The 56,124-nt window shown below is 67.8% G+C and carries 52 protein-coding genes and 1 tRNA gene (1 of these 53 only partly in view); 31 read left to right on the top strand and 22 right to left on the bottom strand.

Annotated elements, in window-relative coordinates; translation table 11 throughout:
• Positions 1-154 precede the first annotated feature (154 nt).
• Entirely contained in the window at positions 155-466 is a 312-nt protein-coding gene (locus ACFQ4E_RS12690; RefSeq protein ID WP_386804107.1) for an ETC complex I subunit, read from the top strand.
• Between the two features lie 44 nt (positions 467-510).
• Positions 511-587 (top strand) — tRNA-Arg (locus ACFQ4E_RS12695).
• A gap of 28 nt (positions 588-615) precedes the next feature.
• Here the strand turns inward: ACFQ4E_RS12695 and ACFQ4E_RS12700 are convergent.
• A complete protein-coding gene (locus ACFQ4E_RS12700) occupies positions 616-1,425 on the bottom strand; it encodes an IclR family transcriptional regulator (protein WP_386804109.1) in 810 nt (269 codons plus the stop codon).
• Positions 1,426-1,561: 136 nt separating this feature from the next.
• Here ACFQ4E_RS12700 and ACFQ4E_RS12705 point away from each other — a divergent pair, with 136 nt between their 5' ends.
• The 14 genes from ACFQ4E_RS12705 to ACFQ4E_RS12770 all read left to right on the top strand — a co-directional run bounded on the left by ACFQ4E_RS12705 (position 1,562) and on the right by ACFQ4E_RS12770 (position 20,287).
• On the top strand, positions 1,562-3,112 hold the full coding sequence (locus tag ACFQ4E_RS12705) for a M81 family metallopeptidase (protein WP_386804111.1): 1,551 nt from the start codon (positions 1,562-1,564) through the stop codon (positions 3,110-3,112).
• A 28-nt stretch (positions 3,113-3,140) separates the two neighbouring features.
• Positions 3,141-4,733, top strand: a complete 1,593-nt coding sequence (locus tag ACFQ4E_RS12710) for an ABC transporter substrate-binding protein (RefSeq protein WP_386804113.1) — start codon at positions 3,141-3,143, stop codon at positions 4,731-4,733.
• Positions 4,734-4,818: 85 nt separating this feature from the next.
• A complete protein-coding gene (locus tag ACFQ4E_RS12715) occupies positions 4,819-5,760 on the top strand; it encodes an ABC transporter permease (protein ID WP_386804115.1) in 942 nt (313 codons plus the stop codon).
• A gap of 1 nt (position 5,761) precedes the next feature.
• A complete protein-coding gene (locus ACFQ4E_RS12720) occupies positions 5,762-6,649 on the top strand; it encodes an ABC transporter permease (protein WP_386804117.1) in 888 nt (295 codons plus the stop codon).
• 1 nt (position 6,650) lies between these two features.
• Positions 6,651-8,333, top strand: coding sequence for an ABC transporter ATP-binding protein (locus ACFQ4E_RS12725; protein ID WP_386804119.1), 1,683 nt, complete (start codon positions 6,651-6,653; stop codon positions 8,331-8,333).
• Positions 8,330-9,505: a M20 aminoacylase family protein gene (locus ACFQ4E_RS12730; protein ID WP_386804121.1), complete on the top strand. Its 1,176-nt coding sequence runs from the start codon at positions 8,330-8,332 to the stop codon at positions 9,503-9,505. The genes ACFQ4E_RS12725 and ACFQ4E_RS12730 overlap by 4 nt, the downstream gene beginning before the upstream one ends.
• A 77-nt stretch (positions 9,506-9,582) precedes the next feature.
• Positions 9,583-10,725 carry a M20/M25/M40 family metallo-hydrolase gene (locus tag ACFQ4E_RS12735; protein ID WP_386804123.1) on the top strand — a complete coding sequence of 381 codons (1,143 nt, stop codon included), beginning with the start codon at positions 9,583-9,585 and terminating at the stop codon, positions 10,723-10,725.
• 268 nt (positions 10,726-10,993) lie between these two features.
• A complete protein-coding gene (locus ACFQ4E_RS12740) occupies positions 10,994-11,446 on the top strand; it encodes a (2Fe-2S)-binding protein (protein ID WP_386804124.1) in 453 nt (150 codons plus the stop codon).
• 3 nt (positions 11,447-11,449) lie between these two features.
• The gene (locus ACFQ4E_RS12745) at positions 11,450-13,750 is read left to right on the top strand and encodes a xanthine dehydrogenase family protein molybdopterin-binding subunit (protein ID WP_386804126.1); all 2,301 of its coding nucleotides are present in this window, start codon (positions 11,450-11,452) and stop codon (positions 13,748-13,750) included.
• Between the two features lie 185 nt (positions 13,751-13,935).
• Positions 13,936-14,394, top strand: a complete 459-nt coding sequence (locus tag ACFQ4E_RS12750; RefSeq protein ID WP_386804128.1) for an RrF2 family transcriptional regulator — start codon at positions 13,936-13,938, stop codon at positions 14,392-14,394.
• 434 nt (positions 14,395-14,828) lie between these two features.
• On the top strand, positions 14,829-17,282 hold the full coding sequence (nirB, locus tag ACFQ4E_RS12755; RefSeq protein ID WP_386804130.1) for a nitrite reductase large subunit NirB: 2,454 nt from the start codon (positions 14,829-14,831) through the stop codon (positions 17,280-17,282).
• Positions 17,279-17,623, top strand: coding sequence for a nitrite reductase small subunit NirD (gene nirD, locus ACFQ4E_RS12760; protein WP_386804132.1), 345 nt, complete (start codon positions 17,279-17,281; stop codon positions 17,621-17,623). The genes nirB and nirD overlap by 4 nt, the downstream gene beginning before the upstream one ends.
• A gap of 35 nt (positions 17,624-17,658) precedes the next feature.
• Positions 17,659-18,510, top strand: coding sequence for a formate/nitrite transporter family protein (locus tag ACFQ4E_RS12765; protein WP_386804134.1), 852 nt, complete (start codon positions 17,659-17,661; stop codon positions 18,508-18,510).
• A 55-nt stretch (positions 18,511-18,565) separates the two neighbouring features.
• The gene (locus tag ACFQ4E_RS12770; RefSeq protein WP_386804136.1) at positions 18,566-20,287 is read left to right on the top strand and encodes a protein kinase domain-containing protein; all 1,722 of its coding nucleotides are present in this window, start codon (positions 18,566-18,568) and stop codon (positions 20,285-20,287) included.
• A 42-nt stretch (positions 20,288-20,329) separates the two neighbouring features.
• On the opposite strand, the gene ACFQ4E_RS12775 is transcribed toward ACFQ4E_RS12770, so the two are convergent.
• The gene (locus ACFQ4E_RS12775) at positions 20,330-21,646 is read right to left on the bottom strand and encodes an MFS transporter (RefSeq protein WP_386804138.1); all 1,317 of its coding nucleotides are present in this window, start codon (positions 21,644-21,646) and stop codon (positions 20,330-20,332) included.
• Between the two features lie 138 nt (positions 21,647-21,784).
• Complete coding sequence (locus ACFQ4E_RS12780) at positions 21,785-22,462, bottom strand: GntR family transcriptional regulator (protein ID WP_386804219.1); 678 nt, start codon at positions 22,460-22,462, stop codon at positions 21,785-21,787.
• 79 nt (positions 22,463-22,541) lie between these two features.
• Here ACFQ4E_RS12780 and ACFQ4E_RS12785 point away from each other — a divergent pair, with 79 nt between their 5' ends.
• The 6 genes from ACFQ4E_RS12785 (at position 22,542) to ACFQ4E_RS12810 (ending at position 30,975) form a co-directional block, all read left to right on the top strand.
• Complete coding sequence (locus ACFQ4E_RS12785) at positions 22,542-23,336, top strand: citryl-CoA lyase (RefSeq protein WP_386804140.1); 795 nt, start codon at positions 22,542-22,544, stop codon at positions 23,334-23,336.
• Positions 23,336-24,649 carry a phenylacetate--CoA ligase family protein gene (locus ACFQ4E_RS12790; RefSeq protein ID WP_386804142.1) on the top strand — a complete coding sequence of 438 codons (1,314 nt, stop codon included), beginning with the start codon at positions 23,336-23,338 and terminating at the stop codon, positions 24,647-24,649. The genes ACFQ4E_RS12785 and ACFQ4E_RS12790 overlap by 1 nt, the downstream gene beginning before the upstream one ends.
• 35 nt (positions 24,650-24,684) lie before the next feature.
• Positions 24,685-25,680, top strand: coding sequence for a TRAP transporter substrate-binding protein (locus ACFQ4E_RS12795; protein ID WP_386804144.1), 996 nt, complete (start codon positions 24,685-24,687; stop codon positions 25,678-25,680).
• 71 nt (positions 25,681-25,751) lie between these two features.
• On the top strand, positions 25,752-26,216 hold the full coding sequence (locus ACFQ4E_RS12800) for a TRAP transporter small permease (RefSeq protein ID WP_386804146.1): 465 nt from the start codon (positions 25,752-25,754) through the stop codon (positions 26,214-26,216).
• 3 nt (positions 26,217-26,219) lie between these two features.
• A complete protein-coding gene (locus ACFQ4E_RS12805; RefSeq protein ID WP_386804148.1) occupies positions 26,220-27,521 on the top strand; it encodes a TRAP transporter large permease in 1,302 nt (433 codons plus the stop codon).
• A gap of 265 nt (positions 27,522-27,786) precedes the next feature.
• Positions 27,787-30,975 carry a S8 family serine peptidase gene (locus ACFQ4E_RS12810; RefSeq protein WP_386804150.1) on the top strand — a complete coding sequence of 1,063 codons (3,189 nt, stop codon included), beginning with the start codon at positions 27,787-27,789 and terminating at the stop codon, positions 30,973-30,975.
• 60 nt (positions 30,976-31,035) lie between these two features.
• Here the strand turns inward: ACFQ4E_RS12810 and ACFQ4E_RS12815 are convergent, their stop codons facing one another.
• Positions 31,036-33,408 (bottom strand): YbcC family protein, encoded by a 2,373-nt coding sequence (locus tag ACFQ4E_RS12815; protein WP_386804152.1) that lies wholly within the window; start codon positions 33,406-33,408, stop codon positions 31,036-31,038.
• Positions 33,409-33,423: 15 nt separating this feature from the next.
• Positions 33,424-34,986 carry a proton-conducting transporter transmembrane domain-containing protein gene (locus ACFQ4E_RS12820; protein WP_386804154.1) on the bottom strand — a complete coding sequence of 521 codons (1,563 nt, stop codon included), beginning with the start codon at positions 34,984-34,986 and terminating at the stop codon, positions 33,424-33,426.
• A gap of 104 nt (positions 34,987-35,090) precedes the next feature.
• On the opposite strand from ACFQ4E_RS12820, the gene ACFQ4E_RS12825 reads away from it, so the two are divergent.
• A complete protein-coding gene (locus ACFQ4E_RS12825) occupies positions 35,091-35,972 on the top strand; it encodes a LysR family transcriptional regulator (RefSeq protein WP_386804156.1) in 882 nt (293 codons plus the stop codon).
• Between the two features lie 14 nt (positions 35,973-35,986).
• Here ACFQ4E_RS12825 and ACFQ4E_RS12830 read toward each other — a convergent pair whose 3' ends face one another.
• The 9 genes from ACFQ4E_RS12830 to ACFQ4E_RS12870 form a co-directional block, all read right to left on the bottom strand.
• Positions 35,987-36,163 carry a hypothetical protein gene (locus ACFQ4E_RS12830; protein WP_386804158.1) on the bottom strand — a complete coding sequence of 59 codons (177 nt, stop codon included), beginning with the start codon at positions 36,161-36,163 and terminating at the stop codon, positions 35,987-35,989.
• Positions 36,160-37,446 (bottom strand): c-type cytochrome, encoded by a 1,287-nt coding sequence (locus ACFQ4E_RS12835; protein ID WP_386804160.1) that lies wholly within the window; start codon positions 37,444-37,446, stop codon positions 36,160-36,162. The genes ACFQ4E_RS12830 and ACFQ4E_RS12835 overlap by 4 nt, the downstream gene beginning before the upstream one ends.
• A 5-nt stretch (positions 37,447-37,451) precedes the next feature.
• Complete coding sequence (locus ACFQ4E_RS12840; RefSeq protein WP_386804162.1) at positions 37,452-38,678, bottom strand: formate dehydrogenase subunit gamma; 1,227 nt, start codon at positions 38,676-38,678, stop codon at positions 37,452-37,454.
• Positions 38,679-38,888: 210 nt separating this feature from the next.
• Complete coding sequence (gene fdh3B, locus ACFQ4E_RS12845; RefSeq protein ID WP_386804164.1) at positions 38,889-39,482, bottom strand: formate dehydrogenase FDH3 subunit beta; 594 nt, start codon at positions 39,480-39,482, stop codon at positions 38,889-38,891.
• A gap of 14 nt (positions 39,483-39,496) precedes the next feature.
• Complete coding sequence (locus ACFQ4E_RS12850) at positions 39,497-42,490, bottom strand: formate dehydrogenase subunit alpha (RefSeq protein WP_386804166.1); 2,994 nt, start codon at positions 42,488-42,490, stop codon at positions 39,497-39,499.
• A 122-nt stretch (positions 42,491-42,612) separates the two neighbouring features.
• On the bottom strand, positions 42,613-42,801 hold the full coding sequence (locus ACFQ4E_RS12855) for a twin-arginine translocation signal domain-containing protein (RefSeq protein WP_386804168.1): 189 nt from the start codon (positions 42,799-42,801) through the stop codon (positions 42,613-42,615).
• 129 nt (positions 42,802-42,930) lie between these two features.
• On the bottom strand, positions 42,931-43,545 hold the full coding sequence (locus ACFQ4E_RS12860) for a TorD/DmsD family molecular chaperone (RefSeq protein WP_386804170.1): 615 nt from the start codon (positions 43,543-43,545) through the stop codon (positions 42,931-42,933).
• The gene (locus ACFQ4E_RS12865; protein WP_386804172.1) at positions 43,542-44,213 is read right to left on the bottom strand and encodes a DUF3306 domain-containing protein; all 672 of its coding nucleotides are present in this window, start codon (positions 44,211-44,213) and stop codon (positions 43,542-43,544) included. The genes ACFQ4E_RS12860 and ACFQ4E_RS12865 overlap by 4 nt, the downstream gene beginning before the upstream one ends.
• Positions 44,210-44,806 carry a DUF3305 domain-containing protein gene (locus tag ACFQ4E_RS12870; protein ID WP_386804173.1) on the bottom strand — a complete coding sequence of 199 codons (597 nt, stop codon included), beginning with the start codon at positions 44,804-44,806 and terminating at the stop codon, positions 44,210-44,212. Before ACFQ4E_RS12870 ends, ACFQ4E_RS12865 begins: the two co-directional genes overlap by 4 nt.
• Positions 44,807-44,971: 165 nt before the next feature.
• Here ACFQ4E_RS12870 and ACFQ4E_RS12875 point away from each other — a divergent pair, with 165 nt between their 5' ends.
• Complete coding sequence (locus ACFQ4E_RS12875; protein WP_386804175.1) at positions 44,972-46,933, top strand: 4Fe-4S binding protein; 1,962 nt, start codon at positions 44,972-44,974, stop codon at positions 46,931-46,933.
• Between the two features lie 19 nt (positions 46,934-46,952).
• Here ACFQ4E_RS12875 and ACFQ4E_RS12880 read toward each other — a convergent pair whose 3' ends face one another.
• Positions 46,953-47,690 carry a c-type cytochrome gene (locus ACFQ4E_RS12880; RefSeq protein WP_386804177.1) on the bottom strand — a complete coding sequence of 246 codons (738 nt, stop codon included), beginning with the start codon at positions 47,688-47,690 and terminating at the stop codon, positions 46,953-46,955.
• Between the two features lie 112 nt (positions 47,691-47,802).
• On the opposite strand from ACFQ4E_RS12880, the gene ACFQ4E_RS12885 reads away from it, so the two are divergent.
• From ACFQ4E_RS12885 to ACFQ4E_RS12910, 6 genes are all read left to right on the top strand, one after another.
• Complete coding sequence (locus tag ACFQ4E_RS12885; RefSeq protein ID WP_386804179.1) at positions 47,803-47,991, top strand: DUF6494 family protein; 189 nt, start codon at positions 47,803-47,805, stop codon at positions 47,989-47,991.
• A gap of 4 nt (positions 47,992-47,995) precedes the next feature.
• A complete protein-coding gene (locus ACFQ4E_RS12890; protein WP_386804181.1) occupies positions 47,996-49,060 on the top strand; it encodes an Mrp/NBP35 family ATP-binding protein in 1,065 nt (354 codons plus the stop codon).
• Positions 49,057-49,761 carry a biotin/lipoate--protein ligase family protein gene (locus ACFQ4E_RS12895; protein ID WP_386804183.1) on the top strand — a complete coding sequence of 235 codons (705 nt, stop codon included), beginning with the start codon at positions 49,057-49,059 and terminating at the stop codon, positions 49,759-49,761. Before ACFQ4E_RS12890 ends, ACFQ4E_RS12895 begins: the two co-directional genes overlap by 4 nt.
• Positions 49,758-50,240, top strand: coding sequence for a DUF6505 family protein (locus ACFQ4E_RS12900; protein WP_386804185.1), 483 nt, complete (start codon positions 49,758-49,760; stop codon positions 50,238-50,240). The genes ACFQ4E_RS12895 and ACFQ4E_RS12900 overlap by 4 nt, the downstream gene beginning before the upstream one ends.
• A gap of 249 nt (positions 50,241-50,489) precedes the next feature.
• On the top strand, positions 50,490-51,671 hold the full coding sequence (locus tag ACFQ4E_RS12905) for a hypothetical protein (protein ID WP_386804187.1): 1,182 nt from the start codon (positions 50,490-50,492) through the stop codon (positions 51,669-51,671).
• A gap of 138 nt (positions 51,672-51,809) precedes the next feature.
• Positions 51,810-52,025 (top strand): CsbD family protein, encoded by a 216-nt coding sequence (locus ACFQ4E_RS12910; RefSeq protein ID WP_386804189.1) that lies wholly within the window; start codon positions 51,810-51,812, stop codon positions 52,023-52,025.
• A gap of 21 nt (positions 52,026-52,046) precedes the next feature.
• On the opposite strand, the gene ACFQ4E_RS12915 is transcribed toward ACFQ4E_RS12910, so the two are convergent.
• Both ACFQ4E_RS12915 and ACFQ4E_RS12920 read right to left on the bottom strand, forming a co-directional pair.
• Positions 52,047-52,754: a DUF1194 domain-containing protein gene (locus tag ACFQ4E_RS12915; RefSeq protein WP_386804191.1), complete on the bottom strand. Its 708-nt coding sequence runs from the start codon at positions 52,752-52,754 to the stop codon at positions 52,047-52,049.
• A 46-nt stretch (positions 52,755-52,800) separates the two neighbouring features.
• On the bottom strand, positions 52,801-53,418 hold the full coding sequence (locus ACFQ4E_RS12920; RefSeq protein WP_386804193.1) for a 2OG-Fe(II) oxygenase family protein: 618 nt from the start codon (positions 53,416-53,418) through the stop codon (positions 52,801-52,803).
• Positions 53,419-53,579: 161 nt separating this feature from the next.
• Between ACFQ4E_RS12920 and ACFQ4E_RS12925 the strand changes: the two genes are divergently transcribed.
• The gene (locus ACFQ4E_RS12925) at positions 53,580-54,143 is read left to right on the top strand and encodes a hypothetical protein (RefSeq protein WP_386804194.1); all 564 of its coding nucleotides are present in this window, start codon (positions 53,580-53,582) and stop codon (positions 54,141-54,143) included.
• 69 nt (positions 54,144-54,212) lie between these two features.
• Here the strand turns inward: ACFQ4E_RS12925 and rplP are convergent, their stop codons facing one another.
• The 5 genes in view from rplP to rplB are tightly spaced (at most 13 nt apart) and all read right to left on the bottom strand, a layout consistent with a single transcriptional unit that may run on beyond the window.
• Positions 54,213-54,626 carry a 50S ribosomal protein L16 gene (gene rplP, locus ACFQ4E_RS12930; RefSeq protein WP_386804195.1) on the bottom strand — a complete coding sequence of 138 codons (414 nt, stop codon included), beginning with the start codon at positions 54,624-54,626 and terminating at the stop codon, positions 54,213-54,215.
• Positions 54,627-54,639: 13 nt separating this feature from the next.
• Positions 54,640-55,347: a 30S ribosomal protein S3 gene (gene rpsC, locus ACFQ4E_RS12935; protein WP_386804197.1), complete on the bottom strand. Its 708-nt coding sequence runs from the start codon at positions 55,345-55,347 to the stop codon at positions 54,640-54,642.
• Complete coding sequence (gene rplV / locus ACFQ4E_RS12940; RefSeq protein ID WP_386804199.1) at positions 55,347-55,727, bottom strand: 50S ribosomal protein L22; 381 nt, start codon at positions 55,725-55,727, stop codon at positions 55,347-55,349. Before rplV ends, rpsC begins: the two co-directional genes overlap by 1 nt.
• A 3-nt stretch (positions 55,728-55,730) precedes the next feature.
• On the bottom strand, positions 55,731-56,009 hold the full coding sequence (rpsS, locus tag ACFQ4E_RS12945; RefSeq protein ID WP_090029582.1) for a 30S ribosomal protein S19: 279 nt from the start codon (positions 56,007-56,009) through the stop codon (positions 55,731-55,733).
• A gap of 3 nt (positions 56,010-56,012) precedes the next feature.
• Positions 56,013-56,124 carry the 3' end of a 50S ribosomal protein L2 gene (rplB, locus tag ACFQ4E_RS12950; protein ID WP_386804201.1) on the bottom strand. 731 nt of this gene lie beyond the right edge of the window, so the window shows 112 of its 843 coding nt (coding positions 732-843); its start codon lies off the right edge, out of view; it ends in the stop codon at positions 56,013-56,015.

Genomic DNA, 56,124 nt, shown 5'->3' on the forward strand with positions numbered 1-56,124 from the left:
AATGCTGTCGCCCCTCGAGTTCGAGCGGCAGCAGAAACTGAGGCACGAGGGCGTCTAAGAGACGCGGGGCTATTCAGAGTGTAAAAGCCGCGGCGGCTTGTCTCCCGCCGCGCTTTGGCCGATAAGGGCAGCGACCGCTGTCAAGGAGGTGTCCATGCGCGCTCGGATCTATCGTCCTGCAAAGACCGCCATGTCGTCCGGCAAGGCCAAGACGAAGCATTGGGTCCTGGAATACGTGCAGGACAGCGCGCGCGAGATCGATCCGCTGATGGGCTGGACCTCGTCCTCGGACACCCAGAGCCAGGTCAAGCTGCGCTTCGAGACCAAGGAAGCGGCGCTCGAATATGCCCGCGACCACGGCATCGACGCGCAGGTCTTCGAGCCGAAGGAGCGCAAGTTCAACGTGCGCCCGCGCGGCTATGCCGAGAACTTCGCCGTGGACCGTCGGGGCGCCTGGACGCACTGACACTCTGGCGCGGCCCGGCGGGCTGCGCTATTGCGGCTCGCAGCGGTCCCTTAGCTCAACTGGATAGAGCAGCTGACTTCTAATCAGCAGGTTGAGGGTTCGAGTCCTTCAGGGATCGCCATTGCCCCAACCAGCTGAGGCCGGACTTTTCAGAACCCGGCGGTGATCGCCCGCGAGGCCTCCATCGCGAAGGGGGCCAGCTGGTGGACGAAGCCCTCGGGCTCCCATTCGGACAATGAGCCCGCGACATGGATCGCGCCCATCGGCTTGCCGTTGATGACCAGAGGCAGGCCGAGCGCGATCTCGCCCAGCACGTATTCCTCCCGGACCACCGCGTAGCCGTCGCGGCGGGCGTCGTCGATGGCGGCGAGGATGGCTTCGGGATCGGTGAGGGTCGCCTTGGTGCGCGCGTCCAGATCCGACGCCTGGACGATCTCCGCGGCTTCGTCGCGGGGCAGGGCGGAGAGCGCGGCGCGGCCTCCGGCGGTGCAGTAGCTCGGCACGGAATGTCCTACGAGGGTCGCATAGAAGGTCTCGCGCTTGCTCTGCATGCGCAGGGCGTAGACCATGCGGGTCCGGTCGAAGAGGCTGAGGTCGATCCGTTCCTTGATCGTCTTGCGAAGTTCCAGGAGGACCGGCGTGGCGCGCTGCACGAGCGGGTCGAGGCGCAGCATGTCGAGCGTGTGATCGAGCACGGGAAGGCCGGGCAGGTAGCCGCGGTCGCCCTCGCTGCGGCGCAGGTAGCCGAGCTTGCGCAAAGTGTGGACCAGCCGTTGCGCCGCCGATCGGTCGAGCTGCGCGGCTTGCGCGATCTCCGAGAGACTCATCGGACCGCGCGCCTCGTTGAAGGCCGACAGCACCTGAAACGCGCGTGCGGCAGAGCGGACGAAGAGGCGATCCTCGTCGTTTGCCGAAAAATCGGTCGTTTCCGGGGTCTTCGACCGAGCGCTGTGATTCATTCGTGTACCCCCGATTGACAGGTGCCGGAACGCGCCCCTACCATCGATAAGTGATATCAAGGTATCGCAATGCGATACTATACGGGTGCCTCGCGTTTTGCCAAGAGCTCGGATGACGCTCCGGTCAGGGAGAGACATGAAAGTCGCTATCGCTGGATTTCTTCACGAAACCAACACCTTCGCGCCGGTGCGTGCGGATGTGGAGGCGTTTCGGACCGGCGGTGGCTACATCCCGATGGTGGAGGGCGCGGATATTCTCGAGGCCGCGCAGGGCGTCAATCTCGGCATCAGCGGCGCGCTCGAGATCGCCCAGGAATGTGGCTGGCAGGTTCAGCCGATTCTCTGGGCCGGAGCGATCCCGTCGGCCCATGTGACCTGCGCCGCCTATGAGCGGATCGCGGGCCGGATCGTCGATGGCATCGCCGCCCTGGGAGAGATCGACGGAGTTTTCCTCGATCTGCATGGCGCGATGGTGGCCGAGCATCTCGACGATGGCGAGGCCGAGCTCGCCGGCCGCGTGCGCGAGCTAGTCGGCCCGGATGTGCCGGTCGTCGCGGCGCTCGATCTGCACGGCAATATCGGCGCGGCGATGGTCGCGGCGCTCGACGCCTATGTCGGCTTCCGGACCTATCCGCATATCGACATGGCCGAGACCGGGCGCCGCGCCGCGCGCCTTCTCGACAGGATGATGGCGACCGGTACGCGGCCCGCCAAGGCGTTCCGGCGGATGTCCTACCTGGTTCCGATCCCGTTTCAATGCACCGATCTCGATCCGGCCCGCGAACTCTACACGCAGACGGCCGAGCTGGAGGCGGGCGATGTCTGGTCGACCTCGCTCTTCATGGGGTTTCCCGCCGCCGATATTCCCGATTGCGGTCCGACCGCGGTGGCCTTTGCCGAGACCCAAGCCGAGGCCGATGCCGCGGCCGACCGGATCGCGTCGCTTTACGAGGCCGCGGAGGATCGCTTCGCCGGGCAGACCTTTTCGCCCCAGGAGGCGATTGCCGAGGCGCTCCGTCTCAAGCGCGCCGGGACCTCGGGGCCGGTGATCCTCGCTGATACCCAGGACAATCCCGGCGCGGGGGGCATCTCAGCCACGACCGGCATCCTGCGCGCCATGGTCGAGGCGGGCGTCGAGAATGCCGCGCTCGGCGTGATCGTCGATCCGGAGACGGCCAGGCTGGCCCACGAAGCCGGGCAGGGCGCACTTATCACCTGCCGCCTCGGCGGCCATCGCGATCTGCCCGATGCGCCGCCGTTCAAGACCGACGCGGCGGTCGAGGCGCTCTCGGACGGGCGCCTGACGGCCTCGGGGCCTTATTACGGCGGCACCAAGCTCGATCTCGGGCCGTCCGCCTGTCTCAGGATCGGTGGTGTGCGCGTCGCGGTGACAAGCCGGATCGCGCAGACCGCGGACCGCGAGATGTTCCGGTTCCTCGGCATCGCGCCCGAGGAGATGAGCCTCGTATCGGTAAAGAGTTCCACCCATTTCCGCGCGGATTTCGCCCCGATCGCGGGCGCGATCCTGGTGACCCTGTCACCCGGTCCGATGCCGTTCGACCCGGCGGACCTTCCCTTTACCCGGCTGAGACCGGGACTGCGCCTGTCGCCCGGAGGCCCGGCCTTCGTCGCGCCGGCGCCAAGCGAGGCATCGGCGAAACCCCTCGCCGCTGCCGAACACATCTAAAAAGAACACCAACATGGAGCTGTCCCAGATGATGACACGACCCTTCACGACCCTGACCCGCGCCGCGGTGCTGGCGGGCGCGACGTTCCTGACGCCGCTCGCGGTATCGGCCCAGGAGGAGAAGACCATCACCGCGGTGATGCATTCGGGCCTTCGGGTGCTCGACCCGGTGATCACCACGGCCCACATCACCCGCAACCACGGCTACATGATCTATGACGTGCTGACCGCCGTGGACGCGGACTTCAAGCCGCAGCCGCAGATGGCGGATTGGGAGGTCTCCGAGGACGGGCTCACCTACACCTTCACCCTGCGCGACGGCCTCATGTTCCATGACGGCGCGCCGGTGACGGGCGCGGATGTCGTCGCCTCGCTCCAGCGCTGGGGCAAGCGCGATTCCGGCGGGCAGCTGATCTTCGACGTGACCGCAAGCCTCGAGGCACCCGACGACAAGACCGTCGTCTGGACCCTCAGCGAGCCCTTCGCGCCCCTGATGGACGTGATCTCGAAGCAGTCGGCGGTGCCGCCTTTCATCATGCCCGCGCGCGTCGCCGAGACCTCGCCGGACGAGACCATCACCGAATATGTCGGCTCCGGTCCGTTCGTCTTCAACGAGGAGGAATACGAGCCCGGCGTCTCGGTCACCTACGAGAAGTTCGACGATTACGTGCCGCGCGAGGGTGAGCCGTCCTGGATGGCGGGTGGCAAGGTCGTCAATGTCGACAAGGTCGTCTGGACGACGATGCCGGACAACGTCACGGCGATCAACGCGCTCACCAATGGCGAGATCGACTATCTCGAGCAGGTGCAGATCGACCTCCTGCCGATCCTCGAGGCGTCTCCGGATGTCGTCGTCGAGATGCGCGACCCGCTGGGTTACGTGACCATCGGCCGCCCGAACCACCTGCACCCGCCGTTCGACAACAAGCTCGTGCGCCAGGCCGCGCTTGCCGCGCTCGACCAGGAATCGATGCTGGCGACGATGCAGGGCGATCCCGAATACTACAACGTCTGCGGCGCGATCTTCGGCTGCGCCACGCCCCTCGGGGACGAGAGCGGCTCCGAGATCGTGACCGGCGGCGCTGATCCCGAGAAGGCCAAGGCGCTTCTGGAAGAGGCGGGCTATGACGGCACGCCCATCGTGCTGATGGCGCCGACCGACGTCGTCAGCCTCGTCAACCAGCCCGTGGTTGCGGCGCAGGCGCTCCGCGAGGCCGGGTTCGAGGTCGATCTCCAGTCGATGGACTGGCAGACGGTCGTCCAGCGGCGCGCCCAGCAGCTTCCGCCCGCCGAGGGCGGCTGGAACATGTTCTTCACCAACTGGATGGTGCCCGAGATCTCGGACCCGCTGATCAACGTGATGGTCAACGGCCGCGGCGACGACGCCTGGTTCGGCTGGCCGACCGACGAGGAGATCGAGGCGATGCGCTCCGAGTTCGTCGCGGCGACCGATGCCGAGACCCAGAAGGAGATCGCGGTCCGGATCCAGGAGCATGTGCTCGACAACGTGAACTACATCATGATGGGCGAGTACCTGATCCCGCAGGCGCGCTCGACCAAGATCGAGAACATGATCCCGTCGCCGGTGCCGGTCTTCTGGAACATGACCAAGGCCGACTGAGGCCAACCGCCGGGGGGCGTCACGCGCGCGCCCCGGCATCCTGCCCAAGACCTGACCCGATGCCCCCGATCTCCCAGGAGCGCGCATGTTCGCCTACATCCTGAAACGGATACTCGCCACGATCCCCGTGATGGTGATCGTCGCCATCTTCGTCTTCCTGCTGTTGCGGCTGACGCCCGGCGATCCGGCCGCGATCCTCGCCGGGGACGCCGCCACCCCGGCGCAGCTTGAACGCATCCGCGACCGGCTGGGGCTGAACGACCCGCTCTACGTCCAGTTCTTCACCTGGGTCGGGCAGATGCTGAAGGGCGATTTCGGCACCTCGCTCATTTCCAACACCGAGGTGGCGGGGATGATCGGCGACCGGATCGGCCCCACGATCAACATCGCCGTCCTGACCATCGTGATCTCGGTGGCGTTGGCGGTGCCGATGGGGGTCGTCGCAGCCTGGCGGCACCGGACCTGGGTGGACTTCCTGGTGATGTCCTTCTCGGTCCTGGGCTTCTCGGTCCCGGTCTTCGTGATCGGCTACATCCTGATCCAGATCTTCGCCATCGAGCTGCGCTGGCTGCCGGTGCAGGGCTATGCCTCTCCCGCCGACGGGTTGGGGCCGTTCTTTGCCCGCGCGATCCTGCCCGCGCTGACGCTGGCCACGATCTATGTCGCCCTAATCGCCCGGATGACCCGCGCCTCCATGCTCGAGGTGCTGGGCGAGGATTACATCCGCACCGCCCGTGCCAAGGGCGTGCGGGAGAACCTCGTGCTCTTCCGCCATGCGCTGAGAAACGCCGCGGTGCCGATCCTGACGATCATCGGCACCGGCTTCGCGCTCCTGATCTCGGGGGTGGTGGTGACCGAGAGCGTCTTCAACATTCCCGGGATCGGGCGGCTGACGGTCGATGCGATCCTCGCCCGCGACTACCCGGTGATCCAGGCGATGATCCTCTTCACGGCGGGCATCTACGTCTTGGTCAACCTGCTGGTCGACATCTCCTATTCCTTCTTCGATCCGAGGATCCGTTACTGACATGACAGAGATCCCCTCATCCCGGCACAGCGCCTTCCAGGTGCTCACGGGCCTCTTTTCCCTGCCCGCGAACGCGCGGATCGGGGCCGGGCCGGTCCTCGCCGCGCTCATGCTCGCGGCCATCGTCCTCGCCGCGCTCCTCGCGCCGTTTTGCGTGCCCTATGACCCGCTCGCGATGGAGGCAACGTCCCGGTTGAAGCCGCCGTCTTCGGACCATCTGCTCGGCACCGACCAGTTCGGGCGGGATACGTTCAGCCGGGTCATGTATGGCGGGCGCGTCTCGCTCTTGATCGGGATCGCGACGGCAATCGTGAGCGTCCTGATCGGTCTGGCCATCGGACTTGTTGCCGGCTTCTTCCGCGCGGTCGACGGCATCATCATGCGGATCATGGACAGCCTCATGGCGATCCCGGCGATCCTTCTAGCCATCGCCCTGGTCGCGCTCAACGGTCCGAGCCTGACCTCGGTGATCCTCGCCATCACCATCCCCGAGGTTCCGCGCGTCGTGCGCCTCGTCCGCTCGGTGGTGCTGAGCGCCCGCGAGGAACCCTATGTCGAGGCGGCGATCGCTCTGGGCTCGTCGATGCCGAAGATCCTGATCCAGCACCTCATGCCCAACACGCTCGCGCCGCTGATCGTGCAGGGCACCTATATCTGCGCCTCCGCGATCCTGATCGAGGCGATCCTGAGCTTCCTCGGCGCAGGCGTCTCCACCGAAATTCCGACCTGGGGGAACATCATGGCCGAGGGGCGGACCTACTTCCAGATCAAGCCGGGGCTGATCTTCTGGCCGGGGCTGATGCTGTCGCTCTGCATCCTGTCGATCAACCTCCTCGGCGACACCGCGCGTGACCTTCTCGATCCGCGCCTCAAGAAACGGGAGGCGTGAGATGGAGTTCAAGAACCGCGAATTCGCCGATGCCCGCCGCATCCTGAAGATCCGCAACCTGAAGGTCGCGCTCAGCGACCGTCCCAACGCGGCGCCCGTGCTCGACGGGATCGACCTCGATATCCATGCGGGCGAGACGCATTGCCTCGTCGGCGAAAGCGGCTCGGGCAAATCCGTGACCTCGCTTGCGGTCATGGGGCTTCTGCCGAAAGGCGCGCTCGAGGTCTCTGGCGGGCTGATCGACCTCGAGGGCACCGAGATCACCGCCGCCAGCCCGGGCAAGATGCGCGAGCTGCGCGCGCAGCGGATCGCGATGATCTTCCAGGAGCCGATGACCGCGCTGAACCCGGTGCTGCGCGTCGGCGAGCAGATCGAAGAGGTGCTGGCCATGCACACCGATCTGTCGAAAAGCGCCGCGCGCGAGCGGACGCTTCAGATCATGCGCGATGTGCACCTGCCCGATGTGGAGCGGGTCTACGGATCGTTCCCGCACCAGCTTTCGGGCGGTCAGCGGCAGCGGATCATGATCGCGATGGCGCTGGTGCTCGACCCCGATCTCCTGATCGCGGACGAGCCGACCACGGCGCTCGACGTGACCACGCAGCTGCAGATCCTCAAGCTCATCTCCGAGATGCAGGAGCGCCACGGCACGGCGGTTCTCTTCATCACCCATGACATGGGCGTCGTGGCCGAGATCGCCGACACCGTCAGCGTTATGCAGCAGGGCCGGATCGTCGAGCGGGCGCCGATCCGCGCGCTTCTGACCGATCCCAAGGAGCCTTATACGCGGAAGCTCCTCGAAGCGGTGCCGAGCCTGACGCCGCGCGACGCGCGCGAGGCGGCGTCCGAGGAGACCGTTCTGACCGTCACGGATCTTGGCATGAGCTATGGCGGCGGCGGGTTCTTCCGCAAATCCGCGGGCGTCCGCGCCGCGAAGAACGTGAGTTTCGACCTCAGGCCCGGCCGCACCCTCGGCATCGTGGGCGAGAGCGGGTCCGGGAAATCCACCGTGGCGCGCTGCATCATGCGGCTGATCGAGCCGACCGAGGGCAGGATCGACCTTGCCGGAGAGGAGATCGCCCATCTGTCGCGGCGCGCGCTTCGGCCGCACCGGCGGCATTTCCAGATCGTCTTCCAGGATCCCTATCGGTCGCTCAATCCGCGCTGGACCGTCGGGCGCAGCCTCTGCGAGGGACCGGTGAATTTCGGCACCTCCCGTGCCGATGCCATGGCGCGCGCCGCCGAGCTGATGGAGATCGTGGGGCTGCCCCGCGATGCGCTCGACCGCTACCCGCACCAGTTCTCGGGCGGTCAGCGCCAGCGTATCGCCATCGCCCGCGCGGTCGCGATGCAGCCCGACGTGCTGGTCGCCGACGAGGCCGTCTCGGCGCTCGACGTGAGCGTGCAGGCGCAGGTGCTCGATCTTCTCGAAGAGGTGCAGGCGCGCTTCGGCATCGCCATGCTCTTCATCACCCATGACCTGCGCGTCGCTGCCCAGATCTGCGACGACGTTCTGGTGATGCAGAAAGGCGAGGTGGTCGAGCAGGGGCCTGCGGCCCGCGTCCTCGGCGACCCGCAGCACAGCTACACGAAAAGCCTGATCTACGCCGCGCCCGGCCGCCATTGGGATTTCGCCCGCTTCCGCGCGCTCGAGAGCACGCCCAGACCAGGAGTTTCCGCATGAGTGTCATCCCCGCCATCGCCGGGTTTGCCAACGACCTGACCGAGATCCGGCATGACCTGCACGCCCATCCCGAGCTCGGCTTCGAGGAGACGCGGACCTCGGCCAAGGTCGCCGAGGCCCTGGAGAGCTACGGCGTCGACGAGATCCATCGCGGTCTCGGCGGCACCGGCGTGGTGGCGCTGATCCACGGCAAGGCCGAGGGCAACCGCCGCGTCGGACTGCGCGCCGACATGGACGCGCTGCCCATCGACGAGGCCTCGGGCGTGGATTTTTCCTCGACCCATCCCGGCAAGATGCATGCCTGCGGGCATGACGGACATACGACCATGCTTCTGGGCGCGGCGCGCTACCTCGCAGCGACGCGGGAATTCGCGGGCACCGCGGTCCTGATCTTCCAACCCGCCGAAGAGGGCTTGGGCGGCGCACGGCAGATGATTGCGGACGGGCTCTTCGAGCAGTTCCCGGTCGACGAGTGCTACGGGATGCACAACATGCCCAACGGCCGCCCGGGCGAGGCGATGGTGACGCCGGGACCGGCGATGGCGGGCGCGTCCTTCTTCGACATCACCGTGCGCGGAACCGGCAGCCACGCGGCGATGCCGCACCAGTCGAAAGACCCGATTGTCATCGGCACCGCGCTCGTCCAGCAGCTCCAAAGCGTGGTCAGCCGCAACACGCCGCCGACGAAGCCCATCGTCCTGTCGGTCACCAAGTTCCAGGCGGGCACCGCCTATAACGTCGTCCCGGCCACCGCCACGATCGCCGGGACCATCCGCTATTTCCACGAGGACGTGATCGCGATGGCCGAGGCGCGGATGAAGGAGCTCTGCTCGGGCCTTGCCGCGGCCTACGGGATCGAGATCGAGTGCGAGACGCGCAATGTCTTCGACGTGCTGATGAACGATCCCGCGCTCTCCGAGGAATATGTCGCCGCCGCCGCCGATATCGTCGGCCCGGACCACGCGCGGATCACCGACGAGCAGATGACCGGATCGGAGGATTTCGCCGACATGCTGAAGCAGGTGCCCGGCGCCTATATCCGCGTCGGCCATGCCGGCACCGTGCCGCTCCACAATCCGGGCTTCGTTCTCGACGACGCGATCCTTCCCGTCGGCGCCTCGATCTATGCCCGCATCGTCGAACGCCGTCTGCCGCTGGCGGGGGCTGACTGAACCGGCGGCTCGTCCGCAAATCGACACGACAAGACCCCGGACCGCGCTGCTCGTCCGGGACCAATAGGAGACTGCCCATGACCGCCGACCCGCTTTCGCTGCCCTTCGACACCGAGGAGATGCTCCACGGCCTCCGCCCCTGGATCGAGACCGAGAGCCCGACCTTCGACGCAGCGGCCGTCAACCGGATGATGGATGTCGCGCATTACGATCTCGCCGCACTCGGCGCCCGGACCGAGCGTATCCCGGGCCGGATGGGGCTGGGCGACAGCCTGCGCGCCGAGATCCCGCATCCCCGTCAGGGCGAGGGCGGCATTCTCCTTCTCGGCCATCTCGATACCGTGCATCCGCTCGGCACGCTCAAGGTGCTGCCGTTCCGCCGCGAGGGCGGGATTTGCTACGGGCCCGGTCTCATGGACATGAAGGGCGGCAACTACGTCTATCTCGACGCGATCCGCAAAATTCTCGCCGCCGGGATCGAGACGCCCCTGCCGATCACCGTGCTCTTCACGCCGGACGAGGAGATCGGCACGCCCGCGACGCGCGACCTGATCGAGACCGAGGCCAAGCGGCACAAGTACATCCTCGTTCCCGAACCGGCGCGTCCCGATGGCGGCGCGGTGATCGGCCGCTACGCGATCGCGCGGTTCAACCTTCAGACACGGGGCCGCCCCAGCCACGCGGGCTGGGCGCTCTCCGAGGGCCGCTCGGCCATCGCGGCGATGGCGCGCAAGGTCGCCGAGATCGAAGGCATGACGGGCGAGGACATCACCTTTTCGGTGGGCGTCTTCAACGCGGGCACATGGGTGAACTGCGTCTCCTCGGTCTGCGATGCCGAGGTGCTGAGCATGGCCAAGACCCAGGAGCTTCTGGACGAGGGCGTGGCGAAGATGCTGGCGCTGGGCACCGATGAGGGCGACGTGGTGCTCGAGGTGAAGCGCGGCGTGACCCGCCCGATCTGGGAGCCGGATCAGCCGGGCACGATGGCGCTCTTCGACATGGCCAAGGACATCTGCAAGGAGCTTGGCTTCGACCTGTCCGCCGCCTCCGCGGGCGGCGGGTCGGACGGCAATTTCACCGGCGCGCTCGGCCTGCCGACGCTCGATTCCATCGGCGTCCGCGGGCAGGGGCTGCACACGCTGGGCGAGCATATCGAGATCGACAGCCTGGTCGAACGCGCGCGCCTCGCGGCCGGTCTCTACTGCCGTTTGGGCGCCTGATCTTGGTGCCCCGGCGCTGACGGGAGCGGGCTGACGCCCGCTCTGACGGCATCGGCGAAACAGGAAGACAAGCGTTTCGTTTGAAGCGGCGCTTCGGCGCGCGCGTGGGCGCGCGTGCGGTTGCGCGCGCACTCTCAGATGGCTTGGCGGGCTCTATGCGCGGAAAATCGTGTTAAGCTGATTAAGAATTTTGATTCCCCGGTGCGCGCCATGCGTGCCGCTTTCACCACCAAGCACCTAACCACAAAAAACTTTTCAGGGAGGGATCATGACAAAGGTCATGTTGAACGGCTCCGAAATGGAGTTCACCGAAACGTCCGACATGCCGCTTCTCTGGGCCATCCGCGACATCGCGGGGCTGCCTGGAACGAAATACGGCTGCGGCGCCGGGCTCTGCGGGTCCTGCACCGTGCATGTCGACGGCAAGGCCGAGCGCTCGTGCCAGCTCACGCTCGCGGATGTCGAGGGCAGATCGGTCACCACCATCGAGGGTCTCGACCCCAGCGGCAACCACGCCGTGCAGGTGGCCTGGCGCGATCTGAACGTGCCGCAATGCGGCTTTTGCCAGACCGGCCAGATCATGCAGGCGGCCTCGCTCCTGGCCGAGAACCCGAAGCCGACCGACGAGGAGATCCTCGCGTCGATGTCCGGCAATGTCTGCCGCTGCGGCTGCTACCAGCGCATCGTCGCGGCGGTCCGCCTTGCGAGCACGGGGAGCTGAGCCATGCTGAAATATCTTGAACCGCTGACCGAAACGGTCTCCGACACCGTGCGCCTCGCCAAGGTCTCTCGCCGGGGGTTCCTCGGCACCACCGGCGCCTTCGCGCTGGCCGCCTACGCGATGCCCGCGCGCGCCTTCGACGTCTACGCGACCGGGGCGACGGGTATGCCCAACGGCGTCGTCGACGATCCGCTCGTCTTCGTCTCCATCGATGCCGACGGCACCGTGACGCTGATCGCCCACCGCTCCGAGATGGGCACCGGCAGCCGCACCTCGCTGCCCATGGTCATGGCCGACGAGATGGAGGCCGACTGGGACCGCGTGACCATCGTCCAGGCGCCGGGCGACGAGCCGACTTACGGCAACCAGGACACCGACGGATCGCGCTCGATGCGCCACCACATCCAGGCGGCGCGCAAGATCGGCGGATCGGTCCGCACGATGCTGGCCCGCGCCGCGGCTGCCGAATGGGGCGTCGAGCCCGACCAGGTCACCGTCGAGATGCACGAGGTCAAGGGCCCCGCGGGGCAGGTCATGGGCTTCGGCGATCTGGCCGAGGCCGCCATGGCGCAGCCCGTCCCGGAGCACGACGAGATAACCTACAAGACCGAGGACCAGTTCCGCTACATCGGCAAGGGCGAGGTCCAGATCACCGACCTGCGTGACATCACGACGGGCACAGCCGTCTACGGCGCCGACGTGGTGCTCGACGGGATGAAGGTTGCGGTGATCGCCCGTCCGCCCGTCGTCGGGGGCAAGGCTGCCTCGTATGATGCGACCGACGCGCTTGCGGTTCCGGGCGTCGAGAGCGTGCATGAGCTGCCCTATGGCGGGCTGGCGCAGAAATTCGCGCCGCTCGGCGGAATCGCGGTCGTCGCGACCAACACCTTTGCCGCGATGAAGGGCCGCGATGCGCTTAGTATCGAATGGGAGGCCGGCGAGCACGGCTCGTATAATTCCGAGCCCTACATGGAAGAGATGATCGCCACCTCCGAAAGCCCGGGCACGCCCGCGCGGACGCAGGGCGATGTCGACGCGGCGATGGCAGGCGCGGCGCGGACCTTCACGCGGACCTATACGCAGAACCACATGGCGCATATCCCGATGGAGCCACCGGCGGCGATCGCCAACCATACCGGCGACACGCTCGAGATCTGGGCGCCGGTCCAGAGCCCCTATACCACTCGCACCGATACCGCGAAGGCGCTGGGCATGGACCCCGCGCAGGTGACGGTGAACGTGACGCTTCTGGGCGGCGGGTTCGGGCGGAAATCCAAGGCCGATTTCGTGACCGAGGCGGCGCTTCTGTCGAAAGAGGTCGGCGCGCCGGTGCGTGTGCAATGGACGCGCGAGGATGACATCCGGCACTCCTTCTACCACACGACCTCGGCCGAACGGATCGAGGTGGCGCTCGACGACGAGGACAAGGTGACGGGCTGGCTCCACCGCTCGGTGGCGCCGTCGATCCTGACGACCTTCGCGCCGGACGAGGGCCATGTCATGCCGCTCGAACAGGCGATGGGAATGACCGACGTGCCCTTCGACATCGCCAATATCCGCTGCGAAAGCGGCAAGGCCTTCGCGCATACGCGGATCGGCTGGTTCCGGGCGGTGTCGAACATTCCCCATGCCTGGGCCATCGGCTCTTTCGTCGGCGAACTGGCCGAGGAGTTGGGCCGGGACCAGAAACAGATGTGGCTCGACCTGATCGGCGCGCCGCGCCAGCTTGACCCGGTGGCCGCGGGGCTGCCCGAGAAGTTCTGGAACTATGGCGAGCCGATGGAGGAGTTCCCGATCGACACCGGGCGCCTTGCCCATGTGCTGAACGTCGCCGCCGACGGCATCGGCTACGGCCAGGAGCTGCCCGAGGGCGAGGGCATCGGCCTCGCCGTGCATCGCAGCTTCGTCTCCTATGTCGCCTGCGCGGCCAAGGTGAAGCTGGTGGAGGGCCGCATCACCGTGCCCGAGATGCATCTTGCCATCGATTGCGGCTTCGCGGCCAACCCCGAGCGCATCGAAAGCCAGATGCAGGGCGCGGCGGTGATGGGCATGACCGTGGCGCTGCATTCCGGGATCACCTTCCAGGATGGCGCGGTCGTGCAGTCGAACTTCTACGACTACGATGTCGTGCGGTCGGACAACTTCCCGACCGTGGTCACCCATATCGTGCCGCACCCGTTCTCGGTTCACGCCACCGGCGTCGGCGAGCCAGGCGTGCCGCCGGTGTCACCGGCCATCGCCAACGCGCTCTTCGCCGCCACGGGCGAGCGCCGCAGGCACCTGCCCATGGGCACGGAGGCCTGAGGCTATCGGGCCCGCGCTTCCGAACCGGAGCGCGGGCCTTTTTCGACACATCCGCGAGCTGTGCGGGTTGGCCGCTCTGGCGGCGTTGCCATGTAACATGCACAGGAGCCTTGACCTGCGATAAATCATGCGTGAAGTTTGAAGCGTTTCCGCATGTGGCGGCCGGTTGAACGCGCGAGGTCCCGATGAATCTGTCCAAATTCACGGATTACGCGCTTCGCGTCTGCCTCTATCTCGGCGCGCATCAGGACCGGGTCGTGCCGATCTCCGAGATCACCCGCGCCCATGGTGTGTCGCAAAGCAACCTGATGAAAGTGGTGACCCAGCTCGTCGATGGCGGGTTCCTCAAGAGCACAAGGGGCCGGTCCGGCGGGGTGAGGCTCGCCCGGCCAGCGGCGGAGATCCGGATCGGGCAGATTGCCAGGTTCATGGAGGGCGATGATCCCCTGGTCGATTGCTCAAGCTGCATCCTTGCCGGGGCCTGCGGGCTGGTCCGTGGTCTCAAGGAGGCAAAAGACGCCTTCCATCAATCGCTTGACCGGCTCAGCCTGGCCGATTCCGTACTCGCCCATCCCCGCACACTGTCGATTCTGCTCGGCGCGAGCCCCGATTCCCGGTCGGACGCCCCCGTCACGACGCCCTGAGTCGTCTTCACGCTAGTGACACGCCGGATGGGACGCGACCCGTTAGCGCGCGTGCCAAACCCGGCAAGGGCGACGCGCGCCTTTCTTCGCTCATGCCTTGGGCAAACCCGCCGAAATCCGCGTGGACTCTGCTTAGGCGACAGGCACTCTCTGTCCGATGGCGTGAAAACGGACGCGAAGACAAAAAAGAAATTGCGCCGCTGATACATTCCCGGATACCGCATCTTTAAGCGAGGCCCGAGCGCCTCACTCCAGCCGCAACGGCGCGGCGATTTCAGTCACATCGGCCTTGTGCCACGCAGCAACGACGCTGCTCGACGCTCTGACAGTTCAGATCGCGGGAGAGTGCGTTGCCCCATGGCATCCGGTCCTCCCTGACAGAAACCGCCGCGGCCCGGTCCTCCCGGTTCCGCACCAACGAGCCGGAGGATGCCATGACACGGCAGAAGCTCATCATCATCGGCAACGGCATGGCGCCTGGGCGCATGCTCGAGCACCTGTTCGAGGCGAACGCCGCCTTCGACGTCACGATCTTCAACGCCGAACCGCGGGTCAATTACGACCGCATCATGCTGTCGCCGGTCCTGTCGGGCGAGAAGCGCTTCGAGGACATCGTCATCCATGACGACGCCTGGTACGCCCGGAACAAGGTGACCCTCCATCGCGGCGAAAAGGTCGTCGCCGTGGACCGCGCGGCCAGGACCGTGACCGGGGCCAGCGGGATCACCGCCCGCTACGACAAGCTCGTCTTCGCCACCGGCTCGTCGCCCTTCATCATCCCGGTTCCCGGCCACGATCTTCCCGGCGTCGTCGCCTATCGCGATCTCGACGATGTCGCGGCGATGACCGCGGCGGCGGCAAAGGGGGGCAGGGCGGTCGTGATCGGCGGCGGCCTCCTGGGGCTCGAAGCCGCGGCGGGGCTCAAGGCGCAGGGCATGGACGTCACCGTGCTGCACCTGATGCCGACCCTGATGGAGCGCCAGCTCGACGCCGCGGCCGGATACCTCCTGCAGGCCGAGCTCGAACGGCGCGGGGTCGAGGTGCGCTGCGGTGCGAACACCAAGGCCATCCTCGGAGACACCGCCGTCGAGGCGGTCGAGCTCGAGGACGGAACCTGGATCGACGCCGCGCTGGTGGTCATGGCCGTGGGCATCCGCCCGAGCATCGCGCTCGCTGAGGAGGCAGGGCTCGAGACCGGTCGCGGGATCGTCACCGATGGTGCGATGCGGACCTCGGACCCGGATATCCTGTCGGTCGGCGAATGCACCGAGGTGGATGGCCGGGTCTACGGGCTTGTGGCGCCGCTCTACCAGATGGCCCGGGTCGCGGCGGCGACGCTGACGGGGGCCGAGGCACGCTTCGCCCATGCGGAGACACCGACCAAGCTGAAGGTCACCGGGATCAATCTCTATTCCGTGGGCGATTTCTCGGACGGCCCCGACCGCGAAGACGTGGTGCTGCGCGATGCGGCGCGCGGCAGCTATCGCCGCGTCGTCCTGCAGGGCAACAGGGTCATGGGCGCCGTGCTCTATGGCGATGTCGCCGACGGCGCCTGGTATAACGAGCTCCTGAAATCCGGCGAGGATGTCAGCGCCTGTCGCGATACGCTGATCTTCGGGCAGGCCTATCAGGGCGGCACCGCCTCCGACCCGCTCGCGGCGGTTGCCAACCTCTCCGACGACGCCGAGATCTGCGGCTGCAACGGCGTCTGCAAGGGCCGGATCGTCAAGGCGATCATCGAAAAGGGCCTGACCTCGCTGTCCGAGGTCCGGGCGCAGACCAAGGCCAGCGCGTCCTGCGGGACCTGCTCGGGGCTCGTGGAGGGCGTGCTGGCGCTGACGCTCGGCGACGGGTTCGAGAAAAAGGCCGAGGGCATGTGCGGCTGCACCGATCTCGGCCATGGCGAGGTGCGCCGCCTGATCAAGGCCAAGGGCCTGAAATCCATCCCCGCGGTCATGCAGGAGCTGGAGTGGACAACCGCCCAGGGCTGCGCCAAGTGCCGCCCCGCGCTGAACTACTACCTGCTGAGCGACTGGCCCGGCGTGTATGTCGACGACCAGCAGAGCCGGTTCATCAACGAGCGCGTCCACGCCAATATCCAGAAGGACGGGACCTATTCGGTCGTGCCGCGGATGTGGGGCGGCATGACCTCGTCGGACGAGCTGCGCGCCATCGCCGATGTGGTCGACAAGTTCGCGATCCCGGACGTCAAGGTGACCGGCGGCCAGCGGATCGACCTTCTGGGGGTGCGCAAGGAGGATCTGCCCGCGGTCTGGGCCGACCTGAACGCCGCCGGTCTGGTCTCGGGGCATGCCTATGCCAAGGGTCTTCGGACCGTGAAGACCTGCGTCGGCTCGACCTGGTGCCGGTTCGGCACACAGGATTCCACCGGGCTCGGCATCAAGCTCGAGAAATTCCTTTGGGGCTCCTGGACCCCGGCCAAGGTCAAGCTCGCGGTCTCGGGCTGCCCGCGCAACTGCGCCGAGGCGACCTGCAAGGATATCGGTGTCGTCTGCGTCGAGAGCGGCTTCGAGATCGTCTATGGCGGCGCGGCGGGCCTGCACATCCTGGGCACGACCTCGCTCGGGCTGGTGAAGACCGAAGAGGAGGTGATCGAGCTCTGCGGCGCGCTCACCCAGATGTATCGCGAGCAGGGCTTCTATCTCGAACGCATTTACAAATGGGCGGCGCGGGTCGGCTACGACACCGTGAAGGCGGCGGTCTTCGACGATCTCGACCAGCGCCGCGCCCATTACGACCGCTTCGTCCTCTCCCAGACCTTCAGCCAGACCGACCCCTGGTCCGAGCGCGTCTCGGGCGTGGACAAGCACGAGTTCAAACCGATGGCCGTCCTCGGCGCGCCGATGGCGATGGAGCCCGCAGAATGAATGTCTCGCTCTCGTCCACCGATCTCGGTTGGCGCCTCATCGGCTCCATCGACGACATTCCGCAGCAAGGCGCGCGCTGCGTGCTCTCGGGCGAGACGACGATCGCCGTGTTCCGGACCGCCGATGACAGGGTCTTCGCGCTCGAAGACCGATGCCCGCACAAGAACGGGCCCCTGAGCCAGGGGATCGTGCATGACGGATGCGTCACGTGCCCCCTGCACAACTGGGTGATCTCGCTTTCGACCGGTGCCGCCGAAGGCGCCGACGAGGGGCGGACCGCCACCTATCCCGTCCGGCTCGAGGGCCGGGACATCTACCTCCAACTCCACCCTGGCGCCTGATCACAGGCTCCGAACTCTCCTGAAAGGAATACGCGATGTCGTATATCACTCCCAAGGAATTCGCGGCCAAGATGGTCGATGCCGGTGAATCCAAAGTCTTCATGTCGACCAAGGACACGCTGATCCGCGCCTACATGGCCGGGGCGATCCTCGCGCTTGCGGCGGCCTTCGCCGTCACCATCGCGGTCAATACCGGCAATTTCCTCGTGGCCTCGCTGCTCTTCCCGGTGGGCTTCTGCATGCTCTACCTCCTGGGCTTCGACCTTCTGACCGGCGTCTTCACCCTGGCGCCGCTGGCGCTTCTGGCCAAGCGGCCGGGCGTGAGCTGGGGCGGCGTCTTCCGCAACTGGGGCCTCGTCTTCGTCGGCAACTTCGCGGGCGCGATGACCACCGCCGTCATGATGGCGATCATCTTCACCATGGGCTTCAGCCAGGAGCCCAACGCCGTCGGCCAGAAGATCGGCGTGATCGGCGAGAGCCGGACCGTGGGCTATGCCGCTGCGGGCGCCGCGGGCATGCTGACCGTGTTCGTGCGCGCGGTCATGTGCAACTGGATGGTCTCGACCGGCGTCGTCGCAGCGATGATGTCGAACTCGGTCTCGGGCAAGATCATGGCGATGTGGATGCCGATCCTGGTGTTCTTCTACCTGGGCTTCGAGCATTCCATCGTGAACATGTTCCTCTTCCCCTCGGGCATCATGCTGGGCGGCAATTTCACTTGGTTCGACTATCTCGCCTACAACGAGATCCCGGTGATCCTCGGCAACCTCGTGGGCGGCCTGACCTTTGTGGGCGGCATGATCTACATGACCCACTTCCGCGAGTCGCCCAAGCGCAACGCGGCGCTGTCGCGCAATGACGACTTCTCGTCCATGCCCGCCGAATGAGCGACCGACCGGGTCCCGCTCAGGCGGGGCCCGTCCTTTTCTGAGAGGTGCGCATATGCCGAAAGACAGTCGGGGCGTGACCGAGCTTGCGGTCTCCATCGGCCAGTTTTCCTCGGCCGGAGCAAAGCCTCTCAATCAGGATTTTCACGGCGCCATGGTCCCGACCGGCGCCGAGCTGCGTTTGAAGGGCATCGCGCTCGCTGTCGCCGACGGCATCAGCACCAGCGCGGTCAGCGGCGAGGCGGCCGAGACGGCGGTCAAAAGCCTACTGACGGATTACTACGCCACGCCCGACAGCTGGAGCGTGCGCAGCGCGGCCAGCCGCGTGATCGCGGCGACCAATGCCTGGCTTCACGGGCAGAACACCTCGGTCGGCGACATCAATGCCGGTCGCGTGACTACGCTCGCGGCGCTGATCCTCAAGGGGCGCGAGGCGCATGTCTTCAATGTCGGGGACAGCCGGGTGACGCGGCTTGTGGGCACGGCGCTCGAGCCGCTGACGCAGGACCACCGCGTCACGCTGTCCGCGACCGAAAGCTATCTCGGCCGCGCCCTCGGAGCGGCGCCGGATCTCGAGATCGATTGCCGCCGCGTGCCTCTCGCGCAGGGCGACGTCTTCCTTCTGACCACCGACGGCATCCACGAGCATGTCGACGGTCGCGACGTCGCGCGCGCGCTCGCCGAGGCCGATCTGGACAGCGCGGCCCGGAGCCTCGCCGAGACGGCGCTGGCGCGGGGCAGCGGCGACAATCTCACCGTCCAGATCCTGCGCGTCGACGGCCTGCCCGAGAGCATGGAGTTCGTTCCCGATCTCGCAGAGCGCCCCGCGCCGAGCCTGCCCGGGGCAGGGGACAGGCTCGACGGGTTCCGGATCATCCGGCAGGTCCATGCCAGTGCCCGCAGCCACGTGTTCCTCGCCGAAGCCCCTGATGGCGCGCGCGTCGCGATCAAGATCCCCGGGAGCGACATCCTCGGGGACCCCGCCGCGCGGCGCCGCTTCGCGATGGAGGAATGGGTCGCCCGGCGCGCCGCCTCTCCGCATCTTCTCTCCGCCGCCGACGCGCCCGCCGACCGCACCAGCTTCTATGCCGTGAGCGCCTGGATCGACGGGGTGAGCCTGCGCCAGTGGATGACGGACCACCCCAGGCCGACGCTCGATCAGGTCCGCGACATCGTCTCGCAAACCGCGGCGGGTCTCAGGGCATTGCATCGGCGCGAGATGATCCACCAGGACCTGCGGCCAGAGAACATCCTGATCGATCGCGACGGCACCCTGCGGATCGTCGATCTCGGCTCGGTCCGGGTGGCGGGCGTCGAAGAGGCAGCGCCGGGCCTTCTGGGCGAGATGCCCGGCACCTTCCAGTACACCGCGCCGGAATACCTCTCGGGCGACATCGTCTCGTGGCGCTCCGATCAATATGCGCTGGGCGTGATCGCCTACGAGATGCTGACCGGTCGGCTGCCCTACGGGGCCGAGGTGGCGCGCATCCAGTCGCGCGCCGATCAGCGGCGGCTCCGCTACCGTTCGGCCCGCGACGACACGAGCGGCGTGCCCGACTGGATCGACACCGCCCTGCGGCGGGCGGTGCATCCCGACCCGCTCCGGCGCTACGACGCGCTCAGCGAACTGACCGCTGATCTGGCCCGACCGGGGGCGGGATATCGCGCCGCGCGCCACGTGCCGCTTGCCGAGCGCAATCCCGAGCGGTTCTGGCAGACGGTCTCGGCGATCCTCGCGGTGATCTGCTTCGTTGTGCTTTCGCGCACAGGAGGCTGAGCCCGGACGCTCCGGCCTGCGCCGCGACGGGGGCGTGCGGCGCTAGTGGGCGCGTGTCTCGCCGCTGTCCGACTGAGGCCTCTGATGCGGAACGGTTCCGGGCAGCTCCTCGCCGAGGGGTCGGTCTTCCGTCGCTCCGACCGCGAGGGCGGCGGTTTCCGGCGTGGCGACGCGCGCGGGCAGGGCCATCTGGAACGCGGCCTTCTCGGCCTTGGGCACGGCCTCGCGGCGGGCAATGCGCCAGAGCGTGAAGCCGATCATCAGGATATGCGCGCTGATCGTGGTCATGAAGAGCCCCTGCGGTCCCACGCGGGACATCAGGAGACCGGCCAGAAGCGGGCCGATGATCGACCCGATGCCGAACACCATCAGAAGGCCCCCCGACACCTGGATCGACGTGCCCGTCGGCGCGTGGTCATTCGCATGGGCGACGATGATCGGATACATCGCGTAGATCGCCGCGCCGAAGACAGCCACGAGCGCGAGGTTCAGCATCCGGCCCTCTGGCGCCAGCGTCACGAAGGCGATGTCGGCGGACAGCGCGATGGCGGCGGTCGCCACCAGCACCTTGCGCCGGTCCAGACGGTCGCTCGCAAAGCCGATGGGCACCTGCGCCAAGGCACCCGACAGCACGGGGATGCTGGCGAATAGCGCAATCGCGGTCAGCGCCAGGCCGATGCGGTCGGCATAGACGGCAGCGAGCGTTCCGAAGGAGGCGTTGGAGATGCCGACCAGGAACACGGCGGCGACCGCGACCGGAGAATTGCGCCAGAGCGCTCCGGGATCGAGGCGCACCGAGGTGAGCGGCGCGGGCGAGGCCGAGGTCGAGAGCGCCGTCGGGACAAGCGCCAGGCAGTAGACCATCGCGCCGATCGCGAAGAAGGTGAAACCGGAGGCATCCCCGAGCGAGATCGACATCTGCCCGGCGGTCACCGCGGCGAGATTGACGGTGGTGTAGATGCCGAAGATCTTGCCCCGCGTCTCGGGCTGCGCACGGTCGTTCAGCCAGGATTCGACGATCATCGCGGCGCCCGCAAAGCAGAAGCCCGAGAGGCCCCTGACCGGGACCCAGACCCAGGGCGCCACGACGATGGCCTGCAGCAGGAGCGACACGGCGGCAAAGGCGCACATCACGCCGAAGATGCGGATATGGCCGACCGCGCCGACGAGCCTCGGGACGATCAGGCAGCCTGCGACATATCCAAGCGCCCAGCCGGTGCCGAGAAGACCGAGCGCGCTTGCGGAAAACCCCTCGGCCGAGCCGCGGACGGGCAGGATGATGCTGTGGATGCCGCCCGCGAAGAGAAGCAGGGCGGATCCGAAGAGAAGGGCCGAAATGGGAAGAAGCTGCTTCCACATTCGTCAATGTTACCAAAGCCATATGCGGTCGGGAATGGGTGAGGTCGTAAAACTGTCTGGTGGGATCGCTCACGGGCGCGCAGGGTGAAGACCTCGCCGCGCTTGGCGCGAAGGCCCGGTCGCGGCGTCGGTCGGCGTCTACGCCTCGTCTTCCCGGCGAAACACGTCGCCCGGCATCGTCTCGATGAATGTCCGGGCGCGGTTCAGGTGATCGCGCGCGCCCTGATCGGCGTCGGCGCTGTCTCCGGCCCGGATCGCGCGCGCGATGTCGCGATGCTCGGCAATTGAGGCGGCGATGATCTCGGGCGTCATGGAGGACGCGATCTGCGCCATGATCAGCGACAGCTGCAACTGGCGGTTTAGCTTGCGCAGCTGGCTGTTGCCCGACGCGCGGAAGACGGCGGCGTGGAAGCGCTCGTTCTCGGCAATGTAGGCGGCGGCGGAGAGGCGCGGGCTGTCCGACCAGATCTCGGTGGTGTCGTCCTCGAAGCGGGCGAGAACAGCCGGGTTCCGGGCGCGGTCGGCCGCGAGGCGGGCGGCAAGCGCTTCGAGCTCCATCCGGATCTGGAAGAGCTCCAGCGCCTCGGTCAGCGACAGGCGTTTGACCAGAGCGCCGCGGTTCGGGACCGTCTCGACCAGCCCCTCGGCGGATAAGAGCCGGAAGGCCTCGCGCAGGAGCGAGCGGCTGACGCCCATCTCGCGGGTGAGGTCGGCCTCGACCAGGCGCTGGCCCGGCACATAGCGTCCGGTCTGGATCGCGCCGCGCAGAGTTTCGGCCACGTTCAGCCCTTTCGCGCCATGCACCGCGTTGTCCACCAATCATCCCTCATCTGTTGGCCCCGGAAACTTTACTGCGAACGTCAGCGCTTGACAACGCCAATATTGTCGGACAATTATGAGTGACAAAGTGGAGGGCAATCTGATGATGATCGGCAAGGCAGGGGGCGGCGCGACCGCCATCAGCACGGCGGATGCCGACACGATCACCGTGCGGGGCAAGGATCTGACCGGCGACGTGATGGGGCGCCTCAGCTTCTCCGCCTATTTCTTCCTGCTCTCAACCGGGCGCGAGCCTTCCGCGACGGAGACGGAGTTTCTCGATCTTCTCTTGGTCGCCATCGCCGAACACGGGCTCGTGCCGACGAACCAGGTGGCGCGGATGACGCTGGCCGCCGATCCGGACTGCCTTCAGGGCGCCGTGGCCGCAGGGATCCTCGGCTGCGGGTCGGTGATCCTCGGGACCGCGGAAGCCTGCGGCGCGTTTCTCGCGAAGGCCTCCGAGGCGGGCGAAGAGGCGCTGCCCGGGATGATTGCCGAAATGCGGGCCCGGGGCGACAAGGTGCCGGGCTTCGGGCACCCGGTGCACAAGCCGCTCGACCCGCGGGCAGAGCGGATCTTCGAACTGGCCGAAGCGCGCGGCGTCGCCGGACAGAACGTGGCGCTCGCCAAGGCGACGCGCGCCGCGGTGCACGAGGCCTGGGGCAAGCCCCTGACCCTCAACGTGTCGATGGCCATCGCCGCGGTGCTGCTCGATCTGGATTTTCCCCGCGCGATCCTCAAGGGCGTGCCGATCCTCGCGCGGACCGCGAGCCTTCTGGCCCATCTCGCCGAAGAGAAGGAGCGCCCGATCGGCTTCTACATGGCGCATCACGCCGAAGAGGCCGTGAGCTATGACGGGGAGGGTGCGTGATGCGGGACGCCGTCGAACGCCTAGACTGGTCGGCGCAGCAAGAGGCCGATGACGAGGCCTACCGCGCGCAGATCGCCTATCTCTTCGAGACCTCCTCCTTTTACGCAGCCAAACTGCGCGAGGCGGGCTTTGCCGACGCCGCCGCGGTTGGGGGGCTGGCGGACATCTCGGCCCTGCCGTTCACCACGAAGGACGAGCTTCGCGAGACCCGCACCGAGGACAACCCGGTCGGCGGCCATCTTGCTGCCCCGATGTCGGACGTGGCGCGGATCTACTCGACCTCCGGGACCACGGGGACGCCCAGCTACATCCCGCTGACCGATCGCGACGTGGCCGATTGGCTGGCGATCTCGAGCCGCTCCTACTCGGCCTCGGGCGCGCGGCGCGGGCATCGGATCGTGTCGACCTACAATGCCGGGCCTTTCGTGGCAGGCGTCACGCTCGACACCTTCGCGGCGCTGGGCTTCACGCATATCCCGGTGGGCGCGGGCAATACCGAACGCCTCATGGCGGCGGTGCGCCTGCTGAAGCCGGACGTCTTGGCCTGCACGCCGTCCTATGCGCTTTACCTCGCTGAATGGGGCGAGGAGCGCGGCATGGACCTGCCGAACTCGACGGTGAAACGCATCCTCGTGGCGGGAGAGCCCGGCGGCGGCGAGCCTGCCTTGCGGGCGCGGATCGAAAGCGCCTGGGGCGCCAAGGTCACCGAGGCGATGGGCATCGGTGATGTCTCGGTGTCGCTCTGGGGCGAGTGCGAGGCGCAGCACGGGATGCATTTCTCGGGGCGCGGCTTCGTTCATCCCGAGCTGATCGACCCCGCGACCGGCAAGACGATCCCCTGGGAGGACGGCGCCGAGGGCGAGCTGGTCTACACGCATCTGCGCCACCAATCCGCTCCGGTTCTGCGCTTCCGCAGCCGCGACCATGTCGTGGTGCGCACCGGCGCCTGCTCGTGCGGGCGCACCGCGCCGCGCGTGCGCTGCATCGGGCGGACCGATGACATGCTCATCGTGCGCGGCGTGAACGTCTTTCCGACCGCCGTGCGCGAGGTCGTGGCCGAGTTCGCGCCCGACGTCACCGGTGTGATCGCGATCTGCCCGCCCGCGCGCAGCGTCAAGCAGGAGCCGCCGGTGCCGATCAAGGTGGAGCTGGCCGAGGGCGTCAGCGCCGATGCGGGCCTCGCCGAGAAGATCAAGAAAGCGCTGCGCGACACGCTGGTCTTCACCAGCCGGATCGACCTCGTCGAGGCCGGGACGCTGCCGCGCACCGATTACAAATCGAAGCTCGTGCACTGGCCTGAAGAGGCGCGCTGACGGGCGACAAAAGCGATCATAAGGGGAGGAGACCCATGAAGACATTTATCACCGCATCCGTGCTGGCGCTGGCCGCTTCGGCCACCACCGCACAGGAGTTCGACATGAAGATGTCGTCGATGTTCCCGTCGACCCATTTCATCAACACGCTGGCGATGCAGCCCTGGGCGGACGAGATCGAGAAGCGTACCGAGGGCCGCGTGAAGTTCACGCTCTTCCCGGCAGGCTCGGCGCTGGGCGATGCGACCAAGCAGTTCGACCAGGCCCGGGCCGGTGTGGTCGACGTCTCGGTCGGCATCCCGGCGATCCCGCGCGGTCGCCATCCGAAATCGGTGCTGGTGGAGCTGCCCTTCACTGTCCCGGATTCCGAGGTCGGCACCTGCGCGATGATGGCGATGAAGGACGACCTCGCCTCCGACTACCCGGACACCAAGGTGCTCTATCTCACCGTGACCGAGCCGAGCGGCGCGCATACCCGCGAGAAGGTCGCGAGCCTAGACGATCTCGCGGGCATGCGCATCCGCACGCCCACCCCGGCGATCACCGCGATGCTCGAGGAGATCGGCGCGACGCCCGTGGGCATGCCGCCCACGGAGATCTACGAGAGCGTCGAGCGTGGCGTCGTCGACGGCAATATCATGCCCTGGGGTCCGGTCGGTGCCTTCAAGCTGCACGAGGTGCTGGGCTACCATATCGACGCCGGCATCAACCCGGTGGCGATGTATATCGTCATGAACCAGCGCAAGTTCGACAGCCTGCCCGAGGACGTTCAGCAGGTGATCGACGAGGTCAGCGACGAGGTCTTCTCGAACTGGGGCCGCTGGTGGGCCGAGACCGACCAGGAGGCGATCGACGCCGCCAAAGAGGCCGGGAACGAGATCATCCCGGTCTCCGACGAAGAGCGCGAGACCTGGCGCGAGCGGCTGACGCCGGTGATCGACAATTACCTCGCCAACGAGTCCGACATGTCCGAGGACGAGGCGAAGGCGACGTATGCCGCGATCCGCGAGGCCGTGGCCGGGTGCGAGTGACCGCCCGCTGACGGGCTTTCCACCGGGCGACGCGGCGCGCCGCCCGGTGCTCTCATGATCCGGGATTTCTCATGAAACGCGCGACCTTCCTGCTCGCTATCGCCGGGACTATGGCGTTCCTCGCGGCGGTGCTTCTGACCGTGATCGACATCGCCTTGCGGTCGGTCAGCGGTCTCACCGTGCCGGGGCTGACCGATATCGTCACGCTCTGCACGATGATCGGCGCGCTTCTGGCGATCCCCTACGGCTTCGCCGCCGACCAGCATGTCGCCATCGACGTCTTCACCGAGAAGATGTCCAAAGGCACCCAGCGTGCCCTGACGATCTTCGCCGCGCTCCTGGCCTTCGCGTTTCTCGCGGGCGCGGCCTGGTTCGGCGCCGAGCAGATGCTGCGCGAATGGGGCTATGGCGACCGGAGCCAGTCCATCGGCATCCCGATGGTGTTCTACTGGCTGCCCTTGGTCCTCGGCCTCGCGCTCGCCGCGCTGGTCAATCTCTGGCTGATCGCCCGGACGTCCTTCGGCAGGGAGGGCTGAGCCATGTCCGCCCCCCTTACAGGCGTTGTCGGGCTGATCGCCCTTCTGGTGCTGATCGCGCTGCGCGTCCCCGTGGCCATCGCGATGGGAACGGTCGGCATCGTCGGCGGCGTCTATCTGAACGGCTGGTTCAGCCTCGGGTTCGTGCTGGGCTCGCAGCCCTTCGTCACCTCGTCGAGCTACGCGCTCTCGGTGATCCCGCTCTTCGTCATGATGGGGGCGTTTGCGTCCCGCGCGGGGCTCTCCGCCGCGCTCTACCGCTCGCTGCATTCGCTGATCGGCCATTGGCGCGGCGGGCTCGCGTCGGCCACCATCGGCGCCTGCGCGCTTTTCGGGGCGGTCTGCGGATCGAGCCTTGCGACGGCGGCCACCATGTCGCGCGTGGCGGTCCCCGAGATGACCGCCATCGGCTATGACCGGCGCCTGACCTCGGGCGCGTTGGCCGCCGGAGGCACGCTCGGCATCCTGATCCCGCCCTCGATCATCATGGTGATCTTCGCGCTTCTGACCGAGCAATCCATCGGCCGGATGTTCCTTGCGGGCATGATCCCCGGCATCCTCGCCGCGCTTCTCTATATCGGCGCCGTCACCCTGATCGCGACGCTGCGTCCCGATCTTGCGCCCGCCGCCGAGCGCACCGAGACCGAGAGCACCGGAAGCGCCCTGCGTGACATGGCGCCGATCCTCGGTCTCTTCGCGCTGGTCATGGGCGGCATCTATCTCGGCGTCTTCTCTCCGACCGAGGCGGCGGCGGTGGGCGCGTTCGGCGCCATCGTGCTGGCCGCGCTGCGCGGCGCGCTGACGCGCACGGTCTGGCGCGAGGCGCTGATCGAGACCGCCTCGACCACGGGCATGCTCTTCATGATCCTGATCGGCACGTCGGTCCTGCAGTTCTTCATCGAGACCTCGACCCTGCCGCGCATCATCGTCGACTGGATCGGGGCGCTGGGCCTCGGGCCGACGGGCGTGATCATCCTGATCCTCCTGATCTACGTGATACTGGGGTGTTTCCTCGACAGCCTGTCGATGATGCTCATCACCCTGCCGCTGGTCTTCCCGATCATCCTGGACCTCGGGATCGACCCGATCTGGTTCGGCGTGCTGGTGGTCTCGGTCGTCGAGATCGGGCTGATCACGCCGCCCTTGGGTATGAATCTCTATGTGATCGCCAGTTCCGTGGACGGCCTGAAATTCGAGACCGTGGCCGCAGGCGTCGTGCCGTTTCTCGCAGCCGATGCGGTGCGGATCGCGCTTCTCGTGGCCTTCCCGGCGCTGTCGCTCTTCCTGCCCGAACTGCTGATGTGAGACCGGCAACGTCGGTTCTGCGCGCAGTATTCGAGACGGACGAACGCAGTCACCGACGACCTTCTATGCAACTGTAAACGCGGACGAAATGCGGGCCGCTTGATGGGCCCGCGCATCCATTTCCAAGGCGCGTTTTAGCGTTGACGCTGGGTTGACGCCGATGCGGTCAACTCCCCCGGCGCACACTCAGCGCCGTTGTTTCTTAATCTTGTTTTCGTTCAAGCAGACCGGCTTGGCCGGTCGGTATTGATCCAAGGAGTCTTCGATGACCAAATCCGCATTTCTGCAGGTCTTCTGCAGCGATCCCGATCTCGCACCCGTCTCCGGCGCCGCCGTCGAGGTCTCGGCGCGCGACAGCCGCTTCACGCTCGAGGAGACCGCCAAGGGCGTCTACCAGGCCCGCGACATCGCGCCGGGGCGCTACACGCTCACCGTCAAACCGGCGGACGGCGCGCTCGAGGCGCATGAGCGCGAGATCCGCGTGTCGCCCGGCCCGAACTCCGAGCTGGTGTCGCTGGGCGGGCAGGGCGATCTGTCCTACCCGAGCGCGGACGGCCCGGTGTTCTTCCGGGGCCGCGACGACGCCATTCTCCTGGCGATCCGCGACGGCGAAGACAGCGAAATGGCGCTCGACAAGATCCTGGACGAGTTCGGGCTCGAACGGCTGGAGATGCCGGGCGAGAACGGAAAGGACAGCGATTTCGCGCTGGTGAAGCTGCAATCGGGTCTCGGCGATGCCGGTCAGCAGATCGACGGGCTGGTGAGCCGCATGCGGCGCTCGGGCGTCGAGGTCATCCCCGGCGCGGTGATCGCGCGCGGCAAGGAGACGCCGCTTCAGGGCCTCACCAACCAGATCCTCATCCGCTTCACCGGCGATGTGGGCGACGACCGGGTCCAGAAGATCCTGCGCGAGTTCGGGCTGCGCGCACTGCGCACCGTCACCTATGCCGGGAACTCGGTTCTGGCCGAGCGGGCCGGGAGCCCCGATTACGACATCCTCGAACTGGCCGCCAAGCTCGGCTCCCTGCGCGAGGTCGAGTATGCCGAGCCGCAGGTGCTGCAGGTTCTCGAGCTCGACGCCTTCACGCCCAATGACCCGCTCTACGGTCTCCAGACCCACCTGCCGCTCATCAATGCCGACGAGGCCTGGGACACGCTCGACGATATCGCGGTGAGCCTCCGTGGTGGGCGGCCCGATATCTGCATCGCGGTTTTCGATCCCGACGGGGTGACGCCCAACCATCCCGATCTCACGGCGAACCTGACCGACGGGACCTCGAAGCTCCTGACCTCGTTCAATTTTCGCACGATGACCGCCCAGACCGTGGCCGGGCTCGGTGGAGATCACGGCACCCAGGTCGCGGGCACCGCCACGGCGGCGTTCTCCAACACGCTCGGGATCGCCGGTGTCGCCCCCAACTGTCGCCTGATTGGCGCGCGTCTGCCAAGCCCGGCAACGGGCATCGAGATGGCCGACGCCTTCATCTGGGCCGCAGGCTTCAATACCGGCAACACCACCCCCGGATTTCCGGCGCTGCCGAGCCAGCCCGCGGATGTGATCGCCAATTCCTGGGGGTCGCTGAACGCCGCCTTGTCCAACGCGCTGCGCGACGGTCTCGATTTCCTGACCGTCTACGGGCGCGGCGGACGCGGCTGCGTCACAACCTTCTCGACGGGGAATCTCGGTTATCAGCAATTCAGCAATATCCGCCGCTTCGCGGCCTATGAGCGGACCATCGCGGTGGGTGCGAGCATCGGGGCCAATCCGACGAGCCCGGTGACCTCTTCGCATGCCGACCCCAACGGCAACACCACGAACCTGACCGCGACCACGGACCGGCGCGCCTTCTACAGCCCGTGGGGGCCGGAGATGGACATCGTCGCTCCGAGCCACACCTGCTACGCGCCCGGCACCGGGCTTGTCGATCCGACCGTGTCGACCGTGCGCGTCGGCACCGGCGCGATGAACGGCGCGGTCGCACCCGCTCCCGCGACCGCGAACGATTACGATGCGACCTTCGGCGGCACGTCCCATGCCTCGCCGACCATCGCGGGCGCGGCGGCGCTGGTGCTCTCGACCGATCCGACGCTCAACTGGGTGCAGGTGCGCGAGATCCTTAGGACCACCGCGGTCCGGATCGACGCGGGCAACACCGATCCGATCGGGCAATATGTCGACAATGACGGCGACGGCGTGAACGAGTTCAGCCAGTGGTACGGCTACGGTCGCGTCGACGTGGACGCGGCGGTGATCTCGGCCCGCGACGGGGCCTTCGCCTCGGACGTGGTCGTGCGCGAGAACCTGGGCGACACCGGCGCGGTGCCGAGCCCGGGCTGGCACGCGGCGAGCCCCGATATCTGGGTGCGCGCCAGCGACGATCCGGTCCCGGCCCTGGCCTATGGCGCGGCGCCGCCGCATCAGAACGCGGTCCGCAACCAAGACAATTTCGTCTTCGCACGGGTCAAGAACACCGGCGTGGCGACCGCCTCCGAGGTATATCTCCGCGCGATGATCTGCCACTACCCGGGCTTCGAGTTCCGCTATCCGCAGGAGTTCATCCCCTCGGTCCGTCCCGGCGATCCGGTCCCGAACCCGCTGGTTCCGGGCACCTACCTGATCGACGAGGTCCGGGTGGATGACCTGCTTCCGGGCGAGGATCGCATCGTCAAGATGACCTGGCCCGCGGCGCTCGTGCCGCCTGCGACCGTCACGGTCGGCGGCAGCACGGTGAACTGGCACCCCTGCCTGCTTCTAGAGGCCTCGCCCTTCGATGGCCCCGAGGCGCCCGCGGGCAGTGCCATCGACATCCGGCGCTTCAACAACATCTGCCAGCGCAATATCGGCATCGATGATCCTTCGGCAGGCGGCGACTCGCTCTTCGGGCTTGTGGGCGGCTTCCTGTCGGGCGGGCGCACCGTCTCGCTCGTGGTCGATCTCTCGGACTGGCGCGGCAAGAGCCCGGTGCTCCTGCGCCTCGCCGATCCGAAGATGATGGAGCGGCTGCTCGCGGCGGCGAAGGAGGGCAAGATCAAGACCGGCCTGAAGCCGCTCGACCAGGGCGAAGAGGATCAGCCCGTCAGCCGGGTGTCGGAGCTCACGCGGGTCTCCGACCGGCTGGGCGGCGCGATCCGCTTCCCGGGCGGCGCGCTGATGGAGCTGGAACTGGCCGACCGGCGCATGCTCGAGATGGTGCTCGCGCCCGACACGCGGCTCCGGATCCGCGACGCGCTCGGGCGCGAGACGACCGGCGTCAGGACCGAGCGGTTCAAGGCGCAGGAGTATGTCGCGCTGCAGCCGGGGGGCGTCTACGAACTGCCAGTCCTGGCGGGCGAGGGCCAGCTCTTCCCGGTGATCGCGGGCGCGCCCGGTGGGTCCGAGCGCGGCTCCGAGATGCGCCTTACGCAGAGACGCAGCGACGGCGCGCTCTCCGCCGGATACGCGATCCGCAGCTAAGACCCGGACACGCATCGGCCGCGCAGGACATCTCCTGCGCGGCCCTTTTTCAGGTCAGGCTCAGGCGGCGCGTGCCTGTTCGGGCGACGCGGTGGTCGCCCATCCAAGCCCCGGACGATAGCGCGACGCCACGCGGCCGTCCTTGAGCGTGAAGAGATGCAGCCAGCCATTGTCGAAGAGCGCCCGCACCGCATCGTGCCGGTCGAGCACGTCGCTGATCGCCTCTTCCGGCGCTTCGATCATGACCGACAGGCGCAGCGGCTCGTGGGCCGGACCGTCGCCGGTCTCGACCGCCTGGCTCGGGAGACCCGGGCGCAGCCGCCCGCCATTGCCCTCGACCACGCCGATGCCGCCGACCACGTTGTGGATCAGCTTGTTGCCGCCGCCGAAGGCCTCGGGCGCGACGGTCGAGCCGTAATATTGCAGGCTGATCCAGCTTGCGACGACGACCGGCGCGGTCAGGATCAGTTCGAGCGTGGCGAAGCCGTCATCGGCCTGCCAGTCGTAGCTGTGGAGGAACGCGCGGCCCGAGAGATCGGTGCGCGCGGTCACCGAGCGCGGGGCGGCGATGAAGCTCGCGCAACCGGCAAGCCCCCATTCGGGCCGAACCTCAGCCCAGTTCCGCGCGCGCTCGGCAACCGTCTCGGGCGTCGCGCCCGACAGACGCAGCGACCGCTCGGCCCGCGCCTGGCGACCGGCGCCGTCGAGCCAGCGCTCGATCTGCGCGAGATCGGCAGTGGCGCCGTCCTTGTAAACCGTTACGGCATCCGTTGTGGTGTCGTGCAGACCGGCCAGGAAGACCGTGTCCTCGGGCACCGTGATACTACGCTCGAGAAGGCCCTCTCGGGCCTCGGGGTCGTTCAGGAGCTGCGCCAGCAGCCGGGCAGAGACCTCTCCGGTGTGACCGCCGCAGGCGCCGCAGTGATAGGCGCTGGCATGGGGGTTGTTGGTGACATGCGCGCCGTGACCGACCAAGAGGACGGTTTTCCCGAACGTGCCGGTCAGGCTCATCGCGCGCAGGACCTTGGCGGCGGTGTCAGCCTTGGCCGCGGCGTCGAGCCCGCCCAGAACCTGCGGGGCGGGGTCCGGCTTGCGCTTGGCGTCGCTCGCTCCCAGCGCGTCCTTCAGGAGCTTGGCGCCGTAGAAGGGGCCTGCCGCCTCGACAAAGGCGAAGGACGAGACCGCCGCCTGCTTGAACCGGCCCCAGGCGCGGGCCGCCCGGGCGGAGATGCGGGCGTCGTGTTCCTCGGCCTTCGGCGCGTGGCTGGTTGAGTGCAGGCCGGGAGAGAGCAGAACCGGCAGATGCGCTTCGACCACGTCCGAGCCATGCGCCGTATGCGCCAGCGGCAGGCCGAAGAACCCGGCGAAGCCGATCGTCTCGATGCCCGCGTTCTGCGCCTCGAGCGCGCGCCGGAAGACCTCGGAGCGGACGTCGATGCAGAAGGCGGCCTGGAGCGCGGGGCGTGCCTCGGACGGGTTGCCGCCGAGGAGCGCCGCCTTGAGACCGCGCTGATGGGCGCGCTCGGCCGAGTCCTGCAGGATCGCGTCGAGCACCTGGTCCGCGTCGGCGGCCACGGGGGCCTCATGCGCCGCGACCGTGTCTTTCCAGCGGGCGGCGACGGCGGGAAACGCGGTCAGAAGCGCCTCTTCCCACACGAGCCGGATCGCCAGGAGATCGGCGAGCGTCCGGTCGCTGTCGCCCGCAAGCTCGGCCTGCCACAAAAGCCAGCGCGCATGCTGGGCCCAGCCGCCGATATCCATCAGGAGCCGCTGATAGGCGGTCTCGGCCGCGTCCTCGGTGATCCCGAGCGCCTCCGAGGCGCGCAAGATCGCCCGCTCGGGCGTGTCCGGCGCCGTGGCGGCGTGGTTGCAGAAGCCCGGCAGACCGGCGATCTCGGGCGTCAGGTCGCGCCCGGCCCAGGCCTGCCACGCGGTGTAGGCGGGCTGACCCGGGGCCGGTGACCAGAGCGCCTGGCCCTTGTCGAAATAGCCCGCGGCCCAAAGCCCGACGGTCCGCTCGATCACCGACGGCCAGTCGATGCCGGTCTCCTCGGCGGCGAGATCGGCCACCGTGGGCAGCGCGGGGCGCGCGGGCGAGGGCGCGTGCGCCTTGGCCATCAGGAGCTCCAGATCGCGTGGCTTCAGCGGCGACGCGCTGGCGAAGAGCGCCGCGGCGAGGTCGTCCTCGGTGATCTCCCTGGCCGCGATCTGGTCGGTGTAGGTCTTCCGCGCCCGCGTCAGCGACACGCCCGTAACACGGGCGAGCCGCGCGCCTGCGGTGGCGAGGTCCTCGCCGGTCTGGCCGAGGAACGGGTTGACCGCGACCGTGGCCTCAAGCGGGAAGGCGGGCGGGATGGCGCGGGCGGCGGCCTCGGCGGCATCGAGAAGACCCGAGATCCGGGCGGGGGCGATCTGGCTGTGCTTCATGAACATCTGGGAACTCCTCGATCAGCTGTGCTTCGCGACCCGATACCCGCCGATCAGGCGGTCGAGCAGCGCGTTGAGGTAAAGTCCGTTGGCAAGATGGACGCGGAGACCGGCGGTGGCCGGGTGGTGGGCCCAGAGCGGGAAGAGCGCCTGCGCGAAGGCCACGAGGCCGAAGGAGAGGACCGCGAGCACGATCATCGCCCATTCCAATGCGCCGGGCACGGGCGCTTCGGGCAGCGATCCGCCCCAGAGCGCGTGAGCGCCGAGCTGGAAGGTGAAGTAGGTCACGACGGCGCCGAACGACGCGGCTGCGGTGCGCCGGGTGAGCGCCCAGGGCGCGGCATCGGCGAGGCCCTGGGCCACCAGGTAGGCGACGCCGAAGATCAGCATCGTGCCGAGCGCCAGCGCCTGCGGGGTCTTCGGTCCGGCGACCAGCATGAAGAGACCCGCCATCGTGCCGTAGAGGACCAGCGCAAGGGCAAAGGATTTCAGCACGGCACCGACGCTCGGAGCGGCCACGGGGCCGGGTCTCCGCAGGCTCGCCACCGCGGCGACCGCTCCGCCCGAGGACAGGAAGGCGTGCGCCTTGTAGAGCGAATGCGCGACGAGGTGCAGAAGCGCCAGCGCCCAGAGACCCAGCCCGCATTGCAGGAGCATGAAGCCCATCTGCGCCACGGTCGACCAGGCGAGCGCCGTCTTGATGGCGCTCTGGGTCAGCATCACCGTCGCACCGAAAAGCGCAGTGAGACCGCCGATCATCACGAGCGCGGCCATGGCGCCGGGGCTCGCCTGCACAAGTTCGGCGGTCCGGATCAAGAGGAAGCCTCCGGCGTTGATGATGCCCGCGTGCAGAAGCGCCGAGACCGGCGTCGGGGCCTCCATGACTTCGGTCAGCCAGCCCTGCAGCGGGAAGGTCGCGGTCTTGAGCGCGGCGGCGAGGATCAGGCAGCCGACGGCGAGATGGCCGAGAAGCGGCAGATCGCCGTTGATCGCGGTGCCGAGCGCGTCGAAGGTCAGCGTCCCGAAGGCCGCGTAGGTCGAGATCGCGGCAAGGACCAACACCACGTCCCCTGCATGCCAGACGAGCGCGAACTTGGTCGCGGCGCGGCGCGCGGCGGCCCGCCCAGGGTAGAAGAGAAGAAGCTGGCGCAGGGTGATGCCGATGGCGGCGAAGGCGAGGATCAGGAGCGGCATGCTGCCGGTCTGGGTCAGCACCAGAACGCCCGCCAGCGTGGCGAACATGAGCGCGTGGAAGCGTCCCTCGCGCTCTTCGCCGTCGAGGTAGGTCTTGGCGTAGCGCATCACCACCCAGCCGATGAAGGCCACGAGGAGCGTCATCGTGGCGCTCACCGCGTCGAGCCGCATCACCAGTGCCGCAGGACCATCGAGGAGCGTCACATTGGCCGGGCCGGAGAGGAGGAACTGGATCAGACCGATAGCGGCAAGCGCCAGGGCCGAGAGCGTCGCAGCTTCGGGCAGCCAGGACACCAGCGTCGGGCGGCGGCCCGGCTGCGAGGCGGCAAGCCCCGAGGCCAGGATCAGCAGCAGCGGCGCGAAGAAGCTAAGAGGGATCACGTCGGTCATGGCGGCGCTCCGGTTGGATATCGTTCGAGCGGTGATGTAGCGTCGGCCATGTATTAGATAAATTACATATAATCGCTTTAATCGTTCTGTATTATAGAACGGATATGCAGTTGAACCTCCATCACCTCCGTCTGTTCCGCGCCGTGGCCCGCGATGGGACGCTGACCGGCGCGGCGCGCTCGCTGAACTTGTCGCAATCGGCTTTATCGAAGCAGATCAAGACCTTGGAGGCCAATCTTGGTCATGATCTCTTCGAGCGCCGCGGCCGTGGGCTCGTGCTGACCGAGGCCGGACGGATCGCGCTCGACCATGCCGAGGCGATCTTCCGCACTGCCGAGGATCTGACCGCGACCCTCCGCGGCGGAGCGTCGCAGCGTATGATCCTGCGAGTCGGCGCGCTCGCCACCCTGTCGCGAAACTTCCAGATCGGGTTTCTCGAACCGGTCATCCGGCGTCGCGATACCGAGGTCATCCTGCGCTCGGGCGGGCAGGCGGAGCTGCTGCGCGCGCTCGACGCGCTGTCGCTCGACGTGGTCCTGACCAATCTCGTGCCCGCGCGGGAGGCGGCGCATCCCTATCTCGTTCATGCGCTCTCGGAGCAGCCGGTGAGCCTCATCGGCGCGCCCGAGCTGTCGGGTCGGCCGCTCACCCGGCTCCTGAGCGAAGAGCCGGTGATCCTGCCGACGCCGGAAGCCGCGCTCCGGGCCTCCTTCGATGCGATGGTCGGGCGGTTGGGTCTGAGCCCGCGGATCGCCGCCGAGGCCGATGACATGGCGATGTTGCGTCTTCTGGTGCGCGAAGGGGTCGGCGTCGCTGTGATCCCGCCGATCGTCGTCCGGGACGAGCTGGCGGCGGGGATGCTTGCGGAGCTGTGCCAGCTCGACGGGATCGCCGAGACCTTCTACGCGGTGACGCTGGAGCGGCGCTTTCCGAACCCGCTCATCGCCGAGCTTCTGGACGCGGCCGAAGGGCTCCGCGCGTCCTAGTCTGCGCCTGCGGTTTACTGCGTCGCCTCGGTCTCGAGCGGCTCGCCGCCATCGGCGGACCCGGCCTCGCCCAGGCGGACGGAGTTCGAGACGCGCTCTTCCGCGGTCGTGTCCCAGAAGGTCTCGAGCGCGAACCAGGCACCTGTGGCGATGACCGCGATGGCTATGAAGCCGAGAGCCATGGATTTCATTTATGTTCCTCCTCGGGCGCCGTCTCGCGGCGCAGAAAGGCGATCAGGTCGGCGCGGTCCTCGGCGCCGGTGATGCGCTGCATGGGCATTTTGGTCCCCGGCAGATAGTGCTCGGGGCCGATGTCGAAAAGCTGGTCGATGGTGCTCTCGTCCCAGACGAGGTCCGAGCCATCGAGCGCGTCGGAATAGCTGTAATCGCCGACCGTTCCGGCCCTCCGGCCGAAGAGATCGTAGAGCGTCGGACCGGCGCGCCGCGCCGAGCCGGGCGTCAGCGTGTGGCAGATCGAGCATTTGCGCATGAATTGCCGCTCGCCGTTGGACATGAGCGCAGGATCGGTCAGAAAACCGCGCTCTGACTGCATCTGTGGCGTGTCGGCCTCCTCGGACATTGGCCAGGCGGAGATCTCGTTGGCGAGCCCCCCGGCATAGAGCGTCTCGCCCCCGGGCGAGAAGGCCAGCGCCCAGATCGGTCCGCGGGTGGTGGCGCGGAAATCCTGCCAGACCGACCAGGTCGCGGTGTCGACGATCATGATGTAGCCCTCGCCATCGCCGACCGCAAGGCGGCTGTGGTCCTGCGGCGCGGCAAGCGCGAGGATCGGACGGCGGTCGGCGGTCAGGTCGGCCAGAGACGCGGCGGTCGCGGGGTCGATCACGCGGGTGACGCCGTCCACCGCGCCATAGGCCAGCCAGCCCGCGCCCTCGTCGAGGATCAGCTCGTTCAGGCCGAACCCGTGTTCGACGAGACGGCTCAGCTCGTTGCCGGTCGCCACGTCCCAGACGCGCAAGGTGCCATCCGCCGAGGCCGAATAGAGGCGTGTCCCGTCCGCCGAGAACACCACGTCGTTGACCGGACCGTCATGGCCGTCGATGAAGTGGGCAGGGCCACCGTCCAAGGGCCAGAGGCCGATGCGCCCGTCCCAGCTGGCCGAGGCGATCAGGCTGTCGGAAGCGGCGAGGTTCATCACCTTGCCCTGATGCCCTTCGAGCCGCGCGGCAAGCGTGCCGTCCCGCCAAAGGATCAGGTCGAAATCGTCGGCGCCGGTGACCAGCGTCGTCTCGTCGAGGAAAAGGACGGTGTTGACCGCGGCCTCGTGCCCGTCGAGCCAGGCCGGAGAGCCGTCCGTCCAGCGCGCCGCGGCATTGTCGAAACTGGCGCTGGCGAGGCTGCCGGTCTCCGAGACCGCCACATCCATCACCGGTCCGCCGTGTCCCGCGAGCACATGGTAGCCGCCCTCGGCGGCCGCCGGGGCCGCGACGAGCAGGAGGGCCGCGGCGAGCCGCATACGTCTCACTCGGCCGGGGTGGCGCCCTTGGGAGCGGCGCGCTCTTCGGCCATCTTCTTCTCGTACCAGATCGAGTGGTGCTCCTTGGCCCACTGGGTGTCGACCTCGCCCGAACCCATCGCCTCGAACGCGCCCTCCATGCCGATCGTGCCGATATAGATATGGGCCAGGATGATCGCCATGAAGACGAAGGCGACGATGGCGTGCCAGAGCTGGGCGTATTGCATCTCGCCCTGCGGGCTCAGATCCGAGGTGAAGGGATCGACACCGAGAAGACCGGGCACACCGAGCTCGTTCAGCGTGGCGAAGGTCGGCGCGAACATCTGCAGATCGAACGGGAAGAGCAGCGACAGTCCCGAGGCCGAGACCGAGGCGCCGAGGATGACCACGGACCAGAAGATGATCTTCTGACCGGCGTTGAACTTCGGCGCGGGGACGTGGCCCTTGCCGATGAAGCCGCCACCGCGGGCCAGCCATTTGACGTCCTGCCAGGTCGGAATGTTGTGCCAGACCCACATCATGAAGACCATGACGAGACCCAGCATGAAGGCCCAGGCGACGTTGTTGTGCAGCCATTTCGACGCGATGGCGAGATCCGAGAAGACCTCGTGGCCGAAGGCGGGGATCAGGAACTTGCGGCCCATCAGCGTGATCAGGCCGGTCAGTCCGAGGATGACGAAGCTGCCCGCGATCAGCCAGTGGCCGAAGCGTTCGATGCCGGTGAAGCGCTCGATGGTGCGTCCGGTGCGCTCGCCGTCGATGCGGATGCGTCCCTTGATCAGGTAGAAGATCGCGAGCAGCGCGATGGTGCCGAGCAGCAGGTAGCCGCCCCAGTGCAGCACGGGACCTTCACGCAGTTCCAGCCACCACATGCCGTTATCCTGCATGATCGTGCTCGCGGCAGGCGCGCGAACCTGGGTGCTGATGTCGCGCTCGTCGAAGCGGAAGGCGCGCCAGAGATCGGAATCCGAGGAGCCGCCGAGGGTGGAGAGCGCGTCGACGCCCTCGCCGATTTCCGCGTCGCTGCCGACGAATTGCCGCCGCTCGTCATTATTGGCCTCGAGCCCCTGCTGGCGTCTGAGGATGTCCTCGAGCGTGCTTCCGGGAGAGGCGGGCGCGGCCTCGCCAGACACATCGGATGCCGGCGGCTCGACCGCGTCCTGTTGGGCCGAGACGGGCAGGGCCGTCGCCAGAAGCGCAAACAGCATAACGAGATAGGGGGCGACTCTCATCGGGGAGGCTCCTTTGGTCTTGGCGAGCGCGGCGGCTCTGATCGGTCCGCGGACCATCCGGAACCTTCGTGCCGGACGTGTCGGTGCCGGTCAGGAAGGTTCGGGAGGGTTCGCCCCCGGTGTGGGCGGGACGCCGGGCGGATGCCGCCCGGCGCAGAGATTGACCTGGAAAACTGGCCCCCGCGGCGAGCGCGGGGACCGGAGCGGCGCTCAGCCGTCCTTCTGGTCGTAGGCGGTGCCCCAGCCCCAGGCGCCCGAGCCGAAGCCGCGCGCGACGACCCGCTCGCGATAGATCTGCGAGACGACATCGCCGTCACCGGCGAGAAGCGCCTTGGTCGAGCACATCTCGGCGCAGATCGGCAGCTTGCCTTCCGCGATCCGGTTGCGGCCATACTTCTGGAACTCGGCCTGGGACATGTCCTCTTCCGGGCCACCGGCGCAGAAGGTGCATTTGTCCATCTTGCCGCGGCTGCCGAAATTGCCCGCCTGCGGATACTGCGGCGCGCCGAAGGGGCAGGCGTAGAAGCAGTAGCCGCATCCGATGCAGAGGTCCTTGGAGTGCAGGACCACGCCATCGGCGGTCTGGTAGAAGCAATCCACCGGGCAGACGGCCATACAGGGCGCGTCCGAGCAGTGCATGCAGGCGACCGAGATCGAGCGTTCGCCCGGCGTGCCGTCCTGGATCGTCACCACGCGGCGGCGGTTGATGCCCCAGGGAACTTCGTGCTCGTTCTTACAGGCGGTGACGCAGGCGTTGCATTCGATGCAGCGTTCGGCGTCGCAGAGAAATTTAGCGCGTGCCATAGGTTATCTCCTCCTTACGCGGCTTCGATGCGGCAAAGGGTTGCCTTGGTTTCCTGCATCTGGGTCACCGAGTCATACCCGTAGGTCTGCGCGGTGTTGGTCGATTCACCCAGGACATACGGATCGGCGCCCTCGGGATATTTCCCGCGCAGATCCTCGCCCTGCCAGAAGCCGCCGAAGTGGAACGGCATGAAGGCGACCCCGGGCGCGACGCGCTCGGTGACCATCGCCATGACGTTCACCTTGCCGCCGTTCGGACCGTGGACCCAGACCATTGCCCCGTCACGGACGCCGAGATTGTTGGCGTCGCGCGGGTTGACCTCGATGAACATGTCCTGCTGCAGCTCGGCGAGCCAGGGGTTCGACCGGGTCTCGTCGCCGCCGCCCTCGTATTCGACCAGGCGGCCGGAGGTGAGGGTGATCGGGAAGTCGGACGAGTAATCGGTCTCCTGGATCGACTTGTAGAGCGTCGGCACCCGCCAGAACTTCTTGTCCTCGTAGGTCGGATAGTCGGCCACGAGGTCGTAGCGCGGGGTGTAGAGCGGCTCGCGATGGACCGGCACCGGGTCGGGGAAGGTCCAGACCACGGCGCGGGCCTTGGCGTTGCCGTAAGGCGCGCAGCCATGCGCGATCGCCACGCGCTGGATGCCGCCCGAGAGGTCGGTCTTCCAGTTCACGCCGCCCACCGCCTTGGCGTAGTCGGATTTCACGTCACCGGTCTGAGAGGTCTCGCCGACCTGTTCCTCGCCGCCGGATTGCTGCGGGCGCTGGCCCTCGAACCCTGCGACGCGTTCGATGGTCGAGCGCTCCTCGTCGGTCAGGTCGCCATCCCAGCCGAGATCCATCAGCATCTGCATGGTGAACTCGGGATAGCCGTCCTGAATCTCGGACCCGACCGGCGCGACACCCTCGGCAAGGAGGTTGTCGCCGTCGCGCTCCACGCCGAACCGGGCGCGGAAGCCCATGCCGCCATCGGCGACCGGGAGCGAGATGTCATAGAGGTTCGGCGAGCCGGGATGGTTCATCTCGGCCGTGCCCCACGACGGCCAGGGCAGCCCGTAGTAATCGCCATCGGCGGGTCCGCCGAGAGCGCGCAGCGTGGTGCGGTCGAAGGTGTGCTGGTTCTCCATGTGCTTGCGCAGACGCTCCGGCGACTGGCCGGTATAGCCGATGGTCCACATGCCGCGGTTGAACTCGCGGGTGAGGTCCTCGATCAGCGGCTCGTCGCCGTTCACCTCGATGTTGCGGAAGATCCGGTCCGAGAAGCCGAACTTGTCCGAGAACATTTTGAGGATGACGTGGTCGGGCTTCGACTCGAAGATCGGGTCGACGATCTTCTCGCGCCATTGCAGCGACCGGTTCGACGCGGTGACCGAGCCGTAGGTCTCGAACTGCGTCGCCGCGGGCAGGAGATAGACGCCGTCGGTGCGGTCCTGCATCACCGCCGAGACCGTCGGGTAGGGATCGACCACGACCATCAGGTCGAGCTTCTCCATCGCCGTCTTCATCTCGGGCAGGCGGGTCTGCGAGTTCGGCGCGTGGCCCCAGAGAACCATCGCCCGCGTGTTGTCGGGCTGGTCGATATTCTCCGCGGGCTCCAGGATACCGTCGATCCAGCGCGACACCGGGATACCGGTCTCGTTCATCATCATCCGGTCGGCGCCGTCGGCACCGGCACCCTTCATCACCGCGAAGCGGCCCTTGAGCCAGTCGAGATCCTCTTCCCAGACCCGGGCCCAATGCGCCCAGGAGCCGTCGGCGAGGCCGTAGTAGCCCGGCAGCGTGTCGGCGAGGACGCCGAGGTCCGTCGCGCCCTGCACATTGTCATGGCCGCGGAAGATGTTGGTGCCGCCACCGGCCCGGCCCATGTTGCCGAGCGCGAGTTGCAGGATGCAGTAGGCGCGGGTGTTGTTGTTGCCGTTGGTGTGCTGGGTGCCGCCCATGCACCAGATCACGGTGCCGGGACGGTTGTTGGCGAGCGTGCGCGCCACCCGCTCAAGCTGGCTGCCCGGCGTGCCGGTGACCCGCTCGACCTCGTCGGGCGTCCAGTTGGCGACCTCGGCCCGGATCTGGTCCATGCCCCAGACGCGGGTGCGGATGAACTCCTCGTCCTCCCACTTGTTCTCGAAGATGTGCCAGAGGATGCCCCAGACCAGCGCCACGTCGGTGCCGGGACGGAAGCGCACATATTCGTCCGCATGCGCCGCGGTCCGCGTGAAGCGCGGGTCGCAGACGATCAGCGGGGCGTTGTTCTCTTCCTTGGCCTTCAGGAGGTGCAGGAGCGAGACCGGGTGCGCCTCGGCCGGGTTGCCGCCGATCACGAAGATCGCCCGGCTGTTGTGGATGTCGTTGTAGGAGTTGGTCATGGCGCCGTAGCCCCAGGTGTTCGCAACGCCCGCCACGGTGGTGGAGTGGCAGATGCGCGCCTGGTGGTCGACGTTGTTCGTGCCCCAGTAGGCGGCGAACTTGCGGAACAGGTAGGCCTGCTCGTTGTTGTGCTTGGCCGAGCCGAGCCAGTAGACCGAATCCGGGCCGCTCTCCTCACGGATGGCGAGCATCTTGTCGCCGATCTCGTTGATCGCGTCGGCCCAGGACATGCGGACCCACTCGCCGCCTTCCTTCTTCATCGGGTATTTCAGGCGACGCTCGCCATGGGTGTGCTCGCGCACCGAGGCCCCCTTGGCGCAATGGGCACCGAGGTTGAACGGGCTGTCCCAGCCGGGCTCCTGGCCCGTCCAGACGCCGTCCTGCACCTCTGCCATGACGGTGCAGCCGACCGAGCAGTGGGTGCAGACGGATTTCACGGTCTGGACCGCGCTGTCGGCGGCCTGCTGCGCGCTGGCCTGCGTAACCGAGCCGCCGGTGGCGGAAATCGCGGCGAGCCCGCCGATGGCAAGGCCCGACCCGCGCAGAAAGGCGCGGCGGTCGACGGAGCGACCGGCAATGTCCGCGAGGACGCCGGTGCGTCCCGAACGGCGGGTGACCCCGTTGGTCTTTTTCCTGAGCATGGTTTCCCTCCAGTTGGATGCGCCGGGTCCCGTTTCGTGGCGTCGGGGCCGGTCGGGCGCATGGGGTGGCCGGTATGCGGGCGGTCAGGACCCGGTCCGGCGCGTCTCTTTATCCGTTCGGCTCAGAACCGGGCGGACGCGTAATAGGCGCGGGTATGGGCGGTGTCGGCGAGACCTTTCTGCGGTCCCTCTGCCGGTGCCGCCTCGGCCTCGCTGCCGCTGACCGCAACGGCGGCGACGGCGGCGGGGGCGGCGGTGCCCGCGAGTTTCAGGAAATCGCGGCGGCTCGCCTCTGGTTTGGTCTCGGACATGAAGGCCTCCCTTTTTCTTTCATGCGACCGTCGGGGCGTCCCCCGGTCCGGTCCTGTGGTGAAGAGCGCCACGCCCGCCGCGCCGCTCCGGTTCTTGCGGTATGGCGGGCCGGGGCCCGCCGCGCCGGATCACTCCGACGCCAAGCGAAATCCTTCGCGCTCGATCTCGACGAAGGCGCGCCCGACGCGGCCCACATGGGCATAAAGCCGGGCGGTCTTGGCCTTTTCGAGATCGGAGAAGAAATGTCCCGCCCAGGGGGCGAGGTGACGGTTGAAGAAGGTCTTCTGGTCCTCGATCGTCGCCGGCGCGTCGAAGCGTCCGACGATGAGACCGGCCATGACCTCCATCAGGGTCGCGATATTGTCCTCGGGCTCGAACCGATCCGGCGCGCGCGAGACCCGCCGCGCCCGCAGGTCCTGGCGGAGCGTGGCGAGCGGCTTCTCGTTCAGGAACCCGGTCAGGTAGTAGCTCGCATAGGGCAGAAGCTCGCCGCGCCCGAGGCCAATGAAAAGCGCGTTGTATTCGCGCGCCACGTCCCTGGGATCGGCCTTGGCCGCCGCATCTGCCAGGCCGGTGATCGCCTGGCCGAGATCGGTGTCGGCATCGCCGCCAAGCGCCGCGGTCTGCTCCAGAAGCAGCGCGTCAGGTGGGGCTGCCAGAAGCAACCCCATGAAATTGTAGAGATCTGCCCGGAGGCGATCCTCGCTGGAGACGTCGGGCATCGACGCGGCTGCGCTGCTCATACTCTTCCCGTGTCAAATCTGAACCGCATGCGGCGAGGAGGAGGGGGCGCATCCGGATGCTGTTGTATACAATTCTCGGAAGCAGGCCTCGCAGCTACTGCGACTTTGGTCGTAGTCTCGGTCTCGGTCTCGGTCTCGCCGGACGTCTCGGCTTCCGCGACGGTGGTCTCCTCCGCCACCGCAACCGGCGTTTCCGCCTCCGTCTCCGAGATCTCGGTGTCCGTCCGGCTCTCATCGTCCCGCGCCGCCTTGGCCTCGGCCTCGGCCATCAGGGCGTCGAGATGGCTCTTCATGCTGCCGCGCAACGTGTCGAAGGCGGTGGCCACGCCCGGCGCGTCTGTGGCGGCGGCGGTGAAATCGGTGTCGTAATCGTTCAGCCCGTCGAGACAGGCCAGAACCGGGTTCGACCGCCAGAGCGTGCGGAGCGCGCGGCGGCGCAGATGTTCGGGGATCTCGCGCCGCATGAAGCCCACGATCCCGTCGCCGGGCAACAGGTCCTCGGGCGCGGGCAGGCCGAACTCAGCCAGGATCTCGTCATCGCTTTTCTCAGCGAGCCGTGCGGCCTCTTCGGCGTGACGGCGATCCTCGGCGTCCGCGACCGCGGCGACCTTCTCCGCTTCCTCGGCCTCGGCGACGCGGGCGCGGCGGCGGCTCCAGAAATCGCTCATGCCGAGCCTCCATGCCGCCGCGCGGTCGGCGCGCGATAGACATCGGTGTCCTGCGAGATGCGCGGATCGCCGATCCCGCCCTCGGGGCGGTCGTCGCGATGCTTGCGCCGCTTGCGCTTGACGAAGGGCTCCTCGACGTAATGCGCGGCGGTCCATTGTGCCACGAAGGAAAGGACCTCGGGCGGCATCGCCACCTTCTCGACGATCTCGTCGCCGCTCTCGGAGAAGAGCGCGGCCTCGTGCGGGTTCGCGGTCACCAGATGCACCCGCCAGGGGAACGTCCCGTCGGTCGCGGGCCGCAGCACCACGTAGAGCGACGGTACCGCTTCGGTCAGCGCGATCCGGTAGGCCTCGGCCTCGCCGCGCCAGAGGGTGAGGGTCACCGTGGCGGCGTGAAACTCGGCGATCCCGTCGCGCTCGTGCAGGAGCTTCCAGTCGGCGGGGCCCGCGCCCGGGATCACTGCCACGGGTTTCCAGACCTCGCGCTGCCATCGGGTGACGCCCGGCGTCCGACGCACCACCACGCCGAGCGCGATGCGGTCAGAGACGCGGTCCGTCCCGTTTCCGGTGGCGGGGTCGCTGGTCGTGGTCACTATGGGGCCTCCCGATCCGTCCTTGGCGAGGGACGGTTGCTTTCAGCTTAGCCTACCGTCTTGTGTAGACCAGTACCCTCACGTATCAAAAACCGAATTTCCGAAAATGCGTGTTCTTGTGCTCATCTTTGCGTGAGCAGGGTCCTGCGCGAAGGGAGGATCGGAATGACCAAGCGCATCCTGCTCTGCGATTGCGAGGGAAGTCAGCCCGTCGCGGCAGAGGCCATCGCCAAGGCCACAGGCTGCACGGCGGGCCGTGTCTTCACCGCGCTCTGCACCCGCGAGGCCGAGCGCGCCGCCGAGGCGCTGGGGCAGGGCGAGGTCATCGTCGCCTGCGGCCAGGAGCGCGCCTTCTTCGAGATGCTGGCCGAGGAGATCGGCGCCGAGACGCCGGGCTTCGTCGACATCCGCGACCGCGCTGGCTGGTCCGACGAGGCCCGGGCCGCCGGTCCGAAACAGGCCGCCCTTGCCGCCGAGGCGATGGTCGCCGTCCCGGCGCCCGCCACGCGTGACGTGATGTCGGAAGGCACCTGCCTTCTGGTGGGCGCGGGCGAGACCGCCTTTGCCGCTGCCGCCGAGCTTTCGAAGACGCTCGCGGTGACGGTGCTCCAGACCGATGACAGCGAAGTGCCCGCCGATCGCAGCTTCGACGTGATCCGCGGCCGTCTGGCGCGCGCCTCCGGAGCGCTTGGCGGGTTCTCGGTGCGGATCGACGCGATGCGGGCGCTGTCTCCGGGCGGGCGCGGCGCGTTCACCTTCACCGAGCCGCGCGACGGGGCGATGTCGGACTGCGACATCCTTCTGGACCTGACCGGCGATGCGCCGCTCTTTCCCGCGCCCGAGAAGCGCGAGGGCTACCTGCGGGCCGATCCGCGCCAGCCCGGCGCGGTGGCGCGCGCGCTGGGGCAGGCGGCGCAGCTCGTGGGCACCTTCGAGAAGCCGCTGCATGTGCGGCTCGAGCCTGCGCTCTGCGCGCATTCCCGTGCCAGCCAGTCCGGATGCTCGCGCTGCCTCGATGCCTGCCCGACCGGGGCGATCACCGTGGCGGGCGACCATGTCGCCGTCGACCAGATGATCTGCGCGGGCTGCGGGTCCTGCTCGGCGCTCTGCCCCTCGGGTGCGATCTCCTACGACGCGCCGCCGGTGGCGAGCCTCTTCCGCCGCATCGACACGCTGGCCCGCGCCTATCGCGGCGCAGGCGGCGGCGCGCCCCGGCTTCTGGTCCATGACGACGGCCACGGGGCCGAGATGATCCGCCTTGCCGCGCGCTTCGGGCGGGGTCTGCCCGCCGACGTGATCCCGTTCGAGACCGCGGCACTTGCGGGCTTCGGCCATGCCGAGATGCTGGCGGCCCTCGGCGCGGGCTTCTCGCGCGTCGATCTCTTGCTCTCGCCCAGGACCGAGCGCGAGGTGCCCGAGCGCGAAACGGCACTGGCCAATGCCATCGCCGGGGCGCAAGCGGTCCGCTGCCTCGACCTCGCCGACCCGGACGCCTTGCCCGACGCGCTCTATGGCGGCGCGGCCCCGGCGCTCTGCGATCCGGTCCTGCCCATCGGCACGCGGCGGCAGGTGACCCGCGTCTCTGCCAAGGCACTGCGCGGCGACGCCACCGTGGACCTGCCCGAAGGCGCGCCCTACGGCGCGGTGCTCGTCAACGAGGAGGCCTGCACGCTCTGCCTCTCCTGCGTGTCGCTCTGCCCCTCGGGCGCGCTCGGCGACAACCCGGACAAACCGCAGCTCCTCTTCCAGGAGGACGCCTGCCTGCAATGCGGCATCTGCGCGAGCGCCTGTCCCGAGGACGCGATCACGCTCGCGCCGCGGCTCGACCTCAGCGACACGGCGCTGGGGCAGGTGGTCAAGAAAGAGGAAGAGCCCTTCGCCTGCGTCGAATGCGGCGCGCTGTTCGGCGTGCGGTCGACGGTCGAGCGGATCATGGAGAAGCTCGCCGGGAACCACGCGATGTTCGCCAATCCACAAGCGGCGCGCATGATCCAGATGTGCGACGATTGCCGGGTGCGGGCGCAGTTCCACTCTGCCAACAATCCGTTCGGCGGCGGCGAGCGACCGCGCGTGCGCACGACCGAGGATTACCTCGAGACCGGCCCCTCGAAGCGCCGCGATCACTGATGCCGATGGCAGTCCGGTCTCAGCGCGCCTCAACCGGCGCGCCGAGATCGGCCGCGCTCATCTCCGCGACATAGGCCAGGATATGGTCGATCTCGTCGAGCGTCAGGCGGACCGGCACGATCGGAGGCGGGCGCATGGGATCGAAGGGGGCGGTGACGTCTTCGACCTGCGTGAAGGACGGGTGCGGGTTCAGCGCGAAGAAGCCCTCGAACCGCTCGCTCCAGTTCGGCAGGGCCCGGAGCGCCGGGAAGGACGGCGTGGACCCGATGGAGCGCATCCTGTCCGCCGCCGACAGCGCGTGACAGCGTCCGCAGGCGCGCTCCGACACCTTGGCGCCGAGCGCGGCGTCGCCGGTGAAGGTGATGACCTCGTCGGTGACGACATCGCGGTCCGGCGGCGTGAAGCCCGCGCCCTCGGCAGGCACGAAGGCGGCGATGGTCTCGCGCCCGATCTCGGAGGTGAGCCAGTCGTGGAAGGCCTCGGCATCGGGATCGCCGTTGCTGTCGAAGCCCCAGCTTGCGTCGCCGCGCAGGATGACCGGCGGACCAGAGGGCCCGAGCACGGCATCGGCCTCGGCATCGCCGGGCAGCCGCGTGATCCGGGTCCCGGTCTTCAGCGCGTAGCGCGGCAGCACATAGGCCGCGAAGCCGCTGTCCTCGAGCGCTTCGGGGATTGCGAGGCTGAAGGCGCGGTCGGCCTCGGCCAGACCCGCGATGGGCCAGAGCGCCAAGGCGAGGCAGAGGGACATGAGGCGCATGCGGGGGCTCCTGACGCGGCAGTGATGAGGGTCGAGGGGCTCTGGCTTGCAAGCCTATGGGCGCGCCGCTACACCCGTCAACGCTCTCGTCTCCGGGGAAAGGATCGCCAAGATGAACGAAGACCTGAACATGTCGCTGAGGAAATTCCTCAAGCAGGTGGGTGTGACCTCGCAGAAGGCCATCGAAGAGGCGGTCGCGGCGACCGAGAACACCGAAGGCAAGCGCTTCGCGCTGAAGATGGTCCTGACCTGCGAAGAGCTGGACCTGAACCACGAAGTCAACGGCACGATCCAGGGGTAATTCAGTGGCGCTGACACGCGACGCGGTTCTCGCCGCACTCAAAGAGATCACCGACCCGGTATCGGGCGGCGACATCGTCGGCTCCGGCATCGTCCGGGCGCTGACGGTCGAAGACACCGGCACGCGCTTCGTGCTGGAGATCGACCCGGCCAAGGCCGAGGCCTACAAGCCCGTGCGCGACGCCGCCGAGGCCGCCGTCAAGGCGCTGCCCGGCGCGACCGCCGTGTCGGTGGTGATGACCGCGCACAGCCAGAAGGCACCGCCGGATCTGAAAGCCGCCGCCAAGCCCAAGCCGCAGGGCCCGCAGCGGGTGCCGGGCGTCGCCCGCATCCTCGCGGTCGCCTCGGGCAAGGGCGGGGTCGGCAAATCGACCGTCTCCGCGAACCTCGCCTGCGCGCTCGCCGCCGAGGGCCGCCGCGTCGGGCTTCTGGACGCCGATGTCTACGGGCCTTCGCAGCCCCGGATGCTCGGCGTCTCGGGCCGTCCGGCCAGCCCCGACGGCAAGACCATCCTGCCGCTCCGGAATTACGGCGTCACGATGATGTCGATCGGGTTGATGACCAACGAGGGCCAGGCGGTGGTCTGGCGCGGTCCGATGCTGATGGGCGCGCTGCAGCAGATGATGAACCAGGTGCAATGGGGCGCGCTCGACGTGCTGATCGTCGACCTGCCGCCGGGCACCGGCGACGTGCAGATGACGCTCAGCCAGAAATTCGTCGTCGATGGCGCGGTCGTGGTCTCGACCCCGCAGGACGTGGCGCTGATCGACGCGCGCAAGGGCATCGACATGTTCAAGCAGCTGAACGTGCCGATCATCGGTCTGATCGAGAACATGTCCACGCATATTTGCTCGAACTGCGGCCACGAGGAGCACATCTTCGGCCATGGCGGCGTCGCCAAGGAAGCCGCGGCGCTGGGCGCTCCGCTTCTGGCCGAGATCCCGCTGCATCTCGACATCCGCACCGCCTCGGACGGCGGCGCGCCCATCGTCGTCTCGAAACCCGAGAGCGCCGAGGCCCGCGTCTTCCGCGAGGTGGCGGCGAAACTGGTGGAGGCGGGCGCCGCATGACCGAACGCCCGTCCTTCCCGCCGCTTCTGACCGGCGTGGCAGTGCCGGGCGATGCGCCGCGCGCCGCGGCTATCGCGGCGGCGCGGGACGGGTGCGATGCGGGAACGATCTTCTACGACCCGAGCGCGCCGGATCTGGCGGCGGCCATCGTGCTGGCGCCGGATGTGGCGCTCGCCCAAGCGGCGCAGATGCTGCCGCTCCTCGCTGTCGGTTGCCAGAACGCGCTCGGCGCCATCGCGCCGCCCGAGGTGGGCATGCATCTTGGCTGGGACGGAACGCTGCGCGTGAATGGCGGACGGGCCGGGCGGGTGGCCCTGGTCGCGCCGACACCCGAGCCCAAGCATGTCCCGGACTGGCTGATCGGCGTGCTGGAGCTGCGCTTCGAGATCGATCTCGACCGCGGCGGCGACCGCCCGGAGGAGACCGCGCTCCGCGCCGAGGGCTGTGGCGATCTCGCGCCCCTGGACCTGCTCGAAGCCTGGGCGCGGCACAGCCTCAACTGGCTGCACCGCTGGGAGGTCGACGGCCCCGCCGAGCTCCACCGCGAATGGACCGCGCTCTCCGACGAGATCGGCAAGGAGCTTGCGGTCGCCGGGCGTTCCGGGACCGCGCTCGGGCTCGACGAAGAGCTCGGCCTGTTGTTGAAGACCGCAGACGGCACCGAGCTTGTGCCCCTCACCGCCCTTCTGGAGACGCCATGAGCCTCGCCCGCGCCATCCACTTTGACGACAGCGACACCCGCGTCTATGCGCGCCACGCCCGGACCGGCGAATGGTGTATTTCCGGCGGTTTCGAGTTCTCGAACTGGGGCGAGGGCGATCTCGAGGGCAAGGCGCGCCAGGCCTTCGCCAACGGGTTCCTGGGGCTCGAGACCTTCGGGCGGGTGACCTTCGTGGCCGTGACGCGGATCGAACCCGCCGAGCGTGAAGAACTCGTCACCGCGCTCGCCGAGCATTTCGTGGCGGTCTACGGCGCCCCCACGCTCGAGGCCGCGCGCAGCGTGGCCGAACAGGAGATCGCCGATATGGAGGATCTCTGCGAGGGCCATGCGCCGAACACGCTTCTGACCGTCAGCCGCGAGCTGACAGGGGCGGGCGTGCGCGAGGCCTTTCGCGTGATCGAGCCGCAGGATGCCGAGCTCGAGGCCTTCGCGGTGCACGGGGATAGCGATCCCCACTGACGGGCAGGGCGCGCAGTCTTGCTGCGAGAAGCCCCTTTTCAGAACAATCTTGCGCGAATCATTTCCGATTTCGACGCGATATGTCCGGGACGCAGCGTCATTTAAGGTGACGTTAAGGCAAGTCGCGTGGGCGATTTCTTCAATGATTGAAATGGGTTGACGCAGCGTTAACAGAGCCTCGTCAGGGTGTCGGCAACTTCGATGGACGCAAGAAACCATCGACGCGTCACAGCCGAGAGGACAACCGACATGACCGCTGCCCGAGTTCCGGATTCCCTGCTGATCGCCGAATGCGAAGATGGCGCGTTTTCACGCCGCTGTTCCGTCGTGCCGATCCGCCCGCTGAGCCCCGAGGGCGCCGAGCTGGCGCGGGACATGGCCTTTGCCTGGGCGCTCGACCTCTGCGCGGACAGCCCCTTCGACAGCCTCTCGGCCTGTCGCTCGACGCCGCTCGGGGCGGAACTGGCGGCGCTCGAGGCGCTCTATGACCGGCTGGCCGTTCCGGCGGGGCAGGGCCTCAACGCACTCTCGACCGCCGCTGCGACCCGGACCGGCAGCGCGCTCTGGTCCACGCTCGGCCATGCCGAGCACGGCGCCGAGCTGCGCCCCAACGCCGAGATGCCGCGGCTCGACGGGCCGCTCTCCGACTGGCTCGGCTGGGCCGAGGCCGCCTTTGGCGTGCGTCTCCTGCGCCCCGGCCTCGACCGGGCCGAGACCCCGCGGACGCCCAGAGAACTTGCGCAGAAGGTGCTGCGCGGTGAACCGGCCTGGCCCTTCCTCGCCTACGCGATCCGGCGGCTGTCGGAAGGGGCAGAGGTGACCTCGGGCACTGGCCAGCGCCTGCTCTCCAGGCTGGGCGAAGCGGCAGTACGTTCGCGCCTCCTGTCGCAGCGCGCACGGCACGACCGCCGCCGCCCGTCGGTCATCGCGGCGCAGCTGAGCCTTCTGGCGAGCGGCGCGCGCCCCGACGAGGTCGCGGACGGCGCGGAGCTGTTGCCGGTCCTGTCGGTCCTGCAGCGCGACGCCCCCCGGCTCGTCGCCGCGATCTCCGCGCGCGGGCGCAGCCACGCGACGCTCTCGACCGGCTTGCCCTTGCCCGAGGGCGGTGTCGCCTCGGGCTGGAGTCCGCTCGATATCGAGTGCGACCTGTCGCTCTCGCGGCCCAATCCGCATCCGAGCGAGGATCGCGGTCACGTGATCGCCGCCGCCGCTGCCGCCGACATCCTGACCGCCGCCTTCGGCGACGGGAGCGCGGCTGCAGACAGTGAAGCGCTTCTTGCCGATACCGTTCTGGCCCGCGCCGTCACCGGCGGCGTCTGGGCGCAGGACATCGCCACCGAGATCGAGCTTGGCCGCGCCGTCGCGCGGGTCGTGCTTGAAGACAACGACCGGGGTGGGGCCAGTGGCCGGCCCGCTCTGCGTCTGGTCTGACCGGACCTCTCCCGCCGGTCAGACCCTGGTCCGCTGCTATCCGCCGAGACCCGGCGGGTGGCAGCGGTTTTTTCGTCTCGGTGCAACCCGGACCGCGGTGTCCGCGTTGAGTTGTGAAACCTGATTGGGAGACACATAATGAATATGGATGAGATCAAGGGCCGCTGGACCGAGATGAAGGGCAAGGTGCGCGAGGAATGGGGCGAGCTGACCGATGACGAGATCCTCGAGACGCGCGGCGAGCGCGAGCAGATGATTGGCAAGCTCCAGGCGCGTTACGGCAAGACCCGGGAAGAAGTCGAGCGCGAGTTCGACAGTTGGGTCGCCAAGATGAAGTCCGACAGCGGCACCTAAGACAGCACTAGGTCCGGCGCGTCAGTTGCGATCGGCGATCCTCGGCGGCTTCGGCGCGCCGGAGATCTCCAGGATCAGCTTGCGCCGGACCGCCTCGGCAAAGCTCGCGCGGTCCTCGGCCGTGACGACGAAGGCGCCGGGCCCGCCGATGATGCGCTCCTCGTAGAGCGCCTCGAGCCCGCCCTGCGCCCGGCCCGGATCGTCGGGCCGCAAGATCGGCAGGGCGTTGATCGTGACGCCCGCGGCCACAACCTGGTCCCGGGCCTCGGCAATGCCGGGGCCCGACCAGTTATTGGCACTGTCGCCCGAGAAATCGATGACGCGGCGGAATCCTTCGAAATCATTCTCCTCCATCAGCCGCACCCCTTCGAGGAGCGCGGCGCCGATGGCGTTCCGGCCATAGGCTTGCCTTGGACCGGTGCGGATCGCCTGGGCGAAGGCCTCGGCGCTTTCGGCGTCGTCGATGCGCGCCCAATCGGCGACCTGGGCCTGGTTGGTGGCCCATTCGACATAGGTCAACGCGATGTGGCCATAGGCGGTGCTCTGGATCACGTCGAGCACGCCGGGATCGGTGATCGCCTGAGCGTAGCCTTCGCGCTGGAAGGCCAGTTCGCGTGCGTCGATGGAGCCCGAGGCATCGGCCAGAAGCACCAATTCGAGACTGGTCTCCTCGGCGCGGAGCGTCGTGGCGGCGAGGGCGAGGATCAGGCTGAAACAGAGCGTGCGCATGCCGTCAGCGAACAGCAAGGGATGCGATGCGGCAAGAGCCGAGCGCTCAGCCCCACGCGTAATTGAAGCTGACGCTGATCCGTTCTTCTTCGGACATGTTCATCGGCACCTCGTGGCGCAGCCAGCTTTCCCAGAGAAGCACGTCGCCGACCGCAGGCGCGACATAGACGAAGCTTTTGAGTTCTTCGCGGCAGCCCTTCCGGCGCGTGGGCGCGGCCATCATCATCGGCAGGCGCGGGTCCTCGAGCTTCAGCGCCGAGGCGCCTTCAGGCATGGCCACATAGGTGGTGCCGGAGATCACGCTGTGGGGGTGGATATGGCTCGCATGGGTGCCGCCTTCGGGCAGGATGTTGATCCAGAGATTCTCGAGCTTCAGCGGGCGGTCGTTCAGGTCGAACTGCAAGTCATCGGCAAAGGCCGCGACATGGGCGTCGAGGGCCTCTTCCACGGCCTTGAAGATCGGGAAGCGCCAGGGCAGGTCGGTCAGCGAGGCATAGGAGGTGTAGCCGGGATAGCCATTGGCCTCGCACCAGTCCTGACCGGCCTCGTCATCCTCGGCGATCGACAGGCAGGAGGCTTCGAGCTCCGAGGGGTCGATGGCGCCGTCCGCGGACAGGCGGGCCTGGTACAGACGGGTGGCGAAGAGCGAGCGTATCTGGGTCATGGCGCGGCACATAGCGCGTCTTGCAGGGCGCGGGAAGCGATCTCCGAACCGGAGATCGCGAAAATTCCGGTGCGGAATTTTGGCCCGGCCTCGCCGTGCGCGTCGGGGATCGCCGTCGCGCCTTTGGGGCTGTAGCGATGTGACGGAGGGAGGGTGAGGGAATGCCCAGGTCGTTGACGATGTCCGAGGCCGCCTCGGTTCTGGGACGCGCGCGGCGTCTCCTGGTGATCGGAAACTCGGGCGCCGGAAAGTCGACGCTTGCGCAGAAGATCGCGGCCTCCCGGGGCCTGCGCTACCTCTCGCATGATCGCGACATCCGCTGGCTGCCGGGGTGGCAGGTGCGCGACCGCGCCGAGCAGCGGGCGCGGACGGCGGAATTGGTGGCCGGAGAGGCCTGGATCATGTGCGGCACGACGGTGTCGAGCTTCGATCTGCGGGTGCCGCGGGCAGAGCTGGTGATCTGGATGCGACCGACGCGGGGGCGGGCGCTCTGGCAGCTTGCCCGCCGGGTGATCGCCTATCGCGGCAGCGTGCGGCCGGACATGGCCGAGGGCTGTCCCGAGAAATGGCCCGACGCGGAGTTCCTGCGCTGGATCTGGACCTTCGAGCGGGTGCAGGCGCCGAAAATCGAGGCGGGGCTCGCGCTCCACGGCCCCGAGGTGCCGCTGGTCACGTTGAGCGGCCCGCGCGCCGCGGACCGGTTGCTGACCCTCGCGGGCCTCTGAGACGTCGCTGCGGACAAACGAAAAAGGGCGGGGAAGACCCCGCCCTTTTCCAAACTCCAAGACCGGGTCTTACCAGTCTTCGCGGACCACGATGCGGGTCTTGATCGGCAGCTTCATGGAAGCCAGGCGCAGCGCCTCGCGGGCGATGTCCTCGCCGACGCCGTCGATCTCGAACATCACCCGGCCGGGCTTGACCTTGCAGGCCCAGTAATCGACCGAGCCCTTGCCTTTACCCATCCGAACCTCGGTGGGCTTGGAGGTCACGGGCGTGTCCGGGAAGATCCGGATCCAGACGCGACCCTGACGCTTCATGTGACGCGTCATGGCACGACGGGCTGCCTCGATCTGGCGCGCGGTCACGCGCTCGGGCTGCGTCGCCTTGAGGCCGTAGGTGCCGAAGTTCAGGTCGGAGCCGCCTTTGGCCTCGCCCTTGATCCGGCCCTTGAAGGCCTTGCGGAACTTAGTTCGTTTCGGTTGAAGCATTGTTCAGACCTCCTCAGCGACGGCCGCCGGCGCCACGGGGCGCGGGACCATCCTGGATCTCCTGGGTGCGACGATCGCGAGCCGACGGGTCGTGCTCCATGATCTCGCCTTTGAAGATCCACACCTTGATACCGATGATGCCGTAGGGCGTCTCCGCCTCCACATTGGCGAAATCGATGTCGGCGCGCAGCGTGTGCAGGGGCACACGGCCCTCGCGATACCACTCGGTCCGGGCGATCTCGGCACCGCCGAGGCGGCCCGACACGTTGACCCGGATGCCCAGGGCACCCATGCGCATGGCGTTCTGCACCGCGCGCTTCATGGCGCGGCGGAAGGACACCCGGCGCTCAAGCTGCTGGGCGATGCTTTCGCCGACCAGGCGCGCGTCAAGCTCGGGCTTGCGGACCTCGACGATGTTGAGGTGCAGCTCCGACTTGGTCATCTGCGCGAGCTTCTTGCGCAGAGCCTCGATGTCGGCGCCCTTCTTGCCGATGATGACGCCCGGGCGGGCGGCATGGATCGTCACGCGGCACTTCTTGTGCGGGCGCTCGATGATGATGCGCGCCACACCGGCCTGCTTGCACTCTTCATGGATGAACTCGCGGATGGCGAGGTCTTCCAGCAGAAGGTTGCCGTAGTCCTTGGTATCGGCGTACCAGCGGCTGTCCCAGGTGCGGTTGACCTGGAGGCGCATGCCGATCGGATTGGTCTTGTTACCCATTAGGCTTGCTCCTCGATCTGACGCACCTTGATGGTGATTTCCGAGAACGGCTTCATGATCCGGCCGAACCGGCCACGTGCCCGCGGACGGCCACGCTTCATCACCAGGTTCTTGCCGACCCAGGCCTCGGCGACGACCAGTTCGTCGACGTCCAGACCGTGGTTGTTCTCGGCGTTGGCGATCGCGGATTGCAGGCACTTCTTGACGTCCTGGGCCACGCGCTTCTTCGAGAAGGTGAGGTCGGTCAGCGCCCGGTCCACCTTCTTGCCGCGGATGAGCTCGGCGACAAGGTTCAGCTTCTGCGGGCTGGTGCGCAGCATGCGCAGCTTGGCCATCGCCTCGTTGTCCGCCACGCGGCGGGGATTCTTATCCTTGCCCATGGCTTACTTCCTCTTGGCTTTCTTGTCGGCCGCGTGCCCGTAATAGGTGCGGGTCGGCGAGTATTCACCGAACTTCTGGCCGATCATGTCTTCGGTCACGTTCACCGGAACGTGCTTCTGGCCGTTGTAGACGCCGAACGTCAGACCCACGAACTGGGGCAGGATGGTCGAACGGCGGGACCAGATCTTGATGACTTCGTTGCGCCCGGACTCGCGGGCCGCCTCGGCCTTCTTGAGCACGTAGGCGTCCACGAAGGGACCTTTCCAAACGGAGCGAGACATCTCTTACCGCCCTTTCTTCTTGGCGTGACGCGAGCGAATGATCAGCTTCTGCGACGCCTTGTTGGGGTTGCGCGTCTTGGCGCCCTTGGTCGGCTTGCCCCACGGGGTGACCGGG

This window comes from Litorisediminicola beolgyonensis, assembly GCF_042679605.1.
In the GTDB taxonomy this organism is placed as follows: Bacteria; Pseudomonadota; Alphaproteobacteria; order Rhodobacterales; family Rhodobacteraceae; genus Litorisediminicola; species Litorisediminicola beolgyonensis.

Coding starts and splice junctions, on each gene's coding strand:
- ACFQ4E_RS12690 (WP_386804107.1), top strand. CDS start 155: ATGCGCGCTCGGATCTATCGTCCTGCAAAGACCGCCATGTCGTCCGGC.
- ACFQ4E_RS12700 (WP_386804109.1), bottom strand. CDS start 1,425: ATGAATCACAGCGCTCGGTCGAAGACCCCGGAAACGACCGATTTTTCG.
- ACFQ4E_RS12705 (WP_386804111.1), top strand. CDS start 1,562: ATGAAAGTCGCTATCGCTGGATTTCTTCACGAAACCAACACCTTCGCG.
- ACFQ4E_RS12710 (WP_386804113.1), top strand. CDS start 3,141: ATGATGACACGACCCTTCACGACCCTGACCCGCGCCGCGGTGCTGGCG.
- ACFQ4E_RS12715 (WP_386804115.1), top strand. CDS start 4,819: ATGTTCGCCTACATCCTGAAACGGATACTCGCCACGATCCCCGTGATG.
- ACFQ4E_RS12720 (WP_386804117.1), top strand. CDS start 5,762: ATGACAGAGATCCCCTCATCCCGGCACAGCGCCTTCCAGGTGCTCACG.
- ACFQ4E_RS12725 (WP_386804119.1), top strand. CDS start 6,651: ATGGAGTTCAAGAACCGCGAATTCGCCGATGCCCGCCGCATCCTGAAG.
- ACFQ4E_RS12730 (WP_386804121.1), top strand. CDS start 8,330: ATGAGTGTCATCCCCGCCATCGCCGGGTTTGCCAACGACCTGACCGAG.
- ACFQ4E_RS12735 (WP_386804123.1), top strand. CDS start 9,583: ATGACCGCCGACCCGCTTTCGCTGCCCTTCGACACCGAGGAGATGCTC.
- ACFQ4E_RS12740 (WP_386804124.1), top strand. CDS start 10,994: ATGACAAAGGTCATGTTGAACGGCTCCGAAATGGAGTTCACCGAAACG.
- ACFQ4E_RS12745 (WP_386804126.1), top strand. CDS start 11,450: ATGCTGAAATATCTTGAACCGCTGACCGAAACGGTCTCCGACACCGTG.
- ACFQ4E_RS12750 (WP_386804128.1), top strand. CDS start 13,936: ATGAATCTGTCCAAATTCACGGATTACGCGCTTCGCGTCTGCCTCTAT.
- nirB (WP_386804130.1), top strand. CDS start 14,829: ATGACACGGCAGAAGCTCATCATCATCGGCAACGGCATGGCGCCTGGG.
- nirD (WP_386804132.1), top strand. CDS start 17,279: ATGAATGTCTCGCTCTCGTCCACCGATCTCGGTTGGCGCCTCATCGGC.
- ACFQ4E_RS12765 (WP_386804134.1), top strand. CDS start 17,659: ATGTCGTATATCACTCCCAAGGAATTCGCGGCCAAGATGGTCGATGCC.
- ACFQ4E_RS12770 (WP_386804136.1), top strand. CDS start 18,566: ATGCCGAAAGACAGTCGGGGCGTGACCGAGCTTGCGGTCTCCATCGGC.
- ACFQ4E_RS12775 (WP_386804138.1), bottom strand. CDS start 21,646: ATGTGGAAGCAGCTTCTTCCCATTTCGGCCCTTCTCTTCGGATCCGCC.
- ACFQ4E_RS12785 (WP_386804140.1), top strand. CDS start 22,542: ATGAGTGACAAAGTGGAGGGCAATCTGATGATGATCGGCAAGGCAGGG.
- ACFQ4E_RS12790 (WP_386804142.1), top strand. CDS start 23,336: ATGCGGGACGCCGTCGAACGCCTAGACTGGTCGGCGCAGCAAGAGGCC.
- ACFQ4E_RS12795 (WP_386804144.1), top strand. CDS start 24,685: ATGAAGACATTTATCACCGCATCCGTGCTGGCGCTGGCCGCTTCGGCC.
- ACFQ4E_RS12800 (WP_386804146.1), top strand. CDS start 25,752: ATGAAACGCGCGACCTTCCTGCTCGCTATCGCCGGGACTATGGCGTTC.
- ACFQ4E_RS12805 (WP_386804148.1), top strand. CDS start 26,220: ATGTCCGCCCCCCTTACAGGCGTTGTCGGGCTGATCGCCCTTCTGGTG.
- ACFQ4E_RS12810 (WP_386804150.1), top strand. CDS start 27,787: ATGACCAAATCCGCATTTCTGCAGGTCTTCTGCAGCGATCCCGATCTC.
- ACFQ4E_RS12815 (WP_386804152.1), bottom strand. CDS start 33,408: ATGTTCATGAAGCACAGCCAGATCGCCCCCGCCCGGATCTCGGGTCTT.
- ACFQ4E_RS12820 (WP_386804154.1), bottom strand. CDS start 34,986: ATGACCGACGTGATCCCTCTTAGCTTCTTCGCGCCGCTGCTGCTGATC.
- ACFQ4E_RS12825 (WP_386804156.1), top strand. CDS start 35,091: ATGCAGTTGAACCTCCATCACCTCCGTCTGTTCCGCGCCGTGGCCCGC.
- ACFQ4E_RS12830 (WP_386804158.1), bottom strand. CDS start 36,163: ATGAAATCCATGGCTCTCGGCTTCATAGCCATCGCGGTCATCGCCACA.
- ACFQ4E_RS12835 (WP_386804160.1), bottom strand. CDS start 37,446: ATGCGGCTCGCCGCGGCCCTCCTGCTCGTCGCGGCCCCGGCGGCCGCC.
- ACFQ4E_RS12840 (WP_386804162.1), bottom strand. CDS start 38,678: ATGAGAGTCGCCCCCTATCTCGTTATGCTGTTTGCGCTTCTGGCGACG.
- fdh3B (WP_386804164.1), bottom strand. CDS start 39,482: ATGGCACGCGCTAAATTTCTCTGCGACGCCGAACGCTGCATCGAATGC.
- ACFQ4E_RS12850 (WP_386804166.1), bottom strand. CDS start 42,490: ATGCTCAGGAAAAAGACCAACGGGGTCACCCGCCGTTCGGGACGCACC.
- ACFQ4E_RS12855 (WP_386804168.1), bottom strand. CDS start 42,801: ATGTCCGAGACCAAACCAGAGGCGAGCCGCCGCGATTTCCTGAAACTC.
- ACFQ4E_RS12860 (WP_386804170.1), bottom strand. CDS start 43,545: ATGAGCAGCGCAGCCGCGTCGATGCCCGACGTCTCCAGCGAGGATCGC.
- ACFQ4E_RS12865 (WP_386804172.1), bottom strand. CDS start 44,213: ATGAGCGATTTCTGGAGCCGCCGCCGCGCCCGCGTCGCCGAGGCCGAG.
- ACFQ4E_RS12875 (WP_386804175.1), top strand. CDS start 44,972: ATGACCAAGCGCATCCTGCTCTGCGATTGCGAGGGAAGTCAGCCCGTC.
- ACFQ4E_RS12880 (WP_386804177.1), bottom strand. CDS start 47,690: ATGCGCCTCATGTCCCTCTGCCTCGCCTTGGCGCTCTGGCCCATCGCG.
- ACFQ4E_RS12885 (WP_386804179.1), top strand. CDS start 47,803: ATGAACGAAGACCTGAACATGTCGCTGAGGAAATTCCTCAAGCAGGTG.
- ACFQ4E_RS12895 (WP_386804183.1), top strand. CDS start 49,057: ATGACCGAACGCCCGTCCTTCCCGCCGCTTCTGACCGGCGTGGCAGTG.
- ACFQ4E_RS12900 (WP_386804185.1), top strand. CDS start 49,758: ATGAGCCTCGCCCGCGCCATCCACTTTGACGACAGCGACACCCGCGTC.
- ACFQ4E_RS12905 (WP_386804187.1), top strand. CDS start 50,490: ATGACCGCTGCCCGAGTTCCGGATTCCCTGCTGATCGCCGAATGCGAA.
- ACFQ4E_RS12910 (WP_386804189.1), top strand. CDS start 51,810: ATGAATATGGATGAGATCAAGGGCCGCTGGACCGAGATGAAGGGCAAG.
- ACFQ4E_RS12915 (WP_386804191.1), bottom strand. CDS start 52,754: ATGCGCACGCTCTGTTTCAGCCTGATCCTCGCCCTCGCCGCCACGACG.
- ACFQ4E_RS12920 (WP_386804193.1), bottom strand. CDS start 53,418: ATGACCCAGATACGCTCGCTCTTCGCCACCCGTCTGTACCAGGCCCGC.
- ACFQ4E_RS12925 (WP_386804194.1), top strand. CDS start 53,580: ATGCCCAGGTCGTTGACGATGTCCGAGGCCGCCTCGGTTCTGGGACGC.
- rplP (WP_386804195.1), bottom strand. CDS start 54,626: ATGCTTCAACCGAAACGAACTAAGTTCCGCAAGGCCTTCAAGGGCCGG.
- rpsC (WP_386804197.1), bottom strand. CDS start 55,347: ATGGGTAACAAGACCAATCCGATCGGCATGCGCCTCCAGGTCAACCGC.
- rplV (WP_386804199.1), bottom strand. CDS start 55,727: ATGGGCAAGGATAAGAATCCCCGCCGCGTGGCGGACAACGAGGCGATG.
- rpsS (WP_090029582.1), bottom strand. CDS start 56,009: ATGTCTCGCTCCGTTTGGAAAGGTCCCTTCGTGGACGCCTACGTGCTC.